The 53903-nt window shown below is 68.3% G+C and carries 59 protein-coding genes and 3 tRNA genes (2 of these 62 cut by a window edge); 32 read left to right on the forward strand and 30 right to left on the reverse strand.

All coding sequences use genetic code 11. The features are described 5' to 3' along the window. On the reverse strand, positions 1–146 hold the beginning of the coding sequence (rpoE, locus tag BLU22_RS01150) for an RNA polymerase sigma factor RpoE (RefSeq protein WP_090211491.1). It extends 436 nt beyond the left edge of the window; 146 of the gene's 582 nt are visible here — the first part of the coding sequence; the start codon lies at positions 144–146; the stop codon falls past the left edge of the window. A gap of 247 nt (positions 147–393) precedes the next feature. Here rpoE and nadB point away from each other — a divergent pair, with 247 nt between their 5' ends. Continuing rightward, a complete protein-coding gene (gene nadB, locus BLU22_RS01155; protein WP_090211494.1) occupies positions 394–2013 on the forward strand; it encodes an L-aspartate oxidase in 1620 nt (539 codons plus the stop codon). Here the strand turns inward: nadB and BLU22_RS01160 are convergent. Further along, positions 1998–2483, reverse strand: coding sequence for a protein YgfX (locus BLU22_RS01160; RefSeq protein ID WP_090211495.1), 486 nt, complete (start codon positions 2481–2483; stop codon positions 1998–2000). The two genes, nadB and BLU22_RS01160, sit on opposite strands and share 16 nt — an antisense overlap. Next, a complete protein-coding gene (locus tag BLU22_RS01165; protein ID WP_090211496.1) occupies positions 2467–2724 on the reverse strand; it encodes an FAD assembly factor SdhE in 258 nt (85 codons plus the stop codon). The genes BLU22_RS01160 and BLU22_RS01165 overlap by 17 nt, the downstream gene beginning before the upstream one ends. Before the next feature lie 129 nt (positions 2725–2853). On the opposite strand from BLU22_RS01165, the gene ygfZ reads away from it, so the two are divergent. Next, positions 2854–3795 carry a CAF17-like 4Fe-4S cluster assembly/insertion protein YgfZ gene (gene ygfZ, locus BLU22_RS01170; protein WP_090211498.1) on the forward strand — a complete coding sequence of 314 codons (942 nt, stop codon included), beginning with the start codon at positions 2854–2856 and terminating at the stop codon, positions 3793–3795. Positions 3796–4027: 232 nt separating this feature from the next. Next, a complete protein-coding gene (locus BLU22_RS01175) occupies positions 4028–4882 on the forward strand; it encodes a DUF6279 family lipoprotein (RefSeq protein WP_090211499.1) in 855 nt (284 codons plus the stop codon). Between the two features lie 2 nt (positions 4883–4884). Here BLU22_RS01175 and ung read toward each other — a convergent pair whose 3' ends face one another. Further along, positions 4885–5580 carry a uracil-DNA glycosylase gene (gene ung, locus BLU22_RS01180; protein ID WP_090211501.1) on the reverse strand — a complete coding sequence of 232 codons (696 nt, stop codon included), beginning with the start codon at positions 5578–5580 and terminating at the stop codon, positions 4885–4887. A 206-nt stretch (positions 5581–5786) separates the two neighbouring features. On the opposite strand from ung, the gene BLU22_RS01185 reads away from it, so the two are divergent. Together BLU22_RS01185 and BLU22_RS01190 are read left to right on the forward strand one after the other, a co-directional pair. Then, positions 5787–7034: a substrate-binding protein gene (locus BLU22_RS01185; protein WP_090211502.1), complete on the forward strand. Its 1248-nt coding sequence runs from the start codon at positions 5787–5789 to the stop codon at positions 7032–7034. Between the two features lie 80 nt (positions 7035–7114). Beyond that, entirely contained in the window at positions 7115–7933 is an 819-nt protein-coding gene (locus BLU22_RS01190; protein ID WP_090211504.1) for an enoyl-CoA hydratase, read from the forward strand. Positions 7934–8032: 99 nt separating this feature from the next. On the opposite strand, the gene BLU22_RS01195 is transcribed toward BLU22_RS01190, so the two are convergent. From BLU22_RS01195 to BLU22_RS01240, 10 genes are all read right to left on the reverse strand, one after another. Next, positions 8033–8212, reverse strand: a complete 180-nt coding sequence (locus BLU22_RS01195; protein ID WP_090211506.1) for a hypothetical protein — start codon at positions 8210–8212, stop codon at positions 8033–8035. A gap of 59 nt (positions 8213–8271) precedes the next feature. After that, positions 8272–8949, reverse strand: a complete 678-nt coding sequence (alkB, locus tag BLU22_RS01200; RefSeq protein WP_090211508.1) for a DNA oxidative demethylase AlkB — start codon at positions 8947–8949, stop codon at positions 8272–8274. 230 nt (positions 8950–9179) lie between these two features. Further along, positions 9180–10109: an electron transfer flavoprotein subunit alpha/FixB family protein gene (locus BLU22_RS01205; protein WP_090211510.1), complete on the reverse strand. Its 930-nt coding sequence runs from the start codon at positions 10107–10109 to the stop codon at positions 9180–9182. Continuing rightward, positions 10109–10858, reverse strand: coding sequence for an electron transfer flavoprotein subunit beta/FixA family protein (locus BLU22_RS01210; RefSeq protein ID WP_090211512.1), 750 nt, complete (start codon positions 10856–10858; stop codon positions 10109–10111). The genes BLU22_RS01205 and BLU22_RS01210 overlap by 1 nt, the downstream gene beginning before the upstream one ends. A 16-nt stretch (positions 10859–10874) precedes the next feature. After that, positions 10875–11888 (reverse strand): branched-chain amino acid ABC transporter permease, encoded by a 1014-nt coding sequence (locus tag BLU22_RS01215; RefSeq protein ID WP_090211513.1) that lies wholly within the window; start codon positions 11886–11888, stop codon positions 10875–10877. 2 nt (positions 11889–11890) lie between these two features. Next, positions 11891–12778: a branched-chain amino acid ABC transporter permease gene (locus BLU22_RS01220; protein WP_090211515.1), complete on the reverse strand. Its 888-nt coding sequence runs from the start codon at positions 12776–12778 to the stop codon at positions 11891–11893. A gap of 88 nt (positions 12779–12866) precedes the next feature. Continuing rightward, positions 12867–14093 carry an ABC transporter substrate-binding protein gene (locus BLU22_RS01225; RefSeq protein WP_090211516.1) on the reverse strand — a complete coding sequence of 409 codons (1227 nt, stop codon included), beginning with the start codon at positions 14091–14093 and terminating at the stop codon, positions 12867–12869. 105 nt (positions 14094–14198) lie between these two features. Next, positions 14199–14921, reverse strand: coding sequence for an ABC transporter ATP-binding protein (locus BLU22_RS01230; RefSeq protein WP_090211518.1), 723 nt, complete (start codon positions 14919–14921; stop codon positions 14199–14201). Beyond that, a complete protein-coding gene (locus BLU22_RS01235; RefSeq protein ID WP_090211520.1) occupies positions 14918–15691 on the reverse strand; it encodes an ABC transporter ATP-binding protein in 774 nt (257 codons plus the stop codon). Before BLU22_RS01235 ends, BLU22_RS01230 begins: the two co-directional genes overlap by 4 nt. A 121-nt stretch (positions 15692–15812) precedes the next feature. Then, on the reverse strand, positions 15813–16406 hold the full coding sequence (locus BLU22_RS01240) for a peroxidase-related enzyme (RefSeq protein ID WP_090211521.1): 594 nt from the start codon (positions 16404–16406) through the stop codon (positions 15813–15815). A 262-nt stretch (positions 16407–16668) separates the two neighbouring features. Between BLU22_RS01240 and BLU22_RS01245 the strand changes: the two genes are divergently transcribed. The 3 genes from BLU22_RS01245 to BLU22_RS01255 all read left to right on the forward strand — a co-directional run bounded on the left by BLU22_RS01245 (position 16669) and on the right by BLU22_RS01255 (position 18500). Then, positions 16669–17064: a MerR family transcriptional regulator gene (locus tag BLU22_RS01245; RefSeq protein WP_090216150.1), complete on the forward strand. Its 396-nt coding sequence runs from the start codon at positions 16669–16671 to the stop codon at positions 17062–17064. A 179-nt stretch (positions 17065–17243) separates the two neighbouring features. Beyond that, a complete protein-coding gene (gene yaaA / locus BLU22_RS01250) occupies positions 17244–18023 on the forward strand; it encodes a peroxide stress protein YaaA (RefSeq protein ID WP_090211523.1) in 780 nt (259 codons plus the stop codon). 15 nt (positions 18024–18038) lie between these two features. Beyond that, complete coding sequence (locus BLU22_RS01255) at positions 18039–18500, forward strand: multidrug transporter (protein ID WP_090211524.1); 462 nt, start codon at positions 18039–18041, stop codon at positions 18498–18500. A gap of 201 nt (positions 18501–18701) precedes the next feature. On the opposite strand, the gene BLU22_RS01260 is transcribed toward BLU22_RS01255, so the two are convergent. After that, positions 18702–19181 (reverse strand): phosphate-starvation-inducible protein PsiE, encoded by a 480-nt coding sequence (locus BLU22_RS01260; RefSeq protein WP_090211526.1) that lies wholly within the window; start codon positions 19179–19181, stop codon positions 18702–18704. A 143-nt stretch (positions 19182–19324) separates the two neighbouring features. Further along, entirely contained in the window at positions 19325–19672 is a 348-nt protein-coding gene (locus BLU22_RS15350) for a pilin (protein ID WP_090211527.1), read from the reverse strand. Between the two features lie 330 nt (positions 19673–20002). Between BLU22_RS15350 and pilB the strand changes: the two genes are divergently transcribed. From pilB to yacG, 5 genes are all read left to right on the forward strand, one after another. After that, positions 20003–21712 (forward strand): type IV-A pilus assembly ATPase PilB, encoded by a 1710-nt coding sequence (gene pilB, locus BLU22_RS01270; RefSeq protein ID WP_090211529.1) that lies wholly within the window; start codon positions 20003–20005, stop codon positions 21710–21712. 2 nt (positions 21713–21714) lie between these two features. Next, on the forward strand, positions 21715–22932 hold the full coding sequence (locus BLU22_RS01275; protein ID WP_090211532.1) for a type II secretion system F family protein: 1218 nt from the start codon (positions 21715–21717) through the stop codon (positions 22930–22932). Positions 22933–22935: 3 nt separating this feature from the next. Continuing rightward, positions 22936–23805 carry a prepilin peptidase gene (locus BLU22_RS01280; protein WP_090211533.1) on the forward strand — a complete coding sequence of 290 codons (870 nt, stop codon included), beginning with the start codon at positions 22936–22938 and terminating at the stop codon, positions 23803–23805. A gap of 76 nt (positions 23806–23881) precedes the next feature. Further along, positions 23882–24505: a dephospho-CoA kinase gene (coaE, locus tag BLU22_RS01285; protein ID WP_090211535.1), complete on the forward strand. Its 624-nt coding sequence runs from the start codon at positions 23882–23884 to the stop codon at positions 24503–24505. Next, the gene (gene yacG, locus BLU22_RS01290; protein WP_090211536.1) at positions 24502–24711 is read left to right on the forward strand and encodes a DNA gyrase inhibitor YacG; all 210 of its coding nucleotides are present in this window, start codon (positions 24502–24504) and stop codon (positions 24709–24711) included. The genes coaE and yacG overlap by 4 nt, the downstream gene beginning before the upstream one ends. On the opposite strand, the gene BLU22_RS01295 is transcribed toward yacG, so the two are convergent. Beyond that, positions 24705–25418: an energy-coupling factor ABC transporter permease gene (locus BLU22_RS01295; RefSeq protein WP_090211538.1), complete on the reverse strand. Its 714-nt coding sequence runs from the start codon at positions 25416–25418 to the stop codon at positions 24705–24707. The genes yacG and BLU22_RS01295 overlap by 7 nt on opposite strands. Then, complete coding sequence (locus BLU22_RS01300; protein ID WP_173867163.1) at positions 25415–25885, reverse strand: FAD/FMN-containing dehydrogenase; 471 nt, start codon at positions 25883–25885, stop codon at positions 25415–25417. Before BLU22_RS01300 ends, BLU22_RS01295 begins: the two co-directional genes overlap by 4 nt. Before the next feature lie 212 nt (positions 25886–26097). Between BLU22_RS01300 and BLU22_RS01305 the strand changes: the two genes are divergently transcribed. Together BLU22_RS01305 and BLU22_RS01310 are read left to right on the forward strand one after the other, a co-directional pair. Further along, positions 26098–26271 carry a DUF3094 family protein gene (locus BLU22_RS01305; RefSeq protein WP_090211541.1) on the forward strand — a complete coding sequence of 58 codons (174 nt, stop codon included), beginning with the start codon at positions 26098–26100 and terminating at the stop codon, positions 26269–26271. Positions 26272–26334: 63 nt separating this feature from the next. Next, a complete protein-coding gene (locus BLU22_RS01310) occupies positions 26335–27633 on the forward strand; it encodes an NAD(P)/FAD-dependent oxidoreductase (RefSeq protein WP_090211542.1) in 1299 nt (432 codons plus the stop codon). A 137-nt stretch (positions 27634–27770) separates the two neighbouring features. On the opposite strand, the gene BLU22_RS01315 is transcribed toward BLU22_RS01310, so the two are convergent. The 6 genes from BLU22_RS01315 to rluD form a co-directional block, all read right to left on the reverse strand. Continuing rightward, positions 27771–27845: transfer RNA gene (locus BLU22_RS01315), tRNA-Lys, on the reverse strand. A gap of 5 nt (positions 27846–27850) precedes the next feature. Then, positions 27851–27927: transfer RNA gene (locus BLU22_RS01320), tRNA-Pro, on the reverse strand. A 9-nt stretch (positions 27928–27936) separates the two neighbouring features. Then, positions 27937–28012: transfer RNA gene (locus BLU22_RS01325), tRNA-Asn, on the reverse strand. Positions 28013–28212: 200 nt separating this feature from the next. Then, positions 28213–30777: an ATP-dependent chaperone ClpB gene (gene clpB / locus BLU22_RS01330; protein ID WP_090211544.1), complete on the reverse strand. Its 2565-nt coding sequence runs from the start codon at positions 30775–30777 to the stop codon at positions 28213–28215. A 202-nt stretch (positions 30778–30979) separates the two neighbouring features. Further along, positions 30980–31729: a peptidoglycan editing factor PgeF gene (pgeF, locus tag BLU22_RS01335; protein ID WP_090211545.1), complete on the reverse strand. Its 750-nt coding sequence runs from the start codon at positions 31727–31729 to the stop codon at positions 30980–30982. Further along, the gene (gene rluD, locus BLU22_RS01340) at positions 31726–32688 is read right to left on the reverse strand and encodes a 23S rRNA pseudouridine(1911/1915/1917) synthase RluD (RefSeq protein WP_090211547.1); all 963 of its coding nucleotides are present in this window, start codon (positions 32686–32688) and stop codon (positions 31726–31728) included. Before rluD ends, pgeF begins: the two co-directional genes overlap by 4 nt. Positions 32689–32834: 146 nt before the next feature. Here rluD and BLU22_RS01345 point away from each other — a divergent pair, with 146 nt between their 5' ends. From BLU22_RS01345 to BLU22_RS01360, 4 genes are all read left to right on the forward strand, one after another. Continuing rightward, entirely contained in the window at positions 32835–33830 is a 996-nt protein-coding gene (locus tag BLU22_RS01345; RefSeq protein ID WP_090211548.1) for an outer membrane protein assembly factor BamD, read from the forward strand. 441 nt (positions 33831–34271) lie between these two features. Beyond that, a complete protein-coding gene (locus BLU22_RS01350) occupies positions 34272–34748 on the forward strand; it encodes an Lrp/AsnC family transcriptional regulator (protein WP_090211550.1) in 477 nt (158 codons plus the stop codon). A 126-nt stretch (positions 34749–34874) separates the two neighbouring features. Beyond that, a complete protein-coding gene (locus tag BLU22_RS01355) occupies positions 34875–35078 on the forward strand; it encodes a DUF2788 domain-containing protein (RefSeq protein WP_090211551.1) in 204 nt (67 codons plus the stop codon). 73 nt (positions 35079–35151) lie between these two features. Continuing rightward, positions 35152–35544 carry a globin gene (locus BLU22_RS01360; protein WP_090211552.1) on the forward strand — a complete coding sequence of 131 codons (393 nt, stop codon included), beginning with the start codon at positions 35152–35154 and terminating at the stop codon, positions 35542–35544. A gap of 34 nt (positions 35545–35578) precedes the next feature. Here the strand turns inward: BLU22_RS01360 and BLU22_RS01365 are convergent, their stop codons facing one another. The 4 genes from BLU22_RS01365 to BLU22_RS01380 form a co-directional block, all read right to left on the reverse strand. Continuing rightward, the gene (locus BLU22_RS01365; protein WP_090211554.1) at positions 35579–36229 is read right to left on the reverse strand and encodes a pseudouridine synthase; all 651 of its coding nucleotides are present in this window, start codon (positions 36227–36229) and stop codon (positions 35579–35581) included. A gap of 2 nt (positions 36230–36231) precedes the next feature. Further along, the gene (locus BLU22_RS01370; protein ID WP_090211556.1) at positions 36232–36807 is read right to left on the reverse strand and encodes a hypothetical protein; all 576 of its coding nucleotides are present in this window, start codon (positions 36805–36807) and stop codon (positions 36232–36234) included. A gap of 83 nt (positions 36808–36890) precedes the next feature. Beyond that, complete coding sequence (locus BLU22_RS01375; protein WP_090211557.1) at positions 36891–38657, reverse strand: acyl-CoA dehydrogenase family protein; 1767 nt, start codon at positions 38655–38657, stop codon at positions 36891–36893. Positions 38658–38665: 8 nt separating this feature from the next. Beyond that, complete coding sequence (locus tag BLU22_RS01380; RefSeq protein ID WP_090211559.1) at positions 38666–39055, reverse strand: Gfo/Idh/MocA family oxidoreductase; 390 nt, start codon at positions 39053–39055, stop codon at positions 38666–38668. A 179-nt stretch (positions 39056–39234) separates the two neighbouring features. On the opposite strand from BLU22_RS01380, the gene BLU22_RS01385 reads away from it, so the two are divergent. The 5 genes from BLU22_RS01385 (at position 39235) to BLU22_RS01405 (ending at position 43305) form a co-directional block, all read left to right on the forward strand. Continuing rightward, positions 39235–40032 (forward strand): bifunctional hydroxymethylpyrimidine kinase/phosphomethylpyrimidine kinase, encoded by a 798-nt coding sequence (locus BLU22_RS01385; RefSeq protein WP_090211561.1) that lies wholly within the window; start codon positions 39235–39237, stop codon positions 40030–40032. Positions 40033–40057: 25 nt separating this feature from the next. Then, positions 40058–40684, forward strand: coding sequence for a thiamine phosphate synthase (gene thiE, locus BLU22_RS01390; RefSeq protein ID WP_090211562.1), 627 nt, complete (start codon positions 40058–40060; stop codon positions 40682–40684). 73 nt (positions 40685–40757) lie between these two features. Next, entirely contained in the window at positions 40758–42047 is a 1290-nt protein-coding gene (gene hemL / locus BLU22_RS01395; RefSeq protein WP_090211564.1) for a glutamate-1-semialdehyde 2,1-aminomutase, read from the forward strand. A 5-nt stretch (positions 42048–42052) separates the two neighbouring features. Beyond that, positions 42053–42667 (forward strand): hypothetical protein, encoded by a 615-nt coding sequence (locus BLU22_RS01400; RefSeq protein WP_090211565.1) that lies wholly within the window; start codon positions 42053–42055, stop codon positions 42665–42667. An 89-nt stretch (positions 42668–42756) separates the two neighbouring features. Then, positions 42757–43305, forward strand: coding sequence for a tetratricopeptide repeat protein (locus tag BLU22_RS01405; RefSeq protein ID WP_090211567.1), 549 nt, complete (start codon positions 42757–42759; stop codon positions 43303–43305). A gap of 23 nt (positions 43306–43328) precedes the next feature. Here BLU22_RS01405 and BLU22_RS01410 read toward each other — a convergent pair whose 3' ends face one another. Next, entirely contained in the window at positions 43329–43655 is a 327-nt protein-coding gene (locus tag BLU22_RS01410; RefSeq protein WP_090211569.1) for a DUF1820 family protein, read from the reverse strand. Positions 43656–43784: 129 nt separating this feature from the next. Here BLU22_RS01410 and miaB point away from each other — a divergent pair, with 129 nt between their 5' ends. From miaB to lnt, 5 genes are all read left to right on the forward strand, one after another. Further along, on the forward strand, positions 43785–45113 hold the full coding sequence (gene miaB, locus BLU22_RS01415; protein WP_090211570.1) for a tRNA (N6-isopentenyl adenosine(37)-C2)-methylthiotransferase MiaB: 1329 nt from the start codon (positions 43785–43787) through the stop codon (positions 45111–45113). Between the two features lie 138 nt (positions 45114–45251). Then, positions 45252–46274 (forward strand): PhoH family protein, encoded by a 1023-nt coding sequence (locus BLU22_RS01420; RefSeq protein ID WP_090211572.1) that lies wholly within the window; start codon positions 45252–45254, stop codon positions 46272–46274. Further along, positions 46264–46731 (forward strand): rRNA maturation RNase YbeY, encoded by a 468-nt coding sequence (ybeY, locus tag BLU22_RS01425; RefSeq protein WP_090211573.1) that lies wholly within the window; start codon positions 46264–46266, stop codon positions 46729–46731. Before BLU22_RS01420 ends, ybeY begins: the two co-directional genes overlap by 11 nt. 6 nt (positions 46732–46737) lie before the next feature. Then, the gene (locus BLU22_RS01430; protein ID WP_090211575.1) at positions 46738–47577 is read left to right on the forward strand and encodes an HlyC/CorC family transporter; all 840 of its coding nucleotides are present in this window, start codon (positions 46738–46740) and stop codon (positions 47575–47577) included. A 132-nt stretch (positions 47578–47709) separates the two neighbouring features. Then, complete coding sequence (lnt, locus tag BLU22_RS01435) at positions 47710–49245, forward strand: apolipoprotein N-acyltransferase (RefSeq protein ID WP_090211576.1); 1536 nt, start codon at positions 47710–47712, stop codon at positions 49243–49245. Between the two features lie 35 nt (positions 49246–49280). Here the strand turns inward: lnt and BLU22_RS01440 are convergent, their stop codons facing one another. After that, a complete protein-coding gene (locus BLU22_RS01440; RefSeq protein ID WP_090211578.1) occupies positions 49281–50042 on the reverse strand; it encodes a YdcF family protein in 762 nt (253 codons plus the stop codon). Between the two features lie 180 nt (positions 50043–50222). Here BLU22_RS01440 and leuS point away from each other — a divergent pair, with 180 nt between their 5' ends. From leuS to holA, 3 genes are all read left to right on the forward strand, one after another. Then, entirely contained in the window at positions 50223–52829 is a 2607-nt protein-coding gene (gene leuS, locus BLU22_RS01445; protein ID WP_090211579.1) for a leucine--tRNA ligase, read from the forward strand. 60 nt (positions 52830–52889) lie between these two features. Continuing rightward, positions 52890–53477, forward strand: coding sequence for an LPS-assembly lipoprotein LptE (locus BLU22_RS01450; RefSeq protein WP_090211581.1), 588 nt, complete (start codon positions 52890–52892; stop codon positions 53475–53477). 68 nt (positions 53478–53545) lie between these two features. Continuing rightward, positions 53546–53903: the 5' end (the start) of a DNA polymerase III subunit delta gene (holA, locus tag BLU22_RS01455; protein WP_090211583.1), read on the forward strand. It continues 680 nt past the right edge of the window; only the first 358 of its 1038 coding nucleotides appear in the window; it begins with the start codon at positions 53546–53548; the stop codon falls past the right edge of the window.

The following is a 53903-nucleotide window of genomic DNA, read 5'->3' on the forward strand; positions in this document are numbered from 1 at the left end:
TCCTGGGCCTCCTGGGGGTCATGCACGAAGCGCACCACCAACCCGAGAATCTTGTGCTGGTACTTGAGTACCAGCAGATCGAACGCGCGCTTGTCGCCGCGCTGGACTCGCTCGACCAACTGCTGATCGGCTTCCTGGGTCTGCATTACTGCTCCTAATGAACGCCCGGAAAATCGGGCCGCGCCCGCCAGAGCCAACCTGTGTGCTGAATAGACTCGGGGCCGGGACAAAAGTTCTGGGCTGCCGGCAGGATCGCCTGCGGTGGCGTGAACGCCCTGGGGGTGCCGGCGCAACGGACATTGCGCTGGCGCGGGGATCTGCTTGAATTCGGATATATTTTGCCGTCTGGCCCTTCTATATACTAGCCAGCTTGTTATCGCGGAAATGGCCTCCATGAGCCGACACCATCAGCACGACGTTCTCGTCATCGGCAGCGGCGGCGCCGGCCTGTCCCTCGCCCTCAACCTGCCCGAGCACCTGCGCGTGGCGGTGCTGAGCAAGGGCGAACTGGCCGGCGGCTCCACTTACTGGGCCCAGGGCGGCGTGGCGGCGGTGCTCGACGACAGCGACAACATCGAATCCCATGTACACGACACCCTGGTGGCCGGTGCCGGCCTGTGCCACGAGGACGCTGTACGCTTCACCGTCGAGCACAGCCGCGAGGCGATCCAGTGGCTGATCGAGCAGGGCGTGCCCTTCACCCGCGACGACGACCATCACGAGGGCGAGCCCGGCTTCGCCTTCCACCTGACCCGCGAGGGCGGTCACAGCCACCGGCGCATCATCCATGCCGCCGACGCCACCGGCACGGCGATCTTCAACACCCTGCTGGCCCGCGCCCGCCAGCGACCGAACATCGAGCTGCTCGAACAGCGCGTGGCCGTCGACCTGATCACCGAACGCAAGCTCGGCGGCAGCGGCAACCGCTGCCTGGGCGCCTATGTGCTGAACCGCGCCAGCGGCGAGGTCGACACCTTCGCCGCGCGCTTCGTGGTGCTGGCCACCGGCGGCGCCGCCAAGGTCTACCTGTACACCAGCAATCCCGACGGCACCTGCGGCGACGGCATCGCCATGGCCTGGCGCGCCGGCTGCCGGGTCGGCAACCTGGAGTTCAACCAGTTCCACCCGACCTGCCTGTACCACCCGCAGGCGAAGAACTTCCTGATCACCGAGGCGCTGCGCGGCGAGGGCGGCCTGCTCCGGCTGCCCAATGGCGAGCGCTTCATGGACCGCTTCGATGCGCGCGCCGAACTGGCGCCCCGCGACATCGTCGCCCGCGCCATCGACCACGAGATGAAGCGCCTAGGCATCGACTGCGTGTACCTGGACATCAGCCACCGCCCGGCCGAGTTCATCAAGAGCCACTTCCCCACCGTCTACGAGCGCTGCCTGGGCTACGGCATCGACATCACCGTCCAGCCGATCCCGGTGGTGCCGGCGGCGCACTACACCTGCGGCGGCGTGGTGGTCGACAGCCGCGGCCACACCGACGTCAACGGTCTCTACGCCATCGGCGAGACCAGCTTCACCGGCCTGCACGGCGCCAACCGCCTGGCCAGCAACTCGCTGCTGGAATGCTTCGTCTACGCCCGCGCGGCCGCCTCCGACATCCTCGACCAGCTGGAGCAGGTCGCGATGCCGCCGGCGCTGCCGAGCTGGGACGCCAGCCAGGTCACCGACTCCGACGAGGACGTGATCATCGCCCACAACTGGGACGAGCTGCGGCGCTTCATGTGGGACTACGTGGGCATCGTGCGCACCAGCAAGCGCCTGCAGCGCGCCCAGCACCGGGTGCGCCTGCTGCTGGCGGAAATCGACGAGTTCTACAGCAACTACCGGGTCAGCCGCGACCTGATCGAACTGCGCAACCTGGCGCTGGTCGCCGACCTGATGATCCGCTCGGCCATGCTGCGCCGCGAGAGCCGCGGCCTGCACTACACCCTCGACTACCCTGGCCTGCTGCCCGAGGCGACGGACACCATCCTGCTGCCGGCCGGCTATTCGGCCGCCTGAGCCATCCGCTCGTCCTGCGCCGCAGGCGGCGCCCAGCGGCGACGGGCGAATTTCAGGCGCAGGCGCAGACGGCGATGTGCCGCCGACTCCAGACTGTCGGCCGGCACGCACCAGGTGCGGTCGAAACGTTGTCCGGGACGGCGAAAGCGCAACACCACCAGCAGAGGAATCGCCACACACCCCGGCCGCAACTGCACCGCCTGCCAGCCGCCGGCACGACTGTACAGCCACCAGCCGTCGCCATCGTGACGCAAGCCGCGCAGCGCCCGGGGACTGCGCAGCAGCACCTGCCGGTGCAGACCGGTCAGGGCATAGAGGCACACCAGCCCGGCAAGGATCAGAGCGACCGGCAACGGCAGATCGCACAGCGCCAGGCTCGCCAAGGCCAGCACCCAGCAACCCAGATGCAGCGCCAGCAGGCGCCGCGACGGGCGCCAGTGGCACTCGAAAGGCTCAATGCGGCTGGACACGATCCAGGATCATCCGCACCATCCGTGCGTGGTCGGGGTCCTGCGGCGTGTTGTAGTTCATGAACCAACTGAACAGGTCGGGGTCCTCGCACTTGAGCAGGTTACGGAAACGCGCCTGATCGGCGGCGTCCAGCTGCGGATAGGCTTCGTCGAGGAACGGCTTGAACAGCACGTCCAGCTCCAGCATGCCGCGCCGGCATTCCCACTGCAGTCGCTTCAGTTCGATGTTTTCTTCGCTCATCTCGGCCTCCTCGGCAATAGCGGCGCATTATAACCCTGCCCCGGTCACTGGCCAGCCTGGCCATCCGGCTGACAAGTGCCGGCAGCCAGCTCTATCATGGCCACCTCGAATCCCCTACCGGCGCCCGACATGTCCGCATCCGCATTCTTCTGCCCGCTCGACCACGAAGGCGTACTCGCCGTCCACGGCGTGGATGCCACCAAGTTCCTCCAGGGTCAGCTGACCTGCAATCTCAACTACCTCGACGCCTCGACCAGCAGCCTGGGCGCCCGCTGCAACGTCAAGGGGCGCATGCTGTCTAGCTTTCGCATCGTGCCGCTGGCCGACGGCTTCGCCCTGGCCATGGCTCGCGAGCTGATCGAGGCGCAACTGGCCGACCTGAAGAAGTACGCAGTGTTCTCCAAGGTCCAGCTGCTCGACGAAAGCAGCGCCTGGGTGCGCTTCGGCCTGTACGGCGGCGACGCCGCACTGCGCGCCCTCGGCCTCGACCTGCCGGCCGACGATGGCCGCGTGGCCCGTCAGGGCGATGTGCTGGCCGTACGCCTGCGCGACGGTCGCAGCGAGCTGTGGGCGCCGACCGGCGAGGCCGACAGCCTGCGCCGGCAGCTCGCCACCCAGCTCGCCGAGGGCAGCCGCAACGACTGGCTGCTGGCCCAGGTGCGCGCCGGCGTCGCCCAGGTGTTCGGCGCCACCCGCGAGCTGTTCATCCCGCAGATGCTCAACCTGCAGAGTCTGGGCGGTGTCAGCTTCAAGAAGGGCTGCTACACCGGCCAGGAAATCGTCGCGCGTATGCAGTACCTCGGCCGCCTCAAACGCCGCCTGTACCGCCTGCAACTGGCAGACGGTGCACTGCCGGAGCCCGGCGTCGAGCTGTTCTCGCCGATCCACGGCTCCTCGGTGGGCGAGGTGGCGCTGGCGGCGCACAGCGAGACGGGCATCGAACTGCTCGCCGTGCTGCAGGACAACGCCGCCGAAGACGGCCGCCTGCACCTGGGCAACCCGGACGGCCCGGCGCTGCAGCGCCTGGAGCTGCCCTACACCATCGACGGCGACCGCGACATCCAGCGCTGAGCCGGGCAGCGCCGCCCCGGCACGCTGACAGGGCCATCTTCACCGCGCAGCGTCCATTGCGGCGAAGATGCACCCTCCCCTGCCTGCCGCCACGCACGTACCCCACACGTGCAGACTGCCTGCCGCGCCATCCTCCAGTGACGATGCGGCGCCATACCTGTTCCTGAGCGGCGGGCAGACTCGCGGCCCCTGGCTTATCCTCAAGCCATCGCGCATCGTCACTGGAGCGACCATGTCCCGCGCCCTCGCGTCCCGCTGGCTGTGCCTGCTGCTCGCCCTGCTGATGCTGGCGGCCTGCAGCCGCCTGGAACTGGCCTACCGCAACCTCGACCGACTGATTCCCTGGCGACTGGACGATTACCTGAGCCTCGACAGGGCACAACGCGACTGGCTGGACGCGCGCCTGGACGAGCACATGCGCTGGCACTGCCGCAACGAACTGCCGCGCTATCTGGACTGGCTCGAACGCCAGCGCCCGCTGCTCGCCGGCAGTCCCAGCCCGGCAGACCTGGAGGCGCCGCTCGGCGAGAGCCGCAGCCTGCTGCAACCGACGCTCGCCCGTATCGCCCCGGATGCCGCCCGCCTGCTGGCCGGCCTGAGCGCCGCGCAAGTCGACGAGCTGGAGGAAAACCTGCTCAGGGAGCGCAACCGACTGCACGCCCGCTATCTGGGCCGCGCGCCGGCGGAGCGGTTGCAGCGACGGGTGGAGCGCGCGCAGCGCCGCCTGGAGGACTGGCTGGGTCCGCTGCATCCCCAGCAGCGCGCCTATCTGCGTCAGTGGGCTCTGCGTCAGGATGCCAACGTGGCGCCCTGGCTGGCCAACCGCGCCCACTGGCAGACCCTGCTGCTGGCCCAGCTGCGCGCCGCGCCACGCGACAACCTCGCCACCCGCCTGGAGCCCCTGCTGAGCAGCCCTGAGCGCTACTGGGAAGCCGACTACCGGCGGGCCGTGTCCGACGGACAACAGGCCCTGGCCGAATTGCTCAGCGAGCTGTGGGCGAGCAGCACCCGAGCACAGCGCCAGCACCTCGACCGGCGCCTGGACAGCCTGCGCGGCGACCTGGCGGGACTGCCCTGCCGGGACTGAACTCAGAGTGCCGGCAGAGCCCAGTCGATGGGCGCCATGCCGTGCTGTTCGAGGAACTTGTTGGTGCGCCCGAAGTGACCGTTGCCGATGAAGCCGCGATGGGCGGACAGCGGCGAGGGATGGGGCGAGCGCAGGATCAGGTGCTTGGTCGGATCGATCAGCCGCTCCTTGCTCTGGGCGTGGGCGCCCCAGAGCAGGAAAACCAGGTGCGGGCACTCGCGGCTGACCACCTCGATCACCTTGTCGGTGAACGGCTGCCAACCGGCAGCGGCGTGGGAACCGGCCTTGCCCTGCTCGACGGTCAGCGAGGTATTGAGCAACAGCACGCCCTGTTCGGCCCAGTGCTGCAGGCAGCCATGGTTGGGCGGGTCGATGTTCAGGTCGCGCTTGAGTTCCTTGAAGATGTTCACCAGCGACGGCGGCACCGGCACACCGGGCTGCACCGAGAAGCACAGACCGTGGGCCTGGCCCGGCCCGTGGTAGGGATCCTGACCGATGATCACCACCTTGACCCGCTGCAGCGGTGTGGAATCGAGGGCGTGGAAGATCAGCCCGCCAGGGGGAAATATCTGCTTGCCGGCCGCCTTCTCGCGGCGCAGGAAGCCGCCCAGCGCCTGCATGTAGGGCTTGTCGAACTCCTCGTGCAAGGCCGCCTTCCAGCCCGGTTCGAGTTTGATGCGATCCTGTGCGGCGCTCATCACGGCCCCCTCATTGCGACGAAAGCGGCACGCTAGAGAAGCCCTGCCGGCAAGTCAAGGCGACATCGCCATGCACAAACCTGCAATGCGCGCCGCGACCACACGCACAAAGCCGCATCCCGCCGACCTAGACAAATAGCCAATGCCACCGCTCCGGTCGCCTCTACAAGATGCCAGGGGATAACAAGAGATGGCCAGGAGGCCGCATGAAACGCATCTTTTCTGCCATCGCACTGTGGCTCGGCCTCAGCACCGCGGTCACCGCCGCCGACCCCATCACCCTCGGCCTCAACTACCCGCGCACCGGCCCCTACAAGGAGGAAGGTCTGGCACAGATGCGCGGCGCCCTGCTGGCCATCGACGAACTGAACGCCCGCGGCGGTGTGCTCGGCAGGCCGCTGCGCCTGCTCAGCCGCGACACCGCCTCGCGCCCGGAAAAGGCCGTCGCCAACGTCGACCGGCTGGTCGACAACGGCGCCGTCATGCTGTTCGGCGGCGTCTCCAGCGCCGTGGCGATTGCCGCCAGCCAGCGCGCCCGCGAGCGCGGCGTGCTCTACTTCGGCACCATCACCTACTCCAACGACACCACCGGCAAGGACGGTCATCGCTACATCTTCCGCGAAAGCAACAATGCCTGGATGAGCGGCAAGGTGCTCGGCCATTACCTGAGCGAGGCGCTGCCGGACAAGAACTACTTCTATGTCACCGCCGACTACACCTGGGGCCACAGCAGCGAGGAGTCGCTGCGCCGGCATACCGGCAGCGAGGACGGCGGCCGGCATCCGGGCGTAAAGGTTCCGTTCCCCGGTGCGCGCCTGGCCGATTTCCGCGCCGCCCTGCAGCAGGCCGCCGCCAGCGAGGCGCAGATCCTCGCCCTGGTGCTGTTCGGCGACGACCTGGTGCGCGCCATGCGCATCGTCGACGACATGGGCCTCGGCAAACGCATGCAGGTGGTCGTGCCCAACCTGACCCAGAGCATGATCGAACAAGCCGGGCCGGGGATCATGCAAGGCGTGATCGGCACCGAACACTGGACCTGGCGCGTCCCCGAACTGGAGCAGTCGCAGCGCGGCCAGGCCTTCGTCGAGGCCTTCCGCGAACGCTACGAACTCTACCCCTCCAGCTCCGCCGCCTCGGCCTACAGCATCGTCCAGCAATGGGCCGACGCCGCCGAACGGGCGCGCAGCCTGAACGGCGAGGCGCTGATCAAGGCGCTCGAAGGCCATCGCTACAGTCTGCTCAAGGACGAACAGGAATGGCGCGCCTTCGACCACCAGAACGTGCAGACCGTCTACGCCGTCAAGGTCCGTCCGCGCGAGGCAATCATGCAGGAGCGCTCGCGCCAGGATTACTACGAGATCGTCGCGCGCATGTCCGGCGAGCAGGCCGCACCGACCCTCGCCGAGTGGCAGGCACAGCGCAGCGCCGCCGGCAAGCCGCCGAAGCTGCAGTGAGCGGGCGCGGCGGGCGCTGGACAAGGGCCCGCCGCCGACGCTAAAAGAACAGCACGTCCGCCGTGTCTGCGAGGATCGCCATGAGCAACGCCATCGAACCCTACAAGTCCGCGCCCTTCGACCTGACCCACAAGCTGACCGTGGAGAAGCACGGGCACACCGCGCTGATCACCATCAACAACCCGCCGGCCAACACCTGGGACCGCGAGGGGCTGATCGGCCTGCGCCTGCTGGTCGAGCACCTCGACCGTGACGACGACATCTATGCCCTGGTGATCACCGGCCAGGGCAACAGCTTCTTCAGCGCCGGCGCCGACCTCAAGCTGTTCGCCGACGGCGACCGCAGCCGGGCGCGCGCCATGGCGCGCCTGTTCGGCGAAGCCTTCGAGGCGCTGCGCGATTTCCGTGGCGTGAGCATCGCAGCGATCAACGGCTACGCCATGGGCGGCGGCCTGGAGTGCGCGCTGGCCTGCGACATCCGCATCGTCGAGCGCCACGCCCAGCTGGCCCTGCCCGAGGCCGGCGTCGGCCTGCTGCCCTGTGCCGGCGGCACCCAGCACCTGCCCTGGCTGGTCGGCGAAGGCTGGGCCAAGCGCATGATCCTCTGCGGCGAACGGGTCGATGCCGACACCGCAGTACGCATCGGCCTGGCCGAGCAGGTGGTCGACAGCGGCGAGGCGCGCGGCCATGCCCTGCTGCTGGCGGCGCGCGCTGCGCGGCAGAGTCCGGTGGCGGTGCGCACCATCAAGCCGCTGATCCAGGGCGCCCGCCAGCGCGGCCCGAGCAGCTGGCTGGCGGAGGAACGCGAGCGTTTCGTCGATCTGTTCGATGCCGAAGATACCCGCGAGGGGGTCAACGCCTTCCTCGAAAAGCGCGAGCCGCACTGGCGCAACCGCTGAGCCGGTGGCCGCGCACCGCACCGTGTCGGGCGCAGCCTGCCGCCCCTCCCCCGCCGCACACCGGCGCGCCGCCCGAGCCGAATACGCGCCGGGCAGCCTTCAGCAGTTACCCTTCTTCGCCTGACCCGGCGGGCAGAAACGCCCGCCGTGCGGCGCGCCGCCGTCGCCGACATGGATATCCAGTCCCGGATCGACCCGCACATGGGCGCCCGGCGTGCGCACGCTGCACCCCACCAGCGCCAGCACGCTCGCCAGCAACATCACACTCAGTACACGCATAACGACCTCCCGGCACACTCGTTCAGATGTGGTATTCGACCGCCGGGCAACGGCGCGGTTCAGCGCAGCCCCGGAGCATCCAGCCCGCTGCAGCGCAGCGTCAGGTTGAGGCGCTGGGCGCCGAGCCGCGGATGGCAGCCCTCGCGCAGCGGAGATACACCATGGTGGAACAGCCGCGCCGGGCCGCCCCAGACCAGCACGTCGCCATGTTCCAGGCGCAGCGGGCGTGGGCGCTGCGAACGCTGCAGGCCGCCGAGCAGGAAGGTCGCCGGCAGACCGAGGGAGATCGACACTATGGGCTGGGTGAAATCGCGCTCGTCGCGGTCCTGATGCAGCCCCATGCCCGCGCCCGGGCGATAGCGATTGAGCAGGCAGGCATCCGGCGCGAAGTCGGCAAAACCGGCGCAGGCCGCGGCGCGCACCGCCAGCGCCTCCAGCACGGCCGGCAATGCCGGCCAGGGCGATCCGGACAGCGGATCGCAGGGCGAATAACGGTAGCCACGGGCATCGCTGACCCAGCCGTAGCGCCCGCAGTTGGTCATGCTCACCGCCATGCGGCGCCCGCCCGGCGTGCGCATGAAGCGCAGCGGCGCTGCCGCGATCACCGCCCGCAGCGCGGCGAGCAGCGGCTCCAGTTCATCCAGGGCATGGCCGCGCAGCAGGTGGACGCCGGGTGCCAGCTCGCAGTGTTCGCGGTGCCACAGCCCGGCGGCATGCAGCAGGTCATCGCTCAGCATCGGACACCTCCGATGCCGCATCCGGCAGGCAGTCCCCAGACCGCCTCCGGTGGGGCGGCGGCGCCCCGTCGCTGCGGTCGTCAGCGCACGTCTGTTCGTCGCACTGCGCCATCGTCACCCTCGCCCGCCTCTGGCCACATCGATGCGACGGCCATTGTAGCCCGCCATCCGGGCAGCGGAATGCGCGAAGCCCGCCGGAGGGCGGGCTTCGCGGGTACTGGGTAACGGACTCAGAGCGCCTGTTGCAACTGCGGCAGCGCCTCGAACAGATCGCCGACCAGGCCGTAGTCGGCGACCTGGAAGATCGGCGCCTCCTCGTCCTTGTTGATCGCCACGATCACCTTGGAGTCCTTCATGCCGGCCAGGTGCTGGATCGCGCCGCTGATGCCGACGGCGATATACAGCTCGGGCGCGACGATCTTGCCGGTCTGGCCGACCTGCATGTCGTTGGGCACGAAGCCGGCGTCCACCGCCGCGCGCGAGGCACCGACCGCGGCGCCCAGCTTGTCGGCCAGCGTGTAGAGCAGCGCGAAGTTCTCGCCGTTCTGCATGCCGCGACCGCCGGAGACCACCACCTTGGCGGCGGTCAGCTCGGGACGCTCGGACTTGGCCAGTTCCTCGCCGACGAAGGCGGAAAGGCCGGCATCGCTGCCGCCGCTCACCGCCTCGATGGCGGCGCTGCCGCCCGTGGCGGCCACGGCGTCGAAGCCGGTGCCGCGCACGGTGATCACCTTGATCGCCGCGCTGGACTGCACGGTGGCGATGGCGTTGCCGGCGTAGATCGGGCGCTGGAAGGTGTCGGCGCTCTCGACCTTGACGATCTCGGAGATCTGGTCGACGTCCAGCAGCGCGGCAACGCGCGGCAGCACGTTCTTGCCGGTGGTGGTGGCGGCGGCCAGCACATGGCTGTAGCCCTTGCCCAGCTCGGCCAGCAGCGGCGCGACGTTTTCCGGCAGCTGGTGGGCGAAGGTAGCGCTGTCGGCGACCAGCACCTTGGCGACACCGGCCACCTTGGCGGCGGCTTCGGCCACCGCGGCGCAGGCGCTGCCGGCGACCAGCACATGGATGTCGCCGCCGATCTGCTGGGCCGCGGCCAGGGTGTTCAGGGTCGCAGCGCCCAGGGCTGCGTTGTTGTGCTCGGCGAGTACCAGGATTGCCATCAGATCACCTTCGCTTCGTTCTTCAGTTTCTCGACCAGCTCGGCCACCGAGCCGACCTTGATGCCGGCGCTGCGGGTGGCCGGCGCCTCGACCTTGAGGGTCTTCACGGTGGAGGCGGTGGACACGCCGAGGGCCTCGGGCGTCAGCACGTCGAGCGGCTTCTTCTTGGCCTTCATGATATTGGGCAGGGAGGCGTAGCGCGGCTCGTTGAGGCGCAGGTCGGTGGTGACGATGGCCGGCAGTTTGAGGGCCACGGTCTGCAGGCCGCCGTCGATCTCGCGGGTGACGTTGACCTTGTCGCCGGCGACTTCCACCTTGGAGGCGAAGGTGCCCTGGGCGAAGCCGGTCAGCGCGGCGAGCATCTGCCCGGTCTGGTTGTTGTCGCTGTCGATGGCCTGCTTGCCGGTGATGATCAGCTGCGGCTGTTCACGGTCGACCACGGCCTTGAGCAGCTTGGCCACGGCCAGGGAGTTCAGCTCGTCGGCGAACTCGACCAGGATGGCGCGGTCGGCGCCGAGTGCCAGTGCGGTGCGCAGCTGTTCCTGGGCCTGGGCCGGGCCGACGGAAACGGCCACGATCTCGGTCGCGACACCCTTTTCCTTCAGGCGCACCGCCTCTTCCACGGCGATCTCGCAGAACGGGTTCATCGACATCTTCACGTTGGCCAGGTCGACGCCGGAGTGGTCCGCCTTGACGCGAACCTTGACGTTGTAGTCGACCACGCGCTTCACGGTCACGAGGATCTTCATCGCTTACCTCTTCCAGTCATTTGAAGTTGCGGCGGATCAGCTTCTGCACCCAGCCGACGATGCCGGCGCGGAACAGCAGCACGCAGAGCACGAAGATCACCCCGAGGATCACATGCACCCAGTCGCCCAGCGGGCCGTTGGACAGGTAGCTCTGCAGGGTCACCACCACGGTGGCGCCGACCAGCGGACCGAGCACGGTGCCGACGCCGCCGAGCAGGGTCATCAGGATCACCTCGCCGGACATGTGCCAGTGCGCGTCGGTCAGCGAGGCCAGCTGGAACACCACGGTCTTGGTCGCCCCGGCCAGACCGGTGAGGGTCGCCGAGATGACGAAGGCCAGCAGTTTGTGGGCGGCGACGTTGTAGCCGAGGGAAATGGCCCGAGGCTCGTTGTCGCGGATCGCCTTGAGCACCTGACCGTAGGGCGAGTGGATGGTGCGCTGGATCACCGCGAAGCCGAAGATGAACACTGCCAGCACGAAGTAGTACATGGACAGGTTGCTCTTCAGGTCGATCAGCCCGAACAGCTCGCCGCGCGGTACGCCCTGCAGGCCGTTCTCGCCGCCGGTGAAGGGCGCCTGCACATAGATGAAGAACACCAGCTGGGCCAGCGCCAGGGTGATCATCGCGAAGTAGATGCCCTGACGGCGGATCGCCAGCAGGCCGAAGCCCAGACCGAGCAGCCCCGAGGCCGCCGTGCCGGCGAGAATGCCCAGCTCGGTGGACAACCCGGTGTGCTGGCTGAGCAGGTAGCCGGTGACGTAGCCGCCGCTGGCGAGGAAGGCGGCGTGGCCGAAGGACAGCAGCCCCGCGTAGCCGAGCAGCAGGTTGAAGGCGCAGGCGAACAGGGCGAAGCACAGCAGCTTCATCAGGAACACCGGATAGATCGCCAGCGGCGCGACCAGCGCCACCCCCAGCAAGCCCAGGTACAGCCCCCACTTGCGGCGCTGGGCGGCGCGGCGGCGTTCCTGCTCGACCTGCGGATGGGCGAGGGCCGCGGCCGCCGCCTGAAGGTTTTCCACACTCGACATGCTCATGCCTCCTTACCGAACAGTCCCGCCGGGCGGAACAGCAGGACGATCACCATCACCAGGAACACCACGGTGCTGGCCGCCTGCGGATAGAACACCTTGGTCAGACCCTCGATCAGGCCCATGGCCAGACCGGTGACGATGGCGCCCATGATCGAGCCCATGCCGCCGATTACCACCACGGCGAACACCACGATCAACAGGTTGGCGCCCATGGTCGGACTGACCGGATAGATCGGCGCGGCGAGCACGCCGGCGAAGGCCGCCAGCGCCACGCCGTAGCCATAGGTCAGGGTGATCAGCAGCGGCACGTTGATGCCGAAGGCCTGCATCAGCTTGGGGTTCTCGGTGCCGGCGCGCAGGTAGGAACCCAGGCGGGTGCGCTCGATCATGTACCAGGTGAGCAGGCACACCACCAGCGCGGCAACGACTACCCAGGCGCGGTAGACGGGCAGGAACATGAAGCCGAGGTTGACGCCGCCCTTGAGCAGGTCGGGCATCGGGTAGGAGGCGCCGGAGACGCCGAACAGCTTGACGAAGCTGCCTTCGACGATCAGCGCCAGGCCGAAGGTCAGCAGCAGGCCGTAGAGGTGGTCCTCGCCGGCAATGCGGCGCAGCAGGTGGCGCTCCACCGCCATGCCGATGGCGCCGACCAGCAGTGGCGAGAGCACCAGCGCCACCCAGTAGTTGACGCCCAGATAGTTGAGGCCGAGCAGCGCGGCGAAGGCGCCGAGCATGTACAGCGCGCCGTGGGCGAAGTTGATGATCCGCAGCAGGCCGAAAATGATCGCCAGGCCCAGGCTGAGCAGCGCGTAGAAGGCGCCGTTGATCAGGCCGAGCAGCAGCTGGCCGAGCAGCACGCCCAGGGGAATACCGAATACGAGAGTCATGAGTCACCACCCACAGGAAGTCCGCGACACCCGGCCGCGCGGGCCGGGTGGATGGCTCGGCCCCGCGCAGCGCGGGGCCGGCGGTCGATCAGTTCTGTGCCACCTTGCCGGTCACCAGCTTGCACTGGCTCTCGGCCAGCGGGCGGTAGGCCTGCTCGCCGGGGATGGTGCTGACGATCTTGTACAGGTCCCACTCGCCCTTGGACTCGGCCGGGGTCTTGACCTGCACCAGGTACATGTCGTGGACCATGCGCCCGTCCTCGCGGATCTGGCCGCCCTTGGCGAACATGTCGTTGATCGGGGTCGCCGCCATCTTGGCGCGCACGGTCTTGGTGTCGTCGCTGCCGGTGGCCTTGACCGCGTTCAGGTAGTGCATGGTCGCCGAGTAGACCCCGGCCTGGGCCATGGTCGGCATGCGCTTGACGCGCTCGTAATAGCGCTGGGCCCAGGCGCGGGTCTCGTCGTTCATGTCCCAGTACCAGCCGGTGGTCAGTTGCAGGCCCTGGGTGACGTCCAGGCCCATGGCATGGATGTCGTTGAGGAACACCACCATGCCGGCGAGCTTCTGCCCGGACTGGGTGACGCCGAACTGGCTGGCGGTCTTCAGGGCGTTGACGGTGTCGGCGCCGGCGTTGGCCAGGGCGATCACCTCGGCGCCGGAACCCTGGGCCTGCAGCACATAGGAAGAGAAGTCGCTGCTGGGGAACGGATGACGGACTTCGCCGAGCACCTTGCCACCGCCCTCGGTGACCACCTTGGTGATGTCGCTGGCCAGCGAGTGGCCGAAGGCATAGTCGGCGGTCAGCATGTACCAGCTCTTGCCGCCGTTCTGCACCATCGCCTTGGCGGTGCCGTTGGCCATGGCGTAGGTGTCGTAGGTCCAGTGGATATGGTTGGGCGAGCAGAACTCGTTGGTGATGCTGGAGGACGCCGCGCCGGAAATCAGCGCCAGCTTGTCGGACTGCTCGACCACCTTGGCCGCCGCCAGCACCACCGAGGTGGCCACCAGGCCGGTCACCATGTCGACGTTGCGCTCGTCGACCCACTGGCGCACGGTGTTGGCGCCGACGTCCGGCTTGTTCAGGTCGTCGGCGCTGAACACCACGATCTTCTTGCCGTCGACGCTGCCGCCGAAGTCCTCCACCGCCATCTGCAGCGCCTCCAGACCGCCGGGGCCGGCAAGATCGCGGTAGGTGCCGGACATGTCGGCGAGGTAGCCGATGCGGATCTCGTCGTTGCTGATCGACGCCTGCGCCGTCCCGGCGACCAGGCTGGAGGCGAACATGGCAATTGCGGTCTTCTGGAATACCTTCATGTTTTCACCCACTTTCCACTGTTTTTGTTGTTGTACAGACCCGCGCCCGGCCTCCCGGCAGCGCTACGGCAGGCCGGCAGACATCGGGGCGGGGCAGAACGCGGTTCAGACACCCAGACAGGTGTTGAGTAGCTCCTTTTTCGCCGGCAGCTCGGCGGCGGTGATTTCCTCGACGATCTGGCCGTGCTCCATCAGGTAGTGACGGTCGGCCAAGGGCGCGGCGAAACGGAAGTTCTGCTCCACCAGGACGATGGTCAGGCCCTTGTTCTTGAGCTTGACCAGCACTTCGCCGAGCTTCTGCACGATCACCGGGGCCAGGCCCTCGGTGATCTCGTCGAGCAGCAGCAGGTTGGCGCCGGTACGCAGGATGCGCGCCATCGCCAGCATCTGCTGCTCGCCGCCGGACAGCCGGGTACCCTGGCTGAAACGACGCTCGTAGAGGTTGGGGAACATTTCGTAGATTTCGTCGAGGTCCATCCCGCCGCTGCGCACGGTGGGCGGCAGCAGCAGGTTCTCCTCGACGTTGAGGCTGGCGAAGATGCCGCGTTCCTCCGGGCAGTAGCCGACGCCCAGACGCGGAATCAGGTGTGCGGCGCTGGCGATGGTCTCGTTGCCGTTGATCATGATCGAGCCGGTACGCCGGCCGACCAGGTTCATGATCGCGCGCAGGGTGGTGGTGCGCCCGGCACCGTTGCGGCCGAGCAGGGTCACCAGTTCGCCGCGCCGCACCAGCAGGTCGATGCCGTGGAGGATGTGCGACTCGCCATAGAAGGCGTGCAGGTCGCTGATGCGCAGTTGTTCGTAATCGGGAGTATGCAGGCTGGTCATGCGTGGGCCTCCTCGGCGGCGGCTTCGCTGCCCAGATAGGCCTCGCGCACCTGCGGGTTGGCCGACACCGTGGCGTAGTCGCCCTCGGCGAGGATCGCGCCGCGCGCCAGTACGGTGAGGCGGTCGCACAGGCGGCTGACCACGCTGAGGTTGTGCTCGACCATCACCACGGTGCGACCGACCGCGGCGCGACGCACCAGGTCGACCACCATGTCAACGTCCTCGTGGCCCATGCCCTGGGTCGGCTCGTCGAGCAGCAGCACGCTGGGCTCCAGCGCCAGGGTCGTGGCCAGCTCCAGGGCGCGCTTGCGCCCGTAGGGCAGCTCGATGGTCAGGGTGTCGGCGAAGCCGAGCAGATCGACCTCGCCGAGCAGCTGCTCGGCGCGCGCGTTGAGCGCATCCAGGCAGCGCGCCGACTTCCAGAAGTGGAAGGAGTTGCCCTCGCGGCGCTGCAGGGCCACGCGCACGTTGTCGCGCACGCTCATGTGGCCGAACACCGCGGAAATCTGGAAGGAGCGCACCAGGCCCAGACGGGCGATCTCGTTGGGCTTCATGCCGGTGATCGGCTTGCCGAAGTAGAGGATCTCGCCGCGGGTCGGGGTGAGGAACTTGGTGAGCAGGTTGAACACGGTGGTCTTGCCGGCCCCGTTGGGACCGATCAGCGCATGGATATGACCCTTCTGCACACGCAGATCGACCGAATCGACGGCGGTGAAGCCGCGAAACTCCTTGGTCAGGCCGCGTGTTTCCAGCACGAACTCTGGTGCCATGGGGTGCCCTCTAACCTTGATTGTTTTTGTTGGTTATGGCGCAGGCCGTGGTTGGCCTTTACGTCAACGTAACAGCAACCCGCCGCGCACGGCAAGCACCCTGCGCATGCCTTTTGCGCAGTCAGTCGCGCGGCGGGCGCGGCACGCGGCCCATCAGGTAGAACTCGGGATTGGGCGGCGTCGCAGCCAGCGACACCAGACGGTTGGACAGGCTGAAGAAGGCGACGATGGCCCCGATATCCCAGATGTCGTCGAGGCTGAAACCGACGCTTTCCAGGCGCGCCTGCCAGGCATCGTCGAGGGTGCCGTGCTCGAAACTCAGGTACAGGGCGAAGTCGAGCATCGTCCGCTGGCGCGCGCCGATGGCGGCGCTGCGGTGGTTGATGGCGAGCTGGTCGGCCAGGTGCGGATCCTTGCTGTAGATGCGCAGCACCGCGCCGTGCGCCACCACACAGTACAGGCAGCCGTGGCGGGCGCTGGTGGCCACCACGATCATCTCCTTCTCGGCCATGCTCAGGCTGTCGGACTCGCGCAGCATCAACGCATCGTGCCAGGCGAAGAAGGCGCGGAACTCGTCGGGGCGGTGCGCCAGCATGAGGAACACGTTGGGCACGAAGCCGGCCTTGTCCTGCACGGCGAGGATCCGCTCGCGCAGATCGGCGGGCAGGTCGTCGAGGGCAGCGGGCACGGGAAAGCGGCTGATCGGCATGGTCATGGGCAGGTCCTTGATTGTTGTTGTAGAAGGCTGACACCCGCGCGGACAGGCTGTCCGAGCCGCCGAATGCGGCCCGGCAGGCATCGGCGCCGCCCAGTAGAACGACAGGCGCGCCTCCTGCGCAAGCGTTCTGCACCGACACCGTGACCCTGTGCATGAATGCCGACCAGGGTGTAGCCTTGCCCCCCGAACGCCGATGAACCCGGCGCATCCGCTGCCTACGCGGCACACGATGCGCCTGCCGACCGAGCTGGAAACACCGATGGCGAAGCAGACCTACAGCATCTCCGACCTCGCCCAGGAACTGGACGTGACCACCCGCACCATCCGCTTCTACGAGGAGCAGGGGATGCTCGCGCCGCAGCGCCGCGGCCAGGAACGCATCTACAGCCCCCGGGACCGGGTGAGCCTCAAGCTGATCCTGCGCGGCAAGCGTCTGGGCTTCTCGCTGGCCGAGTGCAAGACGCTGATCGAGCTGTACGACCCGCAGGCCGGCAACAAGAAACAGCTCAACAGCATGCTCGAACTGATCGCCGAACGACGCCGCCAGCTGGAGCAGCAACTGCTCGACATCCGCCAGATGCAGCTGGAGCTGGATACCGCTGAGGAGCGCTGCCGCAACGCCCTGCAGGCGACCGTCGAGCGCGGCGGCGCCTGAGCAGGGGCGATCAGGCGCGCCGCTTCCGTCGCGCGCATCGACGACCCGGCGGCACCCGCTGCCCGAGTTCGCCCGAGACCGGGCCACCTGTACGGCACCGGCGACGGGCGCCCGAACCTGGCGCGCGGCCGCACCGCCACGGACTGCTAGAATCGCCGCACAGCCAGAGGAGCCCGACGATGCTGATGGTGATTTCCCCCGCCAAGACCCTCGACTACAGCAGCGCGCCCGTCACCGAGCGCCACACCCTGCCCGAACACCTCGACCACGCCGCCGAGCTGGTCGCACAGCTGCGCGAGCTGAGCCCGGCGCAGATCGCCCAGCTGATGAGCCTGTCGGACAAGCTCGCCGGCCTCAACGCCGCGCGCTATGCCGAGTGGTCGCTGGCCTTCACCCCGGCCAACGCCAAACAGGCTCTGCTGGCCTTCCGCGGCGACGTCTACACCGGCCTGGATGCCGACAGCTTCGACGCCGACGACTTCGACTTCGCCCAGCAGCACCTGCGTATCCTCTCCGGCCTCTACGGCGTGCTGCGCCCGCTCGACCTGATGCAGGCCTATCGCCTGGAAATGGGCACCAAGCTGGCCAACCCGCGCGGCAAAGACCTCTACGCCTTCTGGGGCGAACGCATCAACGCCTGGCTCGACGCGGCGCTCGACGCCCAGGGCGACCGCGTGCTGCTCAACCTCGCCTCCAACGAATATTTCTCCGCGGTCAGGCGCAAGACGCTGGATGCGCGCATCCTCGACACCGAGTTCCGCGACCTGAAGAACGGCCAGTACAAGATCATCAGCTTTCACGCCAAAAAGGCCCGCGGGCTGATGGCCCGCTACGTAATCAAGCACCGCCTGCGCGCCCCCGAGGCGCTCAAGGGCTTCGACCTGGTCGGCTATCGCTACAGCGCCGAGCATTCGGGGGCAGACAAGCTGGTGTTCCTGCGCGAGCATGGCGAAGACTGAACCGGGAGACGGCCCATGCTGATCGGCGCCCTGCTCACCCTGACCTGGCTGGCCCTGCTGATGCGCTACCCGCGCCGCGCGGCGCCGATCAGCCTGATCGCGCTGGGCGCCCTGGGCCTGGTGGCGCTGTGGACGCTCTGGCAGGACCAGCACGAGCAGCGCCGTCTGGCGCAGCTCGAACTGCATCTGGAGATCGACGCCGAATGCCCCGCCGATCGGCCGCTGCGCGCCCGTCTGCGCAACGGCAGCGACGCCACCCTGCACGACCTGCGCTGGCAGGTCGGCGCCTACCGCAGCGGCGACAGCATCAACCTCGCCGACGACCGCTACGACAGCCCGCACTACCGAGGCCCGCAGACCCTGCTGCCGGGTAGCGACTGGCAGCACTGCCTGCCGCTGCCGCCGCTACGCCCGGGCTATCGCGCCGCCACTCTGGAATATCGCGCCGAGCGCCTGCGCGGACACTTCGGCGACTGACCGAGAGGCGCTCGTACAGTCCGACAAGCTCTGCCCGGCATGCACTGCAGGAGAATCGCCTTCGGGCCAGGCCATCGCACGAAGCGAACCGCTCCCCGTAACGGTCCGCACAGTTGTAGTGCGGAGTGCGTCAGCCACGCCACTTCATGGTGCGCACGACGCACCCTACGGCAGCCATGCCGCGCGCAGGCAGCCCGACAGCTACTGCGCCGGCTCGTCGCGCTCGACACGCTTATGCGGCGGGGCTTCGCTGGGTGGCGAGGGAAAGCGGTGGGAGCCGTAACGCACCACCAGGGTGGCCAGGGCCAACAACAGGATGGCGCCGCAGACCATGACGATGCCCATGTTCGGCTTGTGGGTATGCTGGATATCGGCGATCAGCAGCCGGGTCAGCGCGGTGATCGCCACATAGATCAGGAAGCGCACCGGCATGTGGTTGGTCTTGAAGTAGATACCGACCATCGCGCCCAGTTCGAGGTAGATGAACAGCAGCAGGATGTCGTCGATGGTCGCCTGGCGCGCCTCGAGCATGCCCCAGAACGTCAGCCCCGCCGCCCAGGCCACGGCGCCGCCGATGGCGAACAAGGCAAGATAGTGGAAGCCTTCGACCAGCAGATTGCCGAGGGCATCGGCCTGCTGGTGCATGGCATGGCGCAGGCGTTCGGGCCAGGAGGATTTCATCGGGGGGCAGCTCCAGCGGAAAGGATGTGCTGGAGATTGCAGGAAATGTGCCCAAAAAGAAAACTCCCTGTGTACCGGAGATACACAGGGAGTCTCTATAAATCTAGAAATAAAATTAAATCCCGAAAACCATCTAACTCAAATTAGTTAGTGAATGCGCAGGTACCACCTTTCTCAAGGTCACAGGAAACCTTCGCATTGTTACCATTATTAATTACAGCAACGACAGGGGTTGTCAAAGCTGTAGGCTTTGTAATTGAAGTGCATGCTGCAGCGTTAGAGTCAGGAACAGGTTGCGCACCACTCGGATCCAAAAGCGCTGCCAACACTGTGTTAGTGTAAGCTTTAGCCTCTGCCATACAGGCATTATCAGAAGATTTTCTCGTGTAATTCTGATAGGCGGGCAATGCTACAGCCGAGAGAATCCCGATAATCGCCACCACGATCATCAGCTCGATCAGGGTAAAACCCTTCTGCACTTGTGCTTTCATGTTTTGCTCCTTGCAAACGGTAGAGGTCTCGTCGACCTGCGTAGAATAAGGCAGTCGCCGTGCCAGTTCGCCGGAGAGTTCCAGGCAATATGCGAAGTTGCGGCGCGGTTCACGCAACTCATCCGTCATCACGAACCGGCTCACATTTCCAGTTCGAACTGCGACACCCCGATTCCACTACCGGGACTGACCGCACCAGTCGCTCGCTACGAAAACGCCCGCCGAAGCCGGCAAAAAGTGACGTATTTTGTCACCCCCGCACGCCGCGAATTGGCAGCCTGTCGGCTCTGCGCTATAAGGCAGCCTCCCGTGTTGCAGGATGCACCGTTCATGAACACTCCCACCGCCCTCACCGGCCTGGCCCGCCAGCTGGTCGCCGCCGAACTGCTGGACGTCCCGGCTGCGCAGAAGGCGCAGACCGAGGCCGCGCGCAACCAGCTCACCCTCGTGCAGCATCTGGTACAGAACCGTCTGGTGACGGCGCGCGCCATCGCCGAGCTGGCCGCCGAACAGTTCGGCATGCCGCTGCTCGACCTGCGCGCACTGGAGCGCGAGCAACTGCCGCGCGAGCTGGTCAGCGAGAAGCTGGTACGCCAGCACCGCGCCCTGCCGCTGCTGCGGCGCGGCAACCGGCTGTTCGTCGGTCTGTCCGACCCCGCCAACCAGCAGGCGATTCAGGACATCCAGTTCAGCACCGGTCTGGCGGTCGAAGCCGTACTGGTCGAGGAGGATCGCCTGAGCGAGACCATCGAGCAGCTGTTCAGCGCCGCCGGCAGCGGCATGGACGGGCTCGACGACACCGACCTGGACGGCGTGGATACCAGCAACGATACCGCCAAGGGCGACGACAGCGTCAGCGCCGAAGGAGGCGCCGACGATGCGCCGGTGGTGCGCTTCGTCAACAAGATGCTGCTGGAGGCGATCCGCGGCGGCTCCTCGGACCTGCACTTCGAGCCCTACGAGAAAAGCTACCGGATCCGCTTTCGTACCGACGGCATGCTGCATGAAGCTGCCCGCCCGCCGATCCAGCTGGCCGGGCGGATCGCCGCGCGCCTCAAGGTGATGGCCGGGCTGGACATTTCCGAGCGACGCAAGCCCCAGGACGGGCGGATCAAGCTCAAGGTCTCGGCGCACAAGGCCATCGACTTCCGGGTCAACAGCCTGCCGACGCTGTGGGGCGAGAAGATCGTCATGCGGATCCTCGACCCCTCCAGCGCGCAGATGGGCATCGACGCCCTCGGCTACGAGGAGGAACAGAAGGCGCTCTATCTCAAGGCGCTCAGCCAGCCGCAGGGGATGATCCTGGTGACCGGGCCGACCGGCTCGGGCAAGACGGTGTCGCTGTACACCGGCCTGAACATCCTCAATACCCCGGACATCAACATCTCCACCGCGGAGGACCCGGTGGAGATCAACCTGGAAGGCATCAACCAGGTCAACGTCAACCCCAAGCAGGGCATGGACTTCGCCCAGGCGCTGCGCGCCTTCCTGCGTCAGGACCCGGACGTGATCATGGTCGGCGAGATCCGCGACCTGGAAACCGCCGAGATCGCCATCAAGGCGGCGCAGACCGGCCACATGGTGATGTCCACCCTGCACACCAACAGCGCCGCGGAAACCCTGACCCGCCTGCGCAACATGGGCATCCCGGCCTTCAACATCGCCACCTCGGTGAACCTGATCATCGCCCAGCGCCTGGCCCGGCGCCTCTGCCCGCAGTGCCGCAAGCCACACGAACTGCCCCACGAGGCGCTGCTTGCCGAGGGCTTCCCGGCCGAGCGCATCGGCAGCTTCAAGCTGTACCGGCCGGGCGCGGGCTGCGACGCCTGCAAGAACGGCTACAAGGGCCGGGTGGGTATTTATGAAGTGGTTAAAATCACCCCCGAGCTGCAACGCCTTATCATGGAAGAAGGCAATGCCCTCGATATCGCCGCCAAGGCGCGCGAAGAAGGCTTCAACGACCTGCGCGCCTCCGGCCTGCTCAAGGCCATGCAGGGCCTGACCAGCCTTGAGGAAGTCAACCGCGTCACCAAGGATTGAACATGGCGGAGAAAACACCGAAGACCGAAACCTTCGTCTGGGAAGGCATCGACCGCAAGGGCGACCGGCTCAAGGGCGAACTGAGCGGCCTGAACCCAATGCTGGTCAAGGCGCAGCTGCGCCAGCAGGGCATCAATCCGATCCGGGTACGCAAGAAGAGCAAGCCGCTGCTGGGCGGCGGCAAGAAGATCAAGCCCATGGACATCGCCCTCTTCACCCGGCAGATGGCGACCATGATGAAATCCGGTGTACCGCTGCTGCAGTCCTTCGACATCATCGCCGACGGCATGGAGAAGCCGGCGATGCGCGAGCTGACCCTGGAGATCAAGCAGGGCGTGGCGGCGGGCAACAGTCTGGCCAACTCGCTGCGCAAGAAGCCGCAGTACTTCGACGACCTCTACTGCAACCTGGTGGACGCCGGTGAGCAGTCCGGGGCACTGGAAACCCTGCTCGACCGGGTGGCCACCTACAAGGAGAAGACCGAGGCGCTCAAGGCCAAGGTGAAGAAGGCGATGACCTACCCCATCGCGGTGATCGTGGTAGCGGTGATCGTCTCGGCGATCCTGCTGATCAAGGTGGTGCCGCAATTCCAGAGCGTGTTCGAGGGCTTCGGCGCGGAGCTGCCGGCCTTCACCCAGATGGTCATCAACCTGTCGGAGCTGCTGCAGGAATGGTGGCTGATCGTGCTGCTGGCACTGATCGGCTTCGCCTATGCCTTCGGCGCCGCCTACAAGCGCTCGGAGGCGCTGCGCAACAACGTCGACCGCACCCTGCTCAAGCTGCCGCTGGTCGGCGCGATCACCTACAAGAGCGCGGTGGCGCGCTATGCGCGCACCCTGTCGACCACCTTCGCCGCCGGGGTACCGCTGGTGGAGGCGCTGGACTCGGTCGGCGGCGCGGCCGGCAACGTGGTGTTCCGCAATGCGGTGCGCAAGGTCAAGCAGGATGTATCCAGCGGCATGCAACTGAACTTCTCGATGCGCACGGCGAACGTGTTCCCGGCGATGGCGATCCAGATGGCGGCCATCGGCGAAGAGTCCGGCTCGCTGGACAGCATGCTCGACAAGGTCGCGGAATATTACGAGGCGGAAGTGGACAACATGGTCGACAATCTGACCACCCTGATGGAGCCGATGATCATGGCGGTGCTTGGCGTGCTGGTGGGCGGACTGATCATCGCCATGTACCTGCCGATCTTCCAGCTCGGCGCGGTGGTGTAAGGCATGGCGTTCATCGATCTGCTGGCCGCCAGCCCCGCCTGGTTCACCGCCTGCACCCTGCTGCTCGGCCTGCTGGTGGGCAGCTTCCTCAATGTCGTGGTGTATCGCCTGCCGATCATGATGCAGCGCGACTGGCAGGCCCAGGCCCGCGAGGTGCTGGAGCTGCCGGCCGAGCCGACCGAGCGCTTCGACCTGCTGCTGCCGCACTCGCGCTGCCCGCACTGCGCGCACCGCATCCGCGCCTGGGAAAACATTCCGCTGCTCGGCTGGCTGCTGCTGCGCGGGCGCTGCTCGGCGTGCCGGGCGCCGATCGGGATGCGCTATCCGCTGGTGGAGCTGGCCTGCGGGCTGCTCTCCGGCTATATCGCCTGGCATTTCGGCTTCAGCTGGCAGACCGCCGCCCTGCTGCCGCTGACCTGGGGGCTGCTGGCGATGAGCCTGATCGACGCCGACCACCAGTTGCTGCCGGATGTCCTGGTGCTGCCGCTGCTGTGGCTGGGGCTGATCGTCAACCAGTGGAGCCTGTTCGCCAGCCCTGCGGCGGCGCTGTGGGGCGCGGTGGCCGGCTATCTCAGCCTGTGGTCGCTGTATTGGCTGTTCAAGCTGGTGACCGGCAAGGAAGGCATGGGCTACGGCGACTTCAAGCTGCTGGCGCTGATCGGCGCCTGGGGGGGCTGGCAGGCGCTGCCGTTAACCATCCTGCTGTCCTCGCTGGTCGGCGCGGTGCTCGGCCTGTTGCTGCTGCGCCTGCGCGGCGCCGACCACGGCACGCCGATTCCCTTCGGCCCCTACCTCGCCATCGCCGGCTGGATCGCCCTGCTGTGGGGCGAGACCATCACCGCCGGCTACCTGCGCATCGCCGGCATGGGCTGAGCGGCTTCGCCCGGCGGCGCTGGCCGCCCCGGCGGCCGCGGGGGATAATGCGCCGGTCATCGCCACGGACTTCGCCATGCAACCCTGGATTCTCGGTCTCACCGGCGGCATCGGCAGCGGCAAGAGCGCCGCCGCCAGTCATTTCGCCCGTCTCGGCGTGCATCAGGTGGACGCCGATCAGGTCGCCCGCTGGGTAGTGGAGCCGGGGCGTCCGGCGCTGGCACGGATCGTCGACCGCTTCGGCGAGGCCATCCTGCACGCCGATGGCCGCCTCGACCGGGCGGCCCTGCGTGCGCGCATCTTCCAGACGCCGGAGGAGCGCCAGTGGCTGGAGCAACTGCTGCACCCGCTGATCCGCACGGAAATGCGCCATGCCCTGGAGCAGGCCCGCTCGCCCTACGCCATTCTGGTCTCGCCCTTGCTGGTCGAGTCCGAGCAGCAACGCCGGATGGTCGAGCGCATCCTGGTGATCGACGTTCCCGAGGCGCTGCAATTGCAGCGCACCATGCAGCGCGACAGCGTTCCCGAACAACAGGTGCGCGCCATCCTGCAGGCCCAGGCTGCCCGCGAGGAGCGCCTGCGCCACGCCCACGACGTGCTGGTCAACGACCGCGACCTGGCCTGGCTGCACGGCGAGGTGGAGCGCCTGCATGAACTTTATCTGCGCCTGCACGCCAGGCCCCAAGGACATTCGCAATGAGCAAGCCACTGACCGTCACCTGCCCGACCTGCTCGGCCCCGCTGGAGTGGACGCCGGCCAACCATTTCCGGCCGTTCTGCAGCGAGCGCTGCAAGCTGATCGACCTGGGCGCCTGGGCCGCCGAGGAGCATGCGATCCCCGGCGACCCGCAGCTGGACGCCGCCTTCAGCGACGAACTGCACGCCCCTGGCGGTCTGCGTCACTGAGGCGGGCCACGCCGCTCGTCGTCCGGCGGGCGCTCCTCCTTCCACGGCGCCTGCAGATAGCGGGTGCGGTTGAAGGTTTCCAGCCAGTCCGGGTAGAACACCACCAGCGCGGTGACCACCAGACCGTTGATGAAGGCCTCGGGGAACACCACCAGCCACAGGTAGCCGGCGAACTCATCGAGCCAGGGCGGCATCTGGTAGATGCCGTCCACCAGCAGCACGCCCAGCCCCGCCAGCAGGCTGCACAGGGTGGCCAGCGCCGCCGGGAAAAAGCCGCTGAAGAAGATATAGACGAACAGGTTCTCCGGCTGGCGACGCTCCACCCCCTGGGCGCAGACCTCGGTGACCAGCACCGGGATGAGGATCATCAGCACGCCGTTGACGCCGAGGGCCAGCAGGTCCTGACGACCGAGGGCGACCAGCGCCAGCTGGGCGGCGAAACCGGCCAGTACCGCCAGCGGCCAGTCCAGCAGCAGGGTCACCGCGGTCATGCCGATGAAGTGGTAGGACAGCCCCGCCGGAAAATCGCGACGCACCAGCCAGAGCACGAACAGCGCCAGCACCGTGCCGAACAGCAGGTGCTGGCGGCGGAAATCGCTGAACAGCTCGACCCAGGGCGCACGCAGCGCCGCTGCCAGGAGCAGCGGCAGGAACAGCAGTCCGCCCAGCCACTGGCTGGAGCTGGACAGCAGTTCGGCGGCGATCACGGCTGGAGCTGCTCAAGAGCGCGGCGCAGCTCGGCGGCATCGGCGAATTCGCGCCGCTCGCGCAGCACGCCCCCGTCGAGTTGCAGCCAGAGCACCCCGGCCTCGGGCGCCGCGTACTGCGGCACCACCGCCGCCTCGCGATCCAGCAGCACGCGGTAGCTGTAGTCGCGCATCGCCGGAATGGCGAACAGGCTGCCGATCAGGCTCGGCATGCGGCTGATGTCGGCGACGAACAGCGCCTGGCGCTCCTCCAGATAACCCTTGGGGCGCTCGGCCAGGGCCTGCTCGACCAGTTTGGCGCCATCCATGCTCCGTGCCACCAGCAACACGCGCAGCTGTCCGTCGAGGGTATAGGACTGCTCGAACTGATCGCTCAGGGTCCAGGGCGCCAGACGCTCGCCCGGCTCCAGCGCCTGCGCCGCGCCGCTCAGCAGGACCAGGCCCAGCGCCATCCAGAATTTCGTCATGGGGAAGTCTCCAGGGGATAACGGGCTTCCAGTCTACACCCGGGCCTGCGCCTCGATAGCCGCTGCGACAACCTGCCCATCCGCCCCACCGCACGCTGGCATCCCCGCGCAGGGGCGCTCCGGCCACGATTCGCGGCACAAGCACAACATGCGGCATTGTGTCACCCCGGGCACAAGCATAAGATGTTTGTCATTCTGTTTCCGAGACTGCCATGTCCAGCCGTCTGAGTCCCGAAGACCAGCAACGGGTCGAGCGTTACCTCAGCTCCCCGCAGCATCAAGTCAAGCGCCGGCCCTTCCGCCCGTGGCGCCTGATGCTGGGCCTGCTGGCCGTGATCGTCGGCCTGGGCTTACTGAGTCGCCTGCTGAGCTCCCTGGTCACATGATCCCCCTCCCGCACAGCCACCAGTCTCGCCCCGCTTTCCTTCAAAACCTTGCGAGACTTACCCATGACGCATCACATCGTGATTGTCGGCGGCGGCGCCGGCGGGATCGAACTGGCGACCCGCCTTGGCCGTAGCCTGGGCAAACGCGGACAGGCACGCATCACCCTGGTCGACGGCAACCTTACCCACATCTGGAAACCGCTGCTGCACGAGGTGGCCGCCGGCTCGCTGAACTCATCGGAAGACGAGCTCAACTATGTCGCCCAGGCCAAGTGGAACCACTTCGAGTTCCAGCTCGGTCGCATGTGCGGTCTCGACCGTCAGCGCAAGATCATCCAGCTGCAAGCCACCCTCGACGAGGACGGCAGCGAGCTGGTGCCGCCCCGGGAGATCGCCTACGACACCCTGGTACTGGCGGTCGGCAGCACCACCAACGACTTCGGCACACCCGGCGCTGCCGAGCACTGCATCTTCCTCGACACCCGCCAGCAGGCCGAGCGCTTCCACCAGCTGCTGCTCAACCAGTACCTGCGCGCCCACGCCAACCCGGAGCACAGCGCCACCGAGCAGATCAACGTGGCGATCATCGGCGCCGGCGCCACCGGCGTCGAACTGGCGGCCGAACTGCACCATGCCGCACGCCTGCTGGCCGCCTACGGACTGGACGGCATCCGCCCGGAAAACCTGCGCCTGACCTTGGTCGAGGCCGGCCCGCGCGTGCTGCCGGCGCTGCCCGAGCGGATCAGCGTGCCGGTGCATGAAACCCTGGAGAAACTCGGCGTGACGGTGCTGACCGGTTCGCCGGTCAGCGAAGTGGCCGAGGAAGGCCTGTGCACCGCCGATGGCCAGCTGATTCCGGCCAGCCTCAAGGTCTGGGCCGCCGGCATTCGCGCACCGCGTTTTCTCAACGAGATCGACGGCCTGGAAAGCAACCGTATCAACCAGCTGGTGGTCCTGCCCACGCTGCAGACCACCCGCGACGAGCACATCTTCGCCTTCGGCGACTGCGCAGCCTGCCCGCAGCCCGACGGCAAGAACGTGCCGCCGCGCGCCCAGGCAGCCCACCAACAGGCTTCGCTGCTGGCCAAGTCGCTCAAGCGCCGCCTGGAAGGCAAGCCGCTGCTGGAGTACCGCTACCGCGACTACGGCTCGCTGATCTCGCTGTCGAGCTTCAGTGCAGTGGGCAACCTGATGGGCAACCTGACCGGCGATGTGATGCTCGAAGGCCGCCTGGCACGCTGGTTCTATGTGTCGCTTTACCGCCTGCACCAGATGGCGCTGTACGGCAAGTTCCGCACCCTGCTGCTGATGCTCAGCGACCGCCTGGGACGCAGCACCGAACCGCGCCTGAAACTGCACTGACGGCCAACGTTGCGGGGAGCGCCTGGCGCTCTCCGCAACGGTACGGCAGGCGCGCACCGACTAAAAACAGCCACGCACAAAAAAGCCGGAAGGCCTTTCAGCACTTCCAGCTTTTAGTCCTTCCTGGGAAGGGAATATGGTGGGTCGTGTAGGGGTCGAACCTACGACCAATTGGTTAAAAGCCAACTGCTCTACCACTGAGCTAACGACCCAAAACTGGTCGGGGTAGAGAGATTCGAACTCCCGACATCCTGCTCCCAAAGCAGGCGCGCTACCGGACTGCGCTATACCCCGCCTAGAAGTTGGCTCCGCGACCTGGACTCGAACCAGGGACCCAATGATTAACAGTCATTTGCTCTACCGACTGAGCTATCGCGGAACTTCGAGACTTCCAACCCTCTACAGTTGCCGCTCTTTTGAGCGACTCACCGTTTCAGTGGGGCGCATTTTACGGGATGCTTGCCGAGTGTCAACAGGAAATTTCAATTTTTTCAGAAAAAACGCTTTGCGCTCAGGGACATGCCGATATTCAGCGCTCGCCCGCCGCGACGCAAAGTCCGACGCGGCGGGCGATTCGTCTCAGGCGAAGACGATCTGCTCGCCCTCGACCCGCGCATGGATGGTCGCCCCCGGGGCGAACTCGCCGGCGAGGATCTGCTGCGCCAGCGGGTTCTCGATCCAGCGCTGGATCGCACGCTTGAGCGGGCGGGCGCCATACACCGGGTCGTAACCGACGGCGATCAGCTTCTCCAGCGCTTCCGGCGTCAGCTCCAGGCTCAGCTCGCGCTCGGCCAGCCGGCTACGCAGGCGCGACAGCTGGATCTCGGCGATGCCGCCGATCTGCTCCTTGCCCAGCGGATCGAACACCACCACCTCGTCGATGCGGTTGATGAACTCCGGGCGGAAGTGGTGGCTGACCGCATCCATCACCGCGGCGCGCTGCGCCTCCGGATCGCCGACCAGCTCCTGGATCTGCGCCGAGCCGAGGTTGGAGGTCATCACCACCACGGTGTTCTTGAAGTCCACGGTGCGGCCCTGGCTGTCGGTCAGTCGGCCGTCTTCGAGCACCTGCAGCAGCACGTTGAACACGTCCGGGTGGGCCTTCTCCACCTCGTCCATGAGGATCACCGAGTACGGCTTGCGGCGCACCGCCTCGGTCAGATAGCCGCCCTCCTCGTAGCCGACGTAGCCGGGCGGCGCGCCGATCAGGCGGGCCACCGAGTGCTTCTCCATGAACTCGGACATGTCGATGCGCACCATCGCCTCCTCGGTGTCGAAGAGGAACTCGGCCAGCGCCTTGCACAGCTCGGTCTTGCCCACCCCGGTCGGGCCGAGGAACAGGAACGAGCCGCTCGGCCGATTCGGGTCGGCCAGGCCGGCGCGCGAGCGACGCACCGCGTTGGACACCGCCACCACCGCCTCGTGCTGGCCGATCACCCGCCTGTGCAGCTCGGCCTCCATGCGCAGCAGCTTGTCGCGCTCGCCCTCCATCATCTTGGCCACCGGGATGCCGGTCCACTTGGACACCACCTCGGCGATCTCCTCGTCGGTGACGCGGTTGCGCAGCAGCTGCTTCTCCTTCTGTTCGCCGCTGTCGACGCTGGCCAGCTTGCGCTCAAGCTCCGGGATCACCCCGTACTGCAGCTCGGCCATGCGCTGCAGGTTGCCCTGGCGGCGGGCAGTCTCCATGTCGGCCCTGGCCTGCTCCAGCTGCTGCTGGATCTGCGCCGAGCCCTGCACCTCGGCCTTCTCCGACTTCCAGATCTCCTCGAGGTCGGCGTACTCGCGCTCCAGCTTGGCGATGTCCTCCTCCAGCTTGGCCAGGCGCTTGCGGGTGGCCTCGTCGGTTTCCTTCTTCAGCGCCTCGCGCTCGATCTTCAGCTGGATCAGCCGGCGATCCAGACGGTCGAGCTCCTCGGGCTTGGAATCGATCTCCATGCGGATGCGGCTGGCCGCCTCGTCGATCAGGTCGATGGCCTTGTCCGGCAGCTGGCGGTCGGTGATGTAGCGGTGCGACAGCTTGGCCGCGGCGATGATCGCGCCGTCGGTGATGGTCACTCCGTGGTGCACCTCGTAGCGCTCCTTGAGGCCGCGCAGGATGGCGATGGTGTCCTCCTCGCTCGGCTCGTCGACCAGCACCTTCTGGAAGCGTCGCTCCAGGGCAGCGTCCTTCTCGACGTACTGGCGGTACTCGTCGAGGGTGGTGGCGCCCACGCAGTGCAGCTCGCCGCGCGCCAGCGCCGGCTTGAGCATGTTGCCGGCATCCATCGAACCCTCGGCCTTGCCCGCGCCGACCATGGTGTGCAGCTCGTCGATGAACAGGATGACCCGGCCTTCCTGCTTGGCCAGCTCGCCCAGCACCGCCTTGAGGCGCTCCTCGAACTCGCCGCGGAACTTGGCGCCGGCGATCAGCGCGCCCATGTCCAGCGACAGCAGGCGCTTGTCCTTGAGGCCGTCGGGCACCTCGCCGTTGACGATGCGCTGGGCCAGGCCCTCGACGATGGCGGTCTTGCCGACGCCCGGCTCGCCGATCAGCACCGGGTTGTTCTTGGTGCGCCGCTGCAGGACCTGGATGGTGCGGCGGATCTCGTCGTCGCGGCCGATCACCGGGTCGAGCTTGCCGTCCTCGGCGCGCCTGGTCATGTCGATGGTGTACTTGTCCAGCGCCTGGCGCGACTCCTCGGCGTTGGGGTCGTTGACCGCCTCGCCGCCGCGCAGGTTGGCGATGGCGTTCTCCAGCGCCTGCTTGCTCACCCCCTGGGCGAGCAGCAGCTTGCCGAGGCGGGTGGCGTTGTCCAGCGCGGCGAGCAGCACCAGCTCGCTGGAGATGTACTGGTCGCCCTTCTGCTGGGCCAGGCGGTCGGCCTGGTTGAGCAGGCGGGCGAGATCCTGTGACATGTTCACGTCGCCGGTGGGGTTCTGGATCTTCGGCAGGTCGTCGAGCGCCTTGGACAGCGCCTGGCGCAAGGCGGCGATGTCGAAGCCGACCTGCATCAACAGCGGGCGGATCGAGCCGCCCTGCTGCTCGAGCAGGGCGGACATCAGGTGCAGCGGCTCGATGGCGCTGTTATCGCGGCCCACGGCCAGCGACTGGGCATCGGAAAGGGCCAGTTGCAGTTTGCTGGTCAAACGGTCGATACGCATGGGTTCGTCCTTCGCAAGCAATGGCGGAGCCGCCGTGCGGCGCTCCGGGGAGAAGTGTCTTGCAGGATAGATGAGGACGATTGCCGGCGATTCAAGGGACGGGCGCTGACCGGGGTCAAGGGCACCGCAGGGGAGAAGATTCGCGCAGCGATCTTCTATCGATACGAGGGCAGCATGCGCCGCAGGTCATCGCCACGCCCATTCAGGGCTGCGCCGACTCCAGCCAGATCAGGCTGGCCAGCCTTCCTGTGCGCGGCTCGCGGCGGTAGGAATAGAAGCGCTCGGCATCGCCGAAGGTGCACAGCCCGCCGCCGTACACGGCGGTCACGCCGACGCGGGCCAGGCGGATGCGCGCCAGGTGGTAGAGGTCGGCCATGTAGCGCCCGGGATTGGTACTGGGCACGAAGGCCGCGGCGGCCTCGGCATGCCGACTGACGAAGGCCTCGCGCACCTCGGCGCCGACCTCGAAGACCTGCGGGCCGATGGCCGGGCCGAGCCAGACCAGCACCTCACCCGGGGGGCAGCCCAGCGCGGCAACGCTGGCTTCCAGCACGCCCGCCGCCAGTCCGCGCCAGCCGGCATGGGCGGCGGCGACCCGGGTACCGACGCGGTCGCAGAACAGCACCGGCAGGCAGTCGGCAGTCATGATCGCGCAGGCGATACCGGGTGTGGCGCTCCAGCTGGCGTCGGCTTCCAGCACCTGCGCAGGATCGGCCCGGACCACCGTCACCCCGTGCACCTGGCTGAGCCAGGCCGGCCGGCAACCAAGCAACGCCTGCAGGCGGCGACGGTTCTCGGCCACCGCGGCCGGCTCGTCGCCGACATGGTCGCCGAGATTGAGCGCATCGAAGGGTACGGCGCTGACGCCGCCGGCGCGGGTGGTCACCACAGCGCGCACCCTGGCCGGCACCGGCCAGTCGGGGATCAGCAGATCGCCGACCTGCAGACTCATCCGATGAACGCCTCGCGGTCGCCGCGCAGCAGGTTGAGCAGTTCGACGAAGTCGTCCGGCAGCTCCGACTCCCAGCCCATGCGCTCGCCACTCGCCGGGTGCTCCAGCTCGAGGAAGCGCGCATGCAGGGCCTGGCGCGGATAATCGCGCAGGCTTTCCACCAGCAGCGGATTGGCCGCCGGCGGAATGCGGAAGCGTCCGCCATAGACCGGATCGCCGACCAGCGGGAAATGGATGTGAGCCATGTGCACGCGGATCTGATGGGTCCGTCCGGTCTCCAGCTTGACCCGCACGTGGGTATGGGCGCGGAAGCGCTCCAGCACCCGGTAATGGCTGACCGCCGGCTTGCCGGTCTTGCTCACCGCCATCTTCTGGCGCTGCTGGGAGTGGCGACCGATCGGCGCGTCCACGGTACCGCCGGCAGTGACCACGCCGACCACGATGGCCTCGTAGATGCGACTGACGGTACGCGCCTGCAGCTGGGCGACCAGGTTGGTGTGGGCTTCGAGGCTCTTGGCCACCACCATCAGGCCGGTGGTGTCCTTGTCCAAACGATGGACGATGCCGGCACGCGGCACGCTGGCCAGTTCGGGCGCGTGGTGCAGCAGGGCGTTGAGCAGGGTGCCGTCGGCGTGCCCGGCCGCTGGGTGGACCACCAGGCCGGCCGGCTTGTCGATCACCAGCAGATGTTCGTCCTCGAAGACGATGTTCAGGGCGATGTCCTGGGCCAGAAACTCGACCTGCGCCTCGCGCTCGGCTTCGAGCACCAGCCGGGCGCCACCGTAGACGATGTCGCGCGGACGCAGCACGGCGCCATCGACGGTCAGGCGGCCTTCCTTGATCCAACCGGCCAGACGCGAACGCGAATGCTCGGCGAATATCTGTGCGGCGACCTGGTCAAGACGTTGCCCACCCAGTTCGGACGGCACCTCGGCACTCAATTGGATGATTTCGGACATGGAGGGTATCGCAGGAGGGCCGTACAGCTTTGGTTTCGGCTGCAGGCTTGTGGTTAAATACGGCGAATTTTCCCCGGCAAATCCGGGGCGCCAATCATAACAGGCCGGCCCCTGCCACGCACCCGGCCCAAGGGAATCCACGCGCCATGCAAGTGAAACGCCTGCTGCTGATCGCCACCCTGGCCCTGACCGCCGCCTGCTCCTCCAAGCAGGTGATCGACGAAAACCTCAGCGAGGCCGAGCTGTACCAGCAGGCGCAGGAGCACCTGGACAACACCAGCTATACCAGCGCGGTGAACACCCTCAAGGCGCTGGAGTCGCGCTACCCGTTCGGCCGCTATGCCGAGCAGGCGCAGCTCGAACTGATCTACGCCTACTACAAGAACCAGGAGCCGGAAGCCGCCAAGGCCGCCGCCGAGCGCTTCATCCGCCTGCACCCGCAGCATGCCGACGTCGACTACGCCTGGTACCTCAAGGGTCTGGCTTCCTTCGATCAGGATCGCGGCCTGCTAGCACGCTTCCTGCCGCTGGACATGACCAAGCGCGACCCGGGCGCGGCGCGCGACTCGTTCAACGAGTTCGCCCAGCTGGTCAGCCGCTACCCCAACAGCCGCTACGCCCCGGATGCCAAGGCGCGGATGATCTACCTGCGCAACCTGCTGGCCACCTACGAGATCCATGTCGCCCGCTACTACCTCAAGCGCGAGGCCTACATCGCCGCCGCCAACCGCGGCCGCTACGTGGTGGAAAACTTCCAGCAGACCCCGGCGGTCGGCGACGGCCTGGCGATCATGACCGAGGCCTACCAGCGCCTGAGCCTCGACGACCTGGCCGCCAGCAGCCTGGCCACCCTCAAGCTCAACTATCCCGAGCACCCGTCGCTGGAAAGCGGCGAGTTCGTGCCCAGCGAGGAAGAGGCCGACACCCGCTCCTGGCTGAGCCGCGCCACCCTCGGCCTGATCGAGAGCGACGCGCCGCTGCCGCCCGGCCAGACCCGCGCCAGCCAGGACATGGAGCGCCTGTACCGCGACGCGGTGGAAGCCATTCCTGCCGAACTGCAGCCGGAAAACGCCCCCCAGGCCGACGCACCGAACCCGCCGCGCTCCTGGTGGAGCCGCCTGAGCTTCGGCCTGTTCGACTGAAGCGGCGCACCGCACCACACAAGGGAGACCCTCGGGTCTCCCTTTTTATTGCCGCCGCATCCGCGACCGGCAACCGGCCCAAGCCCCACTCCCCGGTCACGACCCGGCACCGCCCCAGGTTGCCATCATAAAAAAGGGGGAGATCTGGCGATCTCCCCCTGGGGGCTTCATGCGGACCTTGCGGTGCGATCACACCGTACTCCTGTCGCAATGCCTCGTGAGCCTGCGGGCCTGGGACCGCGATCTTGTGGATCGGCGGCGAGCGCGAGGGCCTGATTGGACCCGGCGCGGGGTGGAGCGTCTTCAACCTGAAACTGATTCAAACTGTACGCTCCCGGCCGCGGCAGGCGATTGCGAAAATTGCCCAATAACATGCCACTTGCGCAAGAATGGATCAACAAAAGATACTTTAGCGCAACCACTGAAAAGGCCGACGCACTCATGAGCAAACTCGACCGCTACGACCTGCGCATTCTCGCCGAACTGCAGCGCGATGCGCGCATCTCCAACCAGGAACTGGCCGAGCGTATCGGCCTGTCGCCGTCGCCCTGCTCGCGGCGCGTCAAGCAGCTGGAGGACGACGGCTACATCCAGCGCCAGGTGGCGCTGCTCGACCGCAAGAAGCTCGGCCTGACCCTGACCGTATACGTGCTGGTCGGCATGGATCGCCACACCCCGGAGCGCTTCGCCCATTTCGAGGGGATGATCCGCCAGTGCCCGCAGGTGCTCGAATGCAGCCTGGTCACCGGCATGGAAGCGGACTACCAGCTCAAGGTGGTGGTGCCGGACATGGACCAGTACCAGCAGTTTCTGCTCGGCACCCTGACGCGCATCGAGGGGGTGTCCAGCGTGCGTTCGAGCTTCGTACTCAACCAGGTGATCAGCAGCACCGAACTGCCGCTGGAACACCTGCGCTGAGCGCCTTGCGTCGGCGCCTGCGGCGCAATCGCACACGGGCATTTGCCTGACTGGCGACAGCGCCTATAATTCGCCGGTTTTTTGTACGCCGCCGCGTGCCCCGCCACCGCCCCGTAGGAGGGACAGATGGACCCCGAAGTCTTCGAGCACTGGATGATGAACGGCCTGATCGTGATTCTGGTCGGCTTCATGGGCTTCATCGTCTGGGACCTGGCGAAGAAGTCCAACGCCGGCAAGTTCGGCACCATGGTGCTGTTCTTCGCCCTGGGCCTCGGCGTGCTCGGCTTCATCATCAAGACCGTGGTGATCGGCAGCATCGAAGGCCTCTAGGCCCCCGCCCCGTCCGTTCAGCCCCGCCCGCCGCCGGGATGCGGCGGGCATCGCCCCTTGCCAAGGAGTCGCCATGCGCCCCGCCGACCGCGTCATGCAGAGCTACGGCCGCTGCTGCGCCAGTCCGACCTTCTTCGATACCTTCTACCGGCTGTTCACCGGCAGCTCGCCGGCCGTGCGCGAGAAGTTCGTCAACACCGACATGAGCGCGCAGAAGCATCTGCTGCGCGCCGGCATCCTCAATCTGGTGCTGTACGCGCGCGGCATGCCCGATTCCAAGCTGCGCGCCATCGGCCAGAGCCACTCGCGCGAAGGCTTCGACATCCGCCCGGAACTCTACGACCTGTGGCTGGACTCGCTGCTGCTGGCGGTGCGCGAGCACGACGGCGAAGCCGGCGCCGAGGACCTCGCCGCCTGGCGCGAAGTGCTCGGCAAGGGCATCGCGCTGATCAAGTCCTTCTACTGAACGGCAGCGGCCTGCGGCGGGCCGCCCCGCCCCGTCACAGCCGCGCCGGCACCTCGCGCCACTCCCCCGGCGCCAGCCCCTGCAGACTCCACGGCCCGATGCGTACCCGCACCAGACGCAGGGTCGGCAGACCGACCGCCGCGGTCATCCGCCGCACCTGGCGGTTGCGCCCCTCGCGGATGGTCAGCTCCAGCCAGCAGGTCGGCACGCTCTTGCGATAGCGTACCGGCGGCTGGCGCTCCCACAGCGCCGGTGCCTCGATGCGCCGCGCCTCGGCCGGACGGGTCGGCCCGTCGTTGAGTTCGACCCCGGCGCGCAGCTGCGCCAGCTGCGCCTCGCTGGCCTCGCCCTCCACCTGTACCCAGTAGGTCTTGGCCAGCTTGTGCTGCGGATCGGCGATGCGCGCCTGCAGGCGGCCGTCGTTGGTCAGCAGCAGCAGGCCCTCGCTGTCGCGATCCAGGCGCCCGGCCGGATAGACCCCCGGCACCGGCACATAGTCCTTGAGGGTGGCGCGCCCGTCGGCGTCGGCAAACTGGGTCAGCACGTCGAACGGCTTGTTGAGCAGGATCAGGCGCGGCTCGGCCGGCGGTGTCTTGGCCTGACGACGGGGCGGCGCCGGCCGACCGGCGGCGGGACGGCGCGACGACTGACCGGCCCGCGCCGGCGAGTGAGGCGAACGGGCCATGCTCAGCGCCCCGCCAGACTGTCGCGCAGGCGGCGACTGCAGCAGGCGCGGTAACGCTTGCCGCTGCGACAGGGACAGGCCTGCTCGCCGCTGCCGCCCAGTTCCAGCCAGCCCTCCAGACGCTCGCCGGTCTGCTTGAGGGTGGCCCAGGTCGCCTCGTCGAGACCGGGACGCGCCAGGGCGCCGCAGACCTTGAGGTAGTCGTCGAGCAGCGCATCGCGCTGCAGGCTCAGGTAGCGCGCGGCAATCGGCGCGCCTTCGTAACGGCGCTGCGGATCGGGCAGGAACAGCCAGGTCTCGCTGCCCGGCAGCACGTTCCACAGCCGCCCGCCCGGATCGCGCCAGCAGGCGCCGAAGCGGGCGCGCAGCGCCTTGCCCGGCCACTCCTGCAGGCACCAGCCATCCACCCGGCTGCCGCCCAGCGCGGCCACCGCACGCCCCACCGAGTACCAGGGCTCGTCGGCCAGGCTTTCCGGCAACGGCAGGGGAGCGGCGACCAGCGGCTCACCACCGGGCACCAGACTGCGCGCGAAGCGCCGCAGGGGATTGCTGAAACGGGACGGGTCGACGAAAGCCATGGCAGATTCGCTGCAGAAACCGCCGGCCGCGACAGACGGCCGGCGCAGTGGACGGGGCCGGCATTCTAGCGAGCGCCGCCGCCTCAGTCGAACGCCTGCAGACGGCTGCGGGCCAGCAGCGGCGCCAGCGCAATGCCGCGCGGCAGACCGCCGTAGAGCGGCGTGCCGGCCTCTGCGCGGGCGCTCAGGAAGGCCTCGGCCAGCCACGACGGCGCGCCCTGCAGGAGCAGGCTGGCCTGCATCGCCAGGGCGATCTCGGCGCACAGCGCGCGGGCATGGCATTCCCGCTCGCCGCCGCGCAGCAAGCGCTCGATGCGCCGTACCCGCGCCCGCAGGCGCGCCTCGCCATGGCCGTTGCCCAGCTCGGCGAACAGCGCCTCCAGCGCCGCCGGCGTCCTCTCCAGCACCCGCAGCACGTCCAGACACTGCACATTGCCGGAGCCCTCCCAGATCGCGTTGACCGGCGCCTCGCGGTACAGCCGCGGCAGCAGCGAGGTTTCGATGTAGCCGGCGCCACCCAGGCACTCCTGGGCCTCGTTGATCATCCCCGGCGCGCGCTTGCATACCCAGTATTTGCCCACCGCGGTGAGCAGGCGCAGCAGCAGCCGCTCGCCCTCCTCCTGCGGCCGGTCCAGCGCCTGCGCCAGGCGCAGGGCGAAGGCCAGCGCCGCCTCGCTTTCCAGCGCCAGGTCGGCCAGCACGTTCTGCATCAGCGGCCGCTCGTCCAGCCGCTGCCCGCCGACCCGACGCTGCGCACAGTGGTGCAGGGCCTGGCTGAGCGCCTGGCGCATCAGCGCCGCTGAACCGGTCACGCAGTCGATGCGGGTCAGCGCCACCATCTCCAGCAGGGTGGCGATGCCGCGCCCCTCCTCGCCGACCATCCAGGCCTGGGCGTCGCGGTATTCGATCTCCGCCGAGGCGTTGCTGCGGTTGCCGAGCTTGTCCTTGAGGCGCTGGATCTCGATGCCGTTATGGCCGCCGTCGGGGCGCAGGCGCGGTAGCAGGAAGCAGCTCAGCCCGCCGGCGCTGCGCGCCAGGGTGAGGAAGGCGTCGCTCATCGGCGCCGAACAGAACCACTTGTGCCCCTGCAGGCGATAGCCCTGGCCGGGGCCGGCGGCGCCGAGCGCGCAGGCACGGCTGGCGTTGGCGCGCAGGTCGGTGCCGCCCTGCTTCTCGGTCAGCGCCATGCCGATGGTCAGGCCGCGCTTGGCGGCCATCGGCAGCACCCGCGGGTCGTAGTCGAGGCTGAGAATCCGCTCCAGCCAGGGCTCGCTCAGCGGCAACTGGCGGCGCAGCACGGCGACGCTGGCGAAGGTCATGGTCAGCGGACAGGCGCTGCCCGCCTCGACCTGGTTGTGCAGGTAGAACAATCCGGCGCGCAGCACCTGCGCCCCGGCGCGCGGCTCGCGCCAGGGCAGCGCGTGCAGCCCGTGGCCGATACCGGCCTGGAGCAGACGGTGCCAGGCAGGATGGAAGTCGACCCGGTCGAGGCGCCGGCCCTGGGCGTCGTGGCTGTGCAGCTCGGGAAGGTGGCGGTTGGCGAGCTGACCGGCGGCCAGCAGCTCGTCGCCGGCCAGCTCGCCGTAGGCCTCCAGCCGCTCCTGCCCCCAGTCGACGCCGAAGTGCGCCAGCCACTCCCGCAGCGGCCGGTCGTGGCGGTACAGGTTCACCCCCTGCAGCGGCGCAGGCTGGTTGTCGACCCGGTGGCCGGGCAGCGGTTGCGGCGGAGCGAACACCAGCTGGCAGCGCACGCAGCGCCAGTAATCGAGGGGCGTGGCCGCCGCCCCCGCCCAGCGCGCCAGCTCGCGACAGAGGCAGGCGGGGCAGCAGAGCGGAGCGGCGGCGTCCATCGGGCGACCTAGCCGATCCCGGCGTCGTCGGGGTGGAAGGCCGGCGCCAGCGTCGGGCTGCGGTCGCACAGGCTGATCACCAGCCGCGCCACCAGATCGTGCATGATGATGGTGTGGCGGTTGCCGCCAATCTCGAAGTGCTGCTTGATCCGCGCCTTCAGGCCGCGATCGCCGCTGACCTCGACGAGGATGTCCACCGCGCCGACCGCATCGACCATCGCCATCGGCTCGGTGTAGCAGGGAATGTCGCGCTCGCGGGCCAGTTGCATGCCGGGCGAGTCGGGATCGAGATCGGCCACGCCGAGCACGCGGATGTAGTCGTATTGCAGCAGGTCACGCAGCAGCGGGGTACCGGTACGGCCCGCGCCGATCACGGCGATGCTGAGGGTTTGCGACATGGATGACAGCTCCTGGGTTGGATCGAAGGCGAATGGAACATCCGTGGATGCGCGCACAGACTAGCAACCCGCTCCTGCCGCCCTCTTGACCTGCGCCTATTGCCGACCAGTAAAGCAGAGATCGCCCGCCGCGGCCGCGGGCGGGCAGCCGCGCGACTTTGGTGGTAAGCTCGGCGGCCATGAACAGATACCCCTCCCGTCCCGTCGTCCTCTGCCTGTCCGGCCACGATCCCAGTGGTGGCGCCGGCCTGCAGGCGGACATCGAGGCCCTGCTCGCCCAGGGCTGCCACGCCGCGCCGGCGATCACCGCACTGACCGTGCAGGACACCGTCGACGTCCGCGACTTCCGCATCCTCGACCGCGCCTGGGTACTGGCCCAGGCCGACGCGGTGATCGGCGACCTGCCGGTCGCCGCGGTCAAGCTGGGCATGCTCGGCTCGCTGGAAATGGTCGATACCGTAGTCGAGATCATGGCCCGCCTGCCCGGCGTGCCGCTGGTCTGCGACCCGGTGCTGCGCGCCGGCGGCGGTGGCGCGCTGGGCAAGGATGAGGTCGGCTACGCGATCCGCGAACGCCTGCTGCCGCTGTGCCGCATCGCCACGCCGAACCTGCCCGAGGCGCGCATCCTCGCCGAACTGCCGGACGGCAGCGCCGACGCCTGCGCCGAGAAGCTGCTGGCGCACTGCGAGCACCTGCTGATCACCGGCGGTCACGGCGACGAGCGCGAGGTGCACAACCGCCTGTACGCGCGCGACGGCAGTCGCCACGACTTCACCTGCGCACGCCTGCCCGGCAGCTACCACGGCTCCGGCTGCACCCTGGCCAGCACCCTGGCCGGGCGCCTGGCGCTGGGCGAGGAACTGGCCAGCGCGGTGAACTCCGCGCTCGACTACACCTGGCGCACCCTGCGCGACGCCGAACAGCCTGGCCACGGCCAGTATGTGCCGCGCCGCCTGCCGCTGGACTTCCGCTCCTGATCCCCCGCTGCCCGGAACAGTGCCGATGAACGAACTGCGCGGTCTCTACGCCATCACCGACAGCCAGCTGCTGGAAGGCGGTCGCCTGCTGCCCTGCGTCGAGGCCGCCCTGCGCGGCGGCGCGAAGTTGCTGCAGTACCGCGACAAGTCAAGCGACGCCGCGCGCCGCCTGCGCGAAGCCGAGGCCCTGCGCGAGCTGTGCCTGCGCTACGGCGCGCAACTGATCGTCAACGACGACCTGGAACTGGCCGCGCGCCTGGGCGTCGGCCTGCATCTGGGCCAGGGCGACGGCTCGCTGGCCGCCGCCCGCGCCCTGCTCGGCAGCCGGGCGATCATCGGCGCCACCTGCCATGCCCGCCTGGAGCTGGCCGAGCAGGCTCGCGGCGAGGGTGCCAGCTACGTCGCCTTCGGCCGCTTCTTCGACTCGCAGACCAAGCCCGGCGCCCCGGCCGCCAGCCTCGACCTGCTGGAGCAGGCCCGCGCCCGCTGCCGCCTGCCGATCGTCGCCATCGGCGGGGTGAGCCTCGACACCGCCCCCGCGCTGATCGCGCGCGGCGCCAGCATGGTCGCGGTGATCCACGCCCTGTTCGGCGTCGCCGAGCCCGCCGAGGTGGAGCGCCGCGCCCGCGCGTTCAGCGCGCTGTTCGACTGATCCCGGCGGCCGCGGCCCCGCGCCCGGACACGCCCTTGCCGATTTCGCCCCGTCCCCGACCCGAGAGGCCCCCATGTCCCGCTCCGAGATCCTGTTCAACAACGCCCAGAAACACATCCCCGGCGGCGTCAACTCGCCGGTGCGCGCCTTCCGCGGCGTCGGCGGCACGCCGCTGTTCTTCAAGCACGCCGAGGGCGCCTACGTCATCGACGAGGACGACAAGCGCTATGTGGATTACGTCGGCTCCTGGGGGCCGATGATCCTCGGCCACGCCCACCCGCAGGTACTCGACGCGGTGCGCCGCCAGCTCGAACACGGCCTGTCCTACGGCGCGCCGACCGCCATGGAAACCGAGATGGCCGAGCTGGTCTGTGCCCTGGTGCCGTCGATGGAGATGGTGCGCATGGTCAGCTCCGGCACCGAGGCGACCATGAGCGCGATCCGCCTGGCGCGCGGCTACACCGGGCGCGACAGCATCATCAAGTTCGAGGGCTGCTACCACGGCCACTCCGACAGCCTGCTGGTCAAGGCCGGCTCCGGCGCGCTGACCCAGGGCGTGCCCAGCTCGGCAGGGGTGCCGGCGGACTTCGCCAAGCACACCCTGACCCTGCCCTACAACGACATCGCCGCCGTCGAGCAGACCCTCGGCGAAGTCGGCCAGAACGTGGCGTGCATCATCGTCGAGCCGGTGGCCGGCAACATGAACTGCGTGCCGCCGGCGCCGGGCTTCCTCGAAGGCCTGCGCGCGCTGTGCGACCGGCATGGCGTGGTGCTGATCTTCGACGAGGTGATGACCGGCTTCCGCGTCGCCCTCGGCGGCGCCCAGGCCCACTACGGCGTCACCCCGGACCTGTCGACCTTCGGCAAGATCGTCGGCGGCGGCATGCCGGTCGGCTGCTTCGGCGGCAAGCGCGCGATCATGGAATGCATCGCACCGCTCGGCCCGGTCTACCAGGCCGGCACCCTGTCCGGCAACCCGCTGGCCATGGCTGCCGGCCTGACCACCCTCAAGCTGATCAGCCGCGACGGCTTCCACGCCGAGTTGGCCGACTACACCACGCGCATGCTGGCCGGGCTGCGCGAGCGCGCGGCGGCTGCCGGCATCCCCTTCGCCACCACCCAGGTCGGCGGCATGTTCGGCCTGTACTTCACCGACAAGGCGGAAATCACCAGCTTCGCCGACGTGATGGCCTGCGATGCCGAGCGCTTCAAGCGCTTCTTCCACCTGATGCTCGACGGCGGCGTGTACCTGGCGCCCTCCGCCTTCGAGGCCGGCTTCACCTCCATCGCCCATGGCGCGACCGAGCTGGCGCTGACCCTCGATGCCGCCGAGCGCGCCTTCGCCGCGCTGCGCCAGGGCTGACACGCATGCCGCTCGATCCGCCCGCCCTGGCCGCCTGCCTGGCCGCGCTGTTCGGCGCCGGCCTGCTGCTGCAGGCGCGCACGCGCTTCTCAGCCGAGGAGCAGCCGGTGTGGTTCTGCGCCCTGCTTGGTCTGCTCCTGGCCGCCGCCGCCGCGCCCTTCGGTGCCAGCGCCGGCGCTGCCGCGCGGCCCGGCGAGGATGCCGGCCTGCTGTTGCTGCAGGCGCGCGATTTTCTCGGCCTGCCGCTGCTCGGCGTGGTCGCCCTGGCGCTCGGCCGCGGCTGGCACTGGCCGCGCGGCGCCTGGGGCCGGGTGGTGCTCGGCCTGTGCGTGTTCTTCGAGCTGGCCCGGCAGCTGCAGTGGGCCGAGGACTACCGCCTGCTGCTGGGCGCCGCCAGCCTGCTGCTGATCGCTCAGGCCGGCCTGTCGCGCTGGCCGGCGCGACGGGCGGCGCTGCTCGGCCTGCTGGCGGCGCTGTCGCTGGGCACACCGCTGCTCGCCACCGCGGCGCCGGGCCTCGGCGCCTGGCTGGCGGTGCCCGGCTACCTGCTGCTGGCCGTGCTGCTGCGCGAACTCAGCGACAGCGCACCGACGCAAAAGACGAGCGCGCCCCTGTCATGAGCGGGTAGCTTGTTTCATAATGCATCTCGCCGCTGCGCTGCAGCGGCCGGGACTTGCGCCCGTCGACCCCAGGGAGATGTCCGATCGCCATGAACCGTGCTGGCCGCACCCTGCTGATGGGCTGCCTGTTGCTGATCTCCCCGCTGTCCAGCCTGGCCGGCGGCAACTCCCTGCTGATCCCCGCCACCAGCCGCTGCGTGCTCGATACCCCGGCCGAGGCCCGCGAGCAGGCCCTGGCGCAATGCCGCGCCTTCGCCGAAGGCGGCGACGCCGAGGCGCAGTACGAGCTGGGCGAATACTTCTACGAAGGCCAGTTGCATCCCCAGGACCTGCCCCAGGCGCTGCACTGGTACGAGCAGGCCTCGCTGCAGGGCCACGCCGGCGCACAGCTGCGCCTGGGCATGCTGTTCTGGCACGGCGAAGGCGTCCCGGCCAGCAACCTGCAGGCCTACATCGTGCTGAAGATGGCGGCGGTCAACGGCTCCGACGACGCCATGGACAGCGCCGACGAGGTCGCCGAGCAGATGAGCCGCGACGAACTGGCCCGCGCCAACCGGGTGCTCGGCGAGATCTTCCGCAACTACCTGATGGAACTGCAGGCCACCGACCTCGGCCCGCCCTTCGCGCCGCTGCGCTGAGCCGCCGGCGGCGCAGAGCAGACTCAGCGCTCCGGCAGCGGCGGCATGGGGAACGGCATCACGTTGCTTCCACCTTTCGCCTCGCTGATCTTCGCCGTACCCAGACGTTCCACCTCGTCGATGCGGATGATCGCGTGCATCGGCACGAAGCTGCGCACCACGCCCTCGAACTGCGCCTTGAGCTTCTCCTCGCTGGGATCGACCACCACCTGGGTGCGCTCGCCGAAGACGAACTCCTCGATCTCCAGGAATCCCCACAGATCGCTCTGGTAGATGGCCTTGGCGTACATCTCGTACACCTGGCCCTGGCTCTGGAAAATCACCTTGAAGATGGGGGCGGGCTTGCTCATGGATCGACGGACCGAGGGGGGCTGCACAAAGGGCGCGCATCCTAGCATATCCGCCGGACCGCCAAGCCTAGGAAGCCCGCGCCCCACTCCCTATAATGCGCGGTTCCTTGATTTTCCCGACGAGCACCCATGGCCAAGAAGCTTTTCATCGAGACCCACGGCTGCCAGATGAACGAGTACGACAGCTCGCGCATGGCCGATCTGCTGGGCGAACATCAAGCCCTGGAGCTGACCGAGCGCCCGGAAGAAGCCGACGTCATCCTGCTCAACACCTGCTCGATCCGCGAGAAGGCCCAGGAAAAGGTGTTCTCCAAGCTCGGCGGCTGGCGCGAACTCAAGCGCCAGAAACCGGAGCTGGTGATCGGTGTCGGCGGCTGCGTGGCCAGCCAGGAAGGTGCGGCGATCCGCGAGCGCGCGCCCTACGTCGACGTGGTGTTCGGCCCGCAGACCCTGCACCGCCTGCCGGAAATGATCGACGCCGCGCGCAGCACGCGAAAGCCGCAGGTGGACATCTCCTTCCCGGAAATCGAGAAATTCGACCGCCTGCCCGAGCCGCGCGTCGACGGCCCCAGCGCCTTCGTCTCGGTGATGGAAGGCTGCAGCAAGTACTGCACCTTCTGCGTGGTGCCCTACACCCGCGGCGAGGAAGTCAGCCGCCCGCTGGCCGACGTGCTCGGCGAAATCGTCCACCTGACCGAGAACGGCGTACGCGAGATCACCCTGCTCGGCCAGAACGTCAACGGCTACCGCGGCGATGCCGGCGACGGGCGCAGCGCCGACTTCGCCGAACTGCTCCACGCGGTGGCGGCCATCGATGGCGTCGAGCGCCTGCGCTACACCACCAGCCACCCACTGGAATTCTCCGACGCGATCATCCAGGCCCACGCCGAAATCCCCCAGCTGGTGAAGTTCATCCACCTGCCGGTGCAGTCCGGCTCCGATCGCGTGCTGGCGGCGATGAAGCGCAACCACACCGCGCTGGAATACAAGTCGCGCATCCGTAAGCTCAAGGCCGCGGTGCCGGACATCTGCATCAGCTCGGACTTCATCGTCGGTTTCCCCGGCGAGACCGACAAGGACTTCGAGCAGACCATGAAACTGGTCGAGGAAGTCGGCTTCGACTTCTCCTTCTCCTTCGTCTACAGCGCGCGCCCCGGCACCCCGGCGGCCGACCTGCTCGACGACACCCCCGAGGAGGTGAAGAAGCAGCGCCTGGCGATCCTGCAGACCCGCCTCAGCCAGCAGGGCTTCGAGAACAGCCGGCGCATGGTCGGCAGCATCCAGCGCATCCTGGTCAGCGACTACTCGAAGAAGGACCCGGGCATGCTCCAGGGCCGCACCGAGAACAACCGGGTGGTCAACTTCCGCGCCAGCAACCCGCGCCTGATCGGCCAGTTCGTCGACGTACGCATCGACGAGGCCCTGCCGCACTCGCTGCGCGGCACCCTGCTCGACTGAGCACGCCGCGCCACCCGCCGCCCAAGGGCGGCGGGCCGGCAACCCCACCAAAAGCCAATACCGCCGCGCTTTCGCCCCTGCGTTGCTGCGGTTATTCTTCATTCACCACACCAGCCGAACGGCGGCCAACAGACGACCTTGAACGCTCCCCTGGAACACCATCGCTTCACCCTCGAACCCTTCGAAGCCCGGCGCTTCGCCAACCTCTGTGGACAATTCGACGAGCACCTGCGCCTGATCGAGCAGCGCCTGCAACTGGAGATCCGCAATCGCGGCAACCAGTTCGAGCTGGTCGGCGACGCGCAGCGCAGCCAGACCGCCGAGCGCCTGCTGCGCCGCTTGTACCGCGAAACCCACACCGGCACCGACCTCACCCCGGAGATCGTCCACCTGTTCCTGCAGGAGTCGGGACTGGAGGACATCGCCAGCCCCGGCCATGGGCCGCTGGTCACCCTGAAGACCCGCAAGGTCCACATCACCCCGCGCGGCACCAACCAGCAGCGCTACGTCAAGGCGATCCTCGACAACGACATCAACTTCGGCATCGGCCCGGCCGGCACCGGCAAGACCTACCTCGCGGTGGCCTGCGCGGTGGACGCCCTGGAGCGCGAGCAGGTGCGGCGCATCCTGCTGGTGCGCCCGGCGGTGGAGGCCGGCGAGAAGCTCGGCTTCCTCCCCGGCGACCTGGCGCAGAAGATCGACCCCTACCTGCGTCCGCTGTACGACGCCCTCTACGAGATGATGGGCTTCGAGCAGGTGGCCAAGCTGATCGAGAAGCAGGTGATCGAGATCGCCCCGCTGGCCTACATGCGCGGGCGCACCCTGAACAACAGCTTCATCATCCTCGACGAGAGCCAGAACACCACCCTGGAGCAGATGAAGATGTTCCTCACCCGGATCGGTTTCGGCTCCACCGCGGTGATCACCGGCGACGTCACCCAGGTCGACCTGCCGCGCGGCACCAAGTCGGGCCTGGCCCACGTGGTCGAGGTGCTGCGCGACGTACCGGGGATCAGCTTCACCCACTTCAAGGCCAAGGACGTGGTGCGCCACCCGCTGGTGCAACGCATCGTCGAAGCCTACGACCGTCACGAGCAGCGCCTGCAGGGCAAGGACGGCAAGACCGCCGCCAGCGTCGAGGACAGCCGCCATGCAGGTTGAACTGGATCTGCAGCTGGCCACCGCGGCCGGCGACCTGCCCGGCGAGGCGCAGCTGCGCCAGTGGTGCGAACTGGCCCTGCGCCAGCGCACCGCGCCCTCGGAGCTGACCATCCGCATCGTCGACGAGGCCGAGGGCCGCGAGCTGAACCACACCTGGCGCGGCAAGGACTACGCCACCAACGTGCTGTCCTTCCCGGCGGAGATTCCCGACGGACTCCTCGACATCCCGCTGCTCGGCGATCTGGTGATCTGCGCCCCGGTGGTGGCCCGCGAGGCCGCCGAGCAGGGCAAGCGCGCCGAGGCGCACTGGGCCCACCTGGTCATCCACGGCTGCCTGCACCTGCTCGGCTACGATCACATCGACGATGCCGAAGCCGAGGAAATGGAAGCCCTGGAGCGCCAGCTGCTGGCCGAACTCGGCCATCCCGACCCCTATGCCTGTGACGACCAAGAGTAAGGAACCATGAGCGACGACCGATCGAGCCAGGTGCAGAAGTCCTGGCTGGAACGCATCACCCAGGCTTTTGCCCATGAGCCGAAAAGCCGTCAGGAACTCCTCGAAGTCCTGCGCGAAGCCCATGACAACAAGCTGCTCGACACCGAGGCCCTGAACATCGTCGAAGGCGCCATCCAGGTCGCCGACCTGCAGGTGCGCGACATCATGATCCCGCGCTCGCAGATCATCAGCGTCAAGGCCGGGCAGACACCCCGCGAGTTTCTCCCGGCGATCATCGAGGCGGCCCACTCGCGCTACCCGGTGGTCGGCGAACACCTCGACGAGGTGCTAGGCGTCCTGCTCGCCAAGGACCTGCTGCCGCTGATCCTCGAACAGCACGCGGACAGCTTCGACCTGCGCCCGCTGCTGCGCCCGGCCACCTTCGTGCCCGAGTCCAAGCGCCTCAACGTGCTGCTGCGCGAGTTCCGCGCCAATCGCAACCACATGGCCATCGTCATCGACGAGTACGGCGGCGTCGCCGGTCTGGTGACCATCGAGGACGTGCTGGAGCAGATCGTCGGCGACATCGAGGACGAGCACGATGTCGACGAGGAGAATTTCATCAAGGCGCTGCCCAGCGGCGACTTCATCGTCAAGGCGCTGACCCCGGTGGAGGACTTCAACGAGTTCTTCGCCGCGGACTTCTCCGAAGACGAGTTCGACACCGTCGGCGGCGTGGTGATGAGCGCCTTCGGCCACCTGCCCAAGCGCAACGAAACCACCGAACTGGGCGGCTTCCGCTTCCGCGTGCTCAACGCCGACAGCCGGCGCATCCACCTGCTGCGCCTGACGCCGCTGCGCGACTGACGCCAGCCGGCCCGGACGTCACGGCCAGCGCGCCGCGACGTCCGGGCCGCGCTGCGGTTTTCCCGCCCGCAGCGCTGGTCTGCCGGGCGGTGCTCCATTAAGCTGCCCGCCTGCCTCCTGCAAGGAATTCCCATGCGCTGGATCTCCCGTCCCGGCTGGCCGGGCCACCTGCTGGCCATGGCGGCCGGCGCCCTGACGCCGCTGTCCCTGGCGCCCTTCGGCCTCTGGCCGCTCGGCCTGCTGTCGATCGCCCTGTTCTACCTCGGCCTGCGCCAGGTGGATGCCCGCGCCGCGCTATGGCGCGGCTGGAGCTACGGCTTCGGTGCCTTCGCCGCCGGCACCGGCTGGGTCTACGTCAGCATCCACGACTACGGCGCCGCCCCCGTGCCGCTGGCCGCCCTGCTGACCCTGCTGTTCGTCGCCGGCCTCGGCCTGTTCTTCGCCCTGCAGGCCTGGGCTTGGAGCCGCTGGCTGCGACGCGAACGGGCGCCGCTGGCCGATGCGCTGACCTTCGCCGCCCTGTGGGTCGCCCAGGAAGCCCTGCGCGGCTGGCTGTTCACTGGCTTCCCCTGGCTGTATGCCGGCTACGCCCAGCTGGACGGCCCGCTGGACGGCCTCGCCCCGCTCGGCGGGGTCTGGCTGCTGTCCTTCGCCATGGCGCTCGGCGCCGTGCTGCTGGCCACCCTGACCCAGTGGCTGCTGCACTGGCGCAGCCTGCTGGGCGCGACACTGCTGCTGGCCGGCTGCTGGGGCGGCGGCCTGTGGCTCAAGGAGCATCCCTGGACCGCGCCGGCCGGCGCGCCGCTCAAGGTCGCCGCCATCCAGGGCAACGTCGAGCAGAACCTCAAGTGGGATCCCGAGCAGCTCAACGCCCAGCTCGCCCTGTACCGCGACCTGACCCTCAACGCTCCGGCCGCCGACCTCTACGTCTGGCCGGAAACCGCCGTACCGGTGCTCAAGGAGTACGCCGAGGGCTACCTGGCCAGCCTCGCCGGGCTGCTCGATGCACGAGGCGCGGCGCTGATCACCGGCCTGCCGCTGCGCCAGGCCGACGCCGAGGGCCGCCCGCGCTACTACAACGCCCTGTACGCCCTCGGCGCGGGCGAGGGCACCTACCTGAAGCAGAAGCTGGTGCCGTTCGGCGAGTACGTGCCGCTGCAGGACCTGCTGCGCGGGCTGATCGCCTTCTTCGACCTGCCGATGTCCGACTTCGCCCGCGGCCCGCAGGACCAGCCCCTGCTGCAGGCCCAGGGCTACCGCATCGCCCCGTACATCTGCTACGAGGTGGTCTACCCCGAGTTCGCCGCCGACCTCGCCGCGCAGAGCGCGCTGCTGCTGACGGTGAGCAACGACGCCTGGTTCGGCACCTCGATCGGCCCGCTGCAGCACCTGCAGATGGCGCAGATGCGCGCCCTGGAGGCCGGCCGCTGGATGGTCCGCGCCACCAACAACGGCGTCACCGTGCTGATCGACCCCTTCGGCCGCATCCAGGCCGAGCTGCCGCAGTTCCAGCGCGGCGTGCTGCACGGCGAGGTGGTGCCGATGCAGGGGCTGACGCCCTACCTGCAGTGGCGCCACTGGCCGCTGACCGGGCTGTGCGCCGTGCTGCTCGGCTGGACCCTGCTGAGCGGCCGCCGCGAGCGCCGGCTGTTCGCCGCCATGGGCTGAAGCCACGCGCCGGCCCGCCGTGCGCGGGCCGGCGCTCAGCGGTACAGCAACGGGTAGAGCAGTTGCCCGGCGGCCTCGTTGAACAGCAGGCTGTTCTGCCACAGCGCCTTGCTCTCCGGCAGCCAGCCGCCCCACGGCCGACCGTTGGGCACGCCGAGGAAGCCGGCCGGCGCGGCGATCACCTCGAAGCCCTGACGCTCGAAACACCAGCGCGCCCGCGGCATGTGCCAGGCCTGGGTGACCAGCACGATGCGCCGCACCCCCGCCTCGCGCAGCAGCGGCGCGCTGAGCACGGCGTTCTCCCAGGTGGTGCGGCTGCGCTCTTCCTGCCAGCGTAGCGGCACGCCGAAATCCGTCGCCAGCAACTCGGCGAACAGCGCCGCCTCGCTCGGCGGCCGACCGAAATGCAGGCCGCCGCTGGCCAGGATCGGCAAGCCGCTGGCGCGCTGCAGCCGCGCGGCCAGGCGCGCCCGCTGCAGGCCCAGCAGGCTCGGCTGATCGCCCTCCCAGGCCGGGTCGCCGCGCTCGCGACCGCCGCCGAGCAGCACGATAGCCTCGGCGCGCTGCGCCAGCCGCGACCACTCGGCCGGCGCCAGCGGCGGCTCGCGCTCCAGGGCACGGGCCGTCCACTCGACCGTCAGCGGCAGGCTCATCAGCCACAGACCGCCGCCACCGAGCAGCGCACAGCCCAGCGCCAGGCGCGGCCGGCGCAGGCGCCACCACCAGGCCAGCAGCAACAGCAGCAACAGGCCGCCCGGCGGCAGCAGCAGGTGCTTGAGCAGGTAGCGCAGCGGCATCTCGGCCTCCCCCGGGCGCGGTATGGATCGACAGGATAGCGGCCAGGCCGACGCCCGGCAGCAGCGGCGACAGCGACCGCCACGCCCGCCCGCGATCGCCTTGCGGGTTTCCCCAGAGCGGCGCCGCTCATGTATGCTTGGGCGCTTTGCTTATCCCCCTCTTTTCAGTCCGGCAGAGCCATGCACGAACAGTATCAGCCCCGCGAGATCGAAGCCGCCGCGCAGTCCCACTGGGAGGCGCACCAGTCCTTTGAAGTGAGCGAACAGCCCGGCAAGGACACTTTCTACTGCCTGTCGATGTTCCCCTACCCGAGCGGCAAGCTACACATGGGGCACGTGCGCAACTACACCATCGGCGACGTGATCGCGCGCTACCAGCGCATGCAGGGCAAGAACGTACTGCAGCCGATGGGCTGGGACGCCTTCGGCATGCCGGCGGAGAACGCCGCGATGCAGAACCAGGTCGCCCCGGCCGCCTGGACCTACGCCAACATCGACTACATGAAGACCCAGCTGAAGAGCCTGGGCCTGGCCGTCGACTGGTCGCGCGAAGTCACCACCTGCAAGCCGGACTACTACCGCTGGGAACAGTGGCTGTTCACCCGCCTGTTCGAGAAGGGCGTGATCTACCGCAAGAACGGCACCGTCAACTGGGACCCGGTCGACCAGACCGTGCTGGCCAACGAGCAGGTCATCGACGGCCGCGGCTGGCGTTCCGGCGCGCTGATCGAGAAGCGCGAAATCCCGATGTACTATTTCAAGATCACCGCCTATGCCGACGAGCTGCTCAGCTCGCTGGATACGCTGGAGGGCTGGCCCGAGCAGGTCAAGACCATGCAGCGCAACTGGATCGGCAAGTCGCGCGGCATGGAAGTGAGCTTCCCCTTTGATGCCGCCAGCATCGGCAGCGAGGGCGCGCTCAAGGTGTTCACCACCCGCCCCGACACCCTGATGGGCGCCACCTACGTGGCGGTGGCCGCCGAGCACCCGCTGGCCACCCTCGCCGCCCAGGGCAATGCCGAGCTGCAGGCCTTCATCGACGAGTGCAAGCGCGGCGGCGTCGCCGAGGCGGACATCGCCACCCAGGAGAAGAAGGGCCTGGCCACCGGCCTGTTCGTCCTGCACCCGCTGAGCGGCGAGAAGCTGCCGGTATGGGTCGCCAACTACGTACTGATGAACTACGGCGAAGGCGCGGTGATGGCCGTACCGGCCCACGACGAGCGCGACTTCGAGTTCGCCAGCAAGTACGCCCTGCCGGTGAAGACGGTGATCCGCACCAGCGCCGGCGATGCCACCCCAGCGCCCTGGCAGGACGCCTACGCCGAGCACGGCGAGCTGATCAACTCCGCCGAGTTCGACGGCCTGGACTTCGCCGGCGCCTTCGACGCCATCGAGATGGCCCTGCAGAAGAAGGGCCTCGGTCAGGCGCGCACCCAGTTCCGCCTGCGCGACTGGGGTATCAGCCGCCAGCGCTACTGGGGCTGCCCGATCCCGATCATCCACTGCGACGCCTGCGGCGACGTGCCGGTGCCGGAAGACCAGCTGCCGGTGGTGCTGCCCGAGGACGTGGTGCCGGACGGCGCCGGCAGCCCGCTGGCGCGCATGCCCGAGTTCTACCAGTGCAGCTGCCCGAAATGCGGCGCACCGGCCAAGCGCGAAACCGACACTATGGACACCTTCGTCGAGTCGTCCTGGTACTACGCGCGCTACGCCTCGCCCAAGTTCGAGGGCGGCATGGTCGACAAGGCCGCGGCCAACCACTGGCTGCCGGTCGACCAGTACATCGGCGGCATCGAGCATGCCATCCTGCACCTGCTCTACGCGCGCTTCTTCCACAAGCTGATGCGCGACGAAGGCCTGGTCGACAGCGACGAGCCGTTCACCAACCTGCTGACCCAGGGCATGGTGATCGCCGAGACCTACTACCGCCTGCAGGACAACGGCGCCAAGCTGTGGTTCAACCCGGCCGACGTCGAGGTCGAGATGGACGCCAAGGGCAAGCCGCTGTCCGCCCGGCTGAAAAGCGACGGCCTGCCGGTGGAGATCGGCGGCATCGAGAAGATGTCCAAGTCGAAGAACAACGGCGTCGACCCGCAGACCATGATCGAACAGTACGGCGCCGACACCTGCCGCCTGTTCATGATGTTCGCCTCGCCGCCGGACATGAGCCTGGAGTGGTCCGACTCCGGCGTCGAGGGCGCCAGCCGCTTCCTGCGCCGGGTCTGGCGCCTGGCCCACGGCCACGTCGCCGCCGGCCTGCCGGGCGCGCTGGACCTCGCCAGCCTGAACGACGCGCAGAAAGGCGTGCGCCGCGCCATCCACCTGGCCATCAAGCAGGCCAGCCAGGATATCGGCCAGCACCACAAGTTCAACACCGCCATCGCCCAGGTGATGACCCTGATGAACGTGCTGGAAAAGGCCCCGAGCGACAGCGCCCAGGATCGCGCCCTGCTGCAGGAAGGCCTGGAAGCCGTGGCCCTGCTGCTGGCGCCGATCACCCCGCACATCAGCCACGCGCTGTGGCAGCAGCTCGGCCACGCCAAGCCGATCATCGACGCGCGCTGGCCGCAGGTCGACGAAAGCGCCCTGGTGCAGGACAGCCTGACCCTGGTGGTGCAGGTCAACGGCAAGCTGCGCGGACAGATCGAAGTGCCGGCCGCCGCGTCCCGCGAGGAAGTCGAAGCCGCCGCCCGCGCCAACGAGAACGTGCTGCGCTTCACCGAAGGCACCACCATCCGCAAGGTGATCGTGGTCCCCGGCAAGCTGGTCAACATCGTCGCCAACTGACCGCCACCGTCCAACCGGCGCCCGCCCGCAGCGGGCGCCGTCTCACATGAGGGAAGACCGATGAAACCTAGCCTGTCCGGCCTGCTGCTGGTGATGCTCACCACCCTGCTCGCTGCCTGCGGCTTCCAGCTGCGCGGCACCGGAGTCGACGACTTCGCCCTGCGGGAACTCGACCTGCGCGCCCGCAACGCCTACGGCGAAACCGTCAAGGACGTGCGCCAGGCGCTGACCGGCAGCGGCGTGCGCGTCCACACCGGCGCGCCCTACACCCTGGTGCTGACCCGCGAGAGCGAGCAGCAGCGCACCGCCAGCTACACCAGCTCGGCACGCAGCGCCGAATACCAGCTGACCAGCACCCTCGACTACGAGATCCGCAGCGGCAACCTGTCCCTGCTCAGCGATCGCGTGGAAGTGCAGAAGGTCTATGTCTACGACGCCAACAACCTGATCGCCTCCGACCAGGAAGGCCAACAACTGCGCCGCGAACTGCGCCGCGAGCAGATCCAGCAACTGCTGATGCGTCTGCAGATGCTCGACCCGGTTCGCCTGGAGCAACTGCGCGAGCAGGCCCAGGCCCGCGCCGAAGCCGAGGCCCGCGCCGCCGAAGCCGCCGCTGCCGAACGCCGCGCCGTGCAGCCGCAACCGTAACCGCAGCGCTGATCCTGACGGGGCCTGCGGGCCCCGTCGGTTTTTCAGCCGAATCGCGAAGCGCACCGATGAAACTCGCCCCCGCCCAACTGGCCAAGCACCTGCAGGGCCCGCTCGCCCCGGTCTATGCGGTGAGCGGCGACGACCCGCTGCTGTGCCAGGAAGCCTGCGACGCGATCCGCGCCGCCTGCCGCGCCCGCGAGTTCAGCGAGCGCCAGGTGTTCCACGTCGACGCCGGCTTCGACTGGAACCTGCTGCGCGAGGCCGGCGCCAGCCTGTCGCTGTTCGCCGAGCGGCGCCTGCTGGAGCTGCGCATGCCGGCCGGCAAGCCGAGCGAGCCCGGCGTCGCCGCCCTGCTCGACTACCTCACCCGTCCGCCCGAGGACACCGTGCTGCTGCTCAGCCTGCCGCGCCTCGACGGCAAGA

The organism is Pseudomonas guangdongensis, from assembly GCF_900105885.1.
Lineage (GTDB): Bacteria > Pseudomonadota > Gammaproteobacteria > Pseudomonadales > Pseudomonadaceae > Geopseudomonas > Geopseudomonas guangdongensis.

Excerpts from the sequence above, each read along its gene's own strand:
- BLU22_RS01225 (WP_090211516.1), bottom strand. The coding sequence starts at position 14,093 with ATGAAGGTATTCCAGAAGACCGCAATTGCCATGTTCGCCTCCAGCCTG.
- lnt (WP_090211576.1), top strand. The coding sequence starts at position 47,710 with ATGCGCTGGATCTCCCGTCCCGGCTGGCCGGGCCACCTGCTGGCCATG.
- miaB (WP_090211570.1), top strand. The coding sequence starts at position 43,785 with ATGGCCAAGAAGCTTTTCATCGAGACCCACGGCTGCCAGATGAACGAG.
- BLU22_RS01410 (WP_090211569.1), bottom strand. The coding sequence starts at position 43,655 with ATGAGCAAGCCCGCCCCCATCTTCAAGGTGATTTTCCAGAGCCAGGGC.
- BLU22_RS01235 (WP_090211520.1), bottom strand. The coding sequence starts at position 15,691 with ATGGCACCAGAGTTCGTGCTGGAAACACGCGGCCTGACCAAGGAGTTT.
- BLU22_RS01365 (WP_090211554.1), bottom strand. The coding sequence starts at position 36,229 with ATGGCCCGTTCGCCTCACTCGCCGGCGCGGGCCGGTCAGTCGTCGCGC.
- BLU22_RS01360 (WP_090211552.1), top strand. The coding sequence starts at position 35,152 with ATGCGCCCCGCCGACCGCGTCATGCAGAGCTACGGCCGCTGCTGCGCC.
- BLU22_RS01370 (WP_090211556.1), bottom strand. The coding sequence starts at position 36,807 with ATGGCTTTCGTCGACCCGTCCCGTTTCAGCAATCCCCTGCGGCGCTTC.
- BLU22_RS01185 (WP_090211502.1), top strand. The coding sequence starts at position 5,787 with ATGAAACGCATCTTTTCTGCCATCGCACTGTGGCTCGGCCTCAGCACC.
- BLU22_RS15350 (WP_090211527.1), bottom strand. The coding sequence starts at position 19,672 with ATGAAAGCACAAGTGCAGAAGGGTTTTACCCTGATCGAGCTGATGATC.
- BLU22_RS01375 (WP_090211557.1), bottom strand. The coding sequence starts at position 38,657 with ATGGACGCCGCCGCTCCGCTCTGCTGCCCCGCCTGCCTCTGTCGCGAG.
- leuS (WP_090211579.1), top strand. The coding sequence starts at position 50,223 with ATGCACGAACAGTATCAGCCCCGCGAGATCGAAGCCGCCGCGCAGTCC.
- BLU22_RS01220 (WP_090211515.1), bottom strand. The coding sequence starts at position 12,778 with ATGACTCTCGTATTCGGTATTCCCCTGGGCGTGCTGCTCGGCCAGCTG.
- rluD (WP_090211547.1), bottom strand. The coding sequence starts at position 32,688 with ATGTCCGAAATCATCCAATTGAGTGCCGAGGTGCCGTCCGAACTGGGT.
- BLU22_RS01300 (WP_173867163.1), bottom strand. The coding sequence starts at position 25,885 with ATGACGAAATTCTGGATGGCGCTGGGCCTGGTCCTGCTGAGCGGCGCG.
- BLU22_RS01280 (WP_090211533.1), top strand. The coding sequence starts at position 22,936 with ATGGCGTTCATCGATCTGCTGGCCGCCAGCCCCGCCTGGTTCACCGCC.
- hemL (WP_090211564.1), top strand. The coding sequence starts at position 40,758 with ATGTCCCGCTCCGAGATCCTGTTCAACAACGCCCAGAAACACATCCCC.
- BLU22_RS01245 (WP_090216150.1), top strand. The coding sequence starts at position 16,669 with ATGGCGAAGCAGACCTACAGCATCTCCGACCTCGCCCAGGAACTGGAC.
- BLU22_RS01190 (WP_090211504.1), top strand. The coding sequence starts at position 7,115 with ATGAGCAACGCCATCGAACCCTACAAGTCCGCGCCCTTCGACCTGACC.
- BLU22_RS01215 (WP_090211513.1), bottom strand. The coding sequence starts at position 11,888 with ATGTCGAGTGTGGAAAACCTTCAGGCGGCGGCCGCGGCCCTCGCCCAT.
- alkB (WP_090211508.1), bottom strand. The coding sequence starts at position 8,949 with ATGCTGAGCGATGACCTGCTGCATGCCGCCGGGCTGTGGCACCGCGAA.
- BLU22_RS01255 (WP_090211524.1), top strand. The coding sequence starts at position 18,039 with ATGCTGATCGGCGCCCTGCTCACCCTGACCTGGCTGGCCCTGCTGATG.
- BLU22_RS01240 (WP_090211521.1), bottom strand. The coding sequence starts at position 16,406 with ATGACCATGCCGATCAGCCGCTTTCCCGTGCCCGCTGCCCTCGACGAC.
- BLU22_RS01400 (WP_090211565.1), top strand. The coding sequence starts at position 42,053 with ATGCCGCTCGATCCGCCCGCCCTGGCCGCCTGCCTGGCCGCGCTGTTC.
- BLU22_RS01380 (WP_090211559.1), bottom strand. The coding sequence starts at position 39,055 with ATGTCGCAAACCCTCAGCATCGCCGTGATCGGCGCGGGCCGTACCGGT.
- BLU22_RS01345 (WP_090211548.1), top strand. The coding sequence starts at position 32,835 with ATGCAAGTGAAACGCCTGCTGCTGATCGCCACCCTGGCCCTGACCGCC.
- yaaA (WP_090211523.1), top strand. The coding sequence starts at position 17,244 with ATGCTGATGGTGATTTCCCCCGCCAAGACCCTCGACTACAGCAGCGCG.
- ygfZ (WP_090211498.1), top strand. The coding sequence starts at position 2,854 with ATGTCCGCATCCGCATTCTTCTGCCCGCTCGACCACGAAGGCGTACTC.
- BLU22_RS01230 (WP_090211518.1), bottom strand. The coding sequence starts at position 14,921 with ATGACCAGCCTGCATACTCCCGATTACGAACAACTGCGCATCAGCGAC.
- BLU22_RS01175 (WP_090211499.1), top strand. The coding sequence starts at position 4,028 with ATGTCCCGCGCCCTCGCGTCCCGCTGGCTGTGCCTGCTGCTCGCCCTG.
- BLU22_RS01450 (WP_090211581.1), top strand. The coding sequence starts at position 52,890 with ATGAAACCTAGCCTGTCCGGCCTGCTGCTGGTGATGCTCACCACCCTG.
- BLU22_RS01195 (WP_090211506.1), bottom strand. The coding sequence starts at position 8,212 with ATGCGTGTACTGAGTGTGATGTTGCTGGCGAGCGTGCTGGCGCTGGTG.
- BLU22_RS01385 (WP_090211561.1), top strand. The coding sequence starts at position 39,235 with ATGAACAGATACCCCTCCCGTCCCGTCGTCCTCTGCCTGTCCGGCCAC.
- BLU22_RS01260 (WP_090211526.1), bottom strand. The coding sequence starts at position 19,181 with ATGAAATCCTCCTGGCCCGAACGCCTGCGCCATGCCATGCACCAGCAG.
- pgeF (WP_090211545.1), bottom strand. The coding sequence starts at position 31,729 with ATGAGTCTGCAGGTCGGCGATCTGCTGATCCCCGACTGGCCGGTGCCG.
- clpB (WP_090211544.1), bottom strand. The coding sequence starts at position 30,777 with ATGCGTATCGACCGTTTGACCAGCAAACTGCAACTGGCCCTTTCCGAT.
- BLU22_RS01205 (WP_090211510.1), bottom strand. The coding sequence starts at position 10,109 with ATGGCAATCCTGGTACTCGCCGAGCACAACAACGCAGCCCTGGGCGCT.
- BLU22_RS01355 (WP_090211551.1), top strand. The coding sequence starts at position 34,875 with ATGGACCCCGAAGTCTTCGAGCACTGGATGATGAACGGCCTGATCGTG.
- BLU22_RS01440 (WP_090211578.1), bottom strand. The coding sequence starts at position 50,042 with ATGCCGCTGCGCTACCTGCTCAAGCACCTGCTGCTGCCGCCGGGCGGC.
- BLU22_RS01350 (WP_090211550.1), top strand. The coding sequence starts at position 34,272 with ATGAGCAAACTCGACCGCTACGACCTGCGCATTCTCGCCGAACTGCAG.
- pilB (WP_090211529.1), top strand. The coding sequence starts at position 20,003 with ATGAACACTCCCACCGCCCTCACCGGCCTGGCCCGCCAGCTGGTCGCC.
- BLU22_RS01430 (WP_090211575.1), top strand. The coding sequence starts at position 46,738 with ATGAGCGACGACCGATCGAGCCAGGTGCAGAAGTCCTGGCTGGAACGC.
- coaE (WP_090211535.1), top strand. The coding sequence starts at position 23,882 with ATGCAACCCTGGATTCTCGGTCTCACCGGCGGCATCGGCAGCGGCAAG.
- ybeY (WP_090211573.1), top strand. The coding sequence starts at position 46,264 with ATGCAGGTTGAACTGGATCTGCAGCTGGCCACCGCGGCCGGCGACCTG.
- thiE (WP_090211562.1), top strand. The coding sequence starts at position 40,058 with ATGAACGAACTGCGCGGTCTCTACGCCATCACCGACAGCCAGCTGCTG.
- BLU22_RS01210 (WP_090211512.1), bottom strand. The coding sequence starts at position 10,858 with ATGAAGATCCTCGTGACCGTGAAGCGCGTGGTCGACTACAACGTCAAG.
- BLU22_RS01310 (WP_090211542.1), top strand. The coding sequence starts at position 26,335 with ATGACGCATCACATCGTGATTGTCGGCGGCGGCGCCGGCGGGATCGAA.
- BLU22_RS01275 (WP_090211532.1), top strand. The coding sequence starts at position 21,715 with ATGGCGGAGAAAACACCGAAGACCGAAACCTTCGTCTGGGAAGGCATC.
- BLU22_RS01405 (WP_090211567.1), top strand. The coding sequence starts at position 42,757 with ATGAACCGTGCTGGCCGCACCCTGCTGATGGGCTGCCTGTTGCTGATC.
- BLU22_RS01305 (WP_090211541.1), top strand. The coding sequence starts at position 26,098 with ATGTCCAGCCGTCTGAGTCCCGAAGACCAGCAACGGGTCGAGCGTTAC.
- yacG (WP_090211536.1), top strand. The coding sequence starts at position 24,502 with ATGAGCAAGCCACTGACCGTCACCTGCCCGACCTGCTCGGCCCCGCTG.
- ung (WP_090211501.1), bottom strand. The coding sequence starts at position 5,580 with ATGAGCGCCGCACAGGATCGCATCAAACTCGAACCGGGCTGGAAGGCG.
- nadB (WP_090211494.1), top strand. The coding sequence starts at position 394 with ATGAGCCGACACCATCAGCACGACGTTCTCGTCATCGGCAGCGGCGGC.
- BLU22_RS01165 (WP_090211496.1), bottom strand. The coding sequence starts at position 2,724 with ATGAGCGAAGAAAACATCGAACTGAAGCGACTGCAGTGGGAATGCCGG.